The 57,329-nt window shown below is 73.4% G+C and carries 50 protein-coding genes and 1 tRNA gene; 36 read left to right on the forward strand and 15 right to left on the reverse strand.

What is annotated here, in order from left to right:
• Positions 1–94: 94 nt before the first annotated feature.
• A complete protein-coding gene (locus ABT095_RS25290) occupies positions 95–442 on the reverse strand; it encodes an alkyl sulfatase C-terminal domain-containing protein (protein ID WP_350531780.1) in 348 nt (115 codons plus the stop codon).
• Between the two features lie 131 nt (positions 443–573).
• On the opposite strand from ABT095_RS25290, the gene ABT095_RS25295 reads away from it, so the two are divergent.
• From ABT095_RS25295 to ABT095_RS25330, 8 genes are all read left to right on the forward strand, one after another.
• Positions 574–1,191, forward strand: a complete 618-nt coding sequence (locus tag ABT095_RS25295; RefSeq protein ID WP_350531781.1) for a hypothetical protein — start codon at positions 574–576, stop codon at positions 1,189–1,191.
• Positions 1,184–1,339 (forward strand): hypothetical protein, encoded by a 156-nt coding sequence (locus ABT095_RS25300; protein ID WP_350531852.1) that lies wholly within the window; start codon positions 1,184–1,186, stop codon positions 1,337–1,339. The genes ABT095_RS25295 and ABT095_RS25300 overlap by 8 nt, the downstream gene beginning before the upstream one ends.
• 43 nt (positions 1,340–1,382) lie before the next feature.
• Positions 1,383–2,189, forward strand: a complete 807-nt coding sequence (locus ABT095_RS25305) for a TlyA family RNA methyltransferase (RefSeq protein WP_350531844.1) — start codon at positions 1,383–1,385, stop codon at positions 2,187–2,189.
• Positions 2,190–2,242: 53 nt separating this feature from the next.
• Positions 2,243–3,142: an NAD kinase gene (locus tag ABT095_RS25310; protein ID WP_350531782.1), complete on the forward strand. Its 900-nt coding sequence runs from the start codon at positions 2,243–2,245 to the stop codon at positions 3,140–3,142.
• Positions 3,136–3,681: an MOSC domain-containing protein gene (locus ABT095_RS25315; protein WP_502885003.1), complete on the forward strand. Its 546-nt coding sequence runs from the start codon at positions 3,136–3,138 to the stop codon at positions 3,679–3,681. The genes ABT095_RS25310 and ABT095_RS25315 overlap by 7 nt, the downstream gene beginning before the upstream one ends.
• Before the next feature lie 110 nt (positions 3,682–3,791).
• Positions 3,792–5,477: a sensor histidine kinase gene (locus ABT095_RS25320; RefSeq protein ID WP_350531784.1), complete on the forward strand. Its 1,686-nt coding sequence runs from the start codon at positions 3,792–3,794 to the stop codon at positions 5,475–5,477.
• Positions 5,474–6,196 (forward strand): response regulator, encoded by a 723-nt coding sequence (locus ABT095_RS25325; RefSeq protein ID WP_350531785.1) that lies wholly within the window; start codon positions 5,474–5,476, stop codon positions 6,194–6,196. Before ABT095_RS25320 ends, ABT095_RS25325 begins: the two co-directional genes overlap by 4 nt.
• A gap of 180 nt (positions 6,197–6,376) precedes the next feature.
• The gene (locus ABT095_RS25330; protein WP_350531845.1) at positions 6,377–8,965 is read left to right on the forward strand and encodes an ABC transporter permease; all 2,589 of its coding nucleotides are present in this window, start codon (positions 6,377–6,379) and stop codon (positions 8,963–8,965) included.
• A 10-nt stretch (positions 8,966–8,975) separates the two neighbouring features.
• Here ABT095_RS25330 and yczR read toward each other — a convergent pair whose 3' ends face one another.
• Entirely contained in the window at positions 8,976–10,427 is a 1,452-nt protein-coding gene (yczR, locus tag ABT095_RS25335; protein ID WP_350531786.1) for a MocR-like transcription factor YczR, read from the reverse strand.
• 217 nt (positions 10,428–10,644) lie between these two features.
• On the opposite strand from yczR, the gene recN reads away from it, so the two are divergent.
• The 3 genes from recN to ABT095_RS25350 all read left to right on the forward strand — a co-directional run bounded on the left by recN (position 10,645) and on the right by ABT095_RS25350 (position 14,508).
• Entirely contained in the window at positions 10,645–12,420 is a 1,776-nt protein-coding gene (gene recN, locus ABT095_RS25340) for a DNA repair protein RecN (RefSeq protein ID WP_350531787.1), read from the forward strand.
• Positions 12,421–12,586: 166 nt separating this feature from the next.
• Positions 12,587–13,744, forward strand: coding sequence for a glycosyltransferase family 4 protein (locus ABT095_RS25345; protein WP_350531788.1), 1,158 nt, complete (start codon positions 12,587–12,589; stop codon positions 13,742–13,744).
• A 29-nt stretch (positions 13,745–13,773) separates the two neighbouring features.
• Positions 13,774–14,508 carry a hypothetical protein gene (locus ABT095_RS25350; RefSeq protein WP_350531789.1) on the forward strand — a complete coding sequence of 245 codons (735 nt, stop codon included), beginning with the start codon at positions 13,774–13,776 and terminating at the stop codon, positions 14,506–14,508.
• A gap of 11 nt (positions 14,509–14,519) precedes the next feature.
• On the opposite strand, the gene ABT095_RS25355 is transcribed toward ABT095_RS25350, so the two are convergent.
• On the reverse strand, positions 14,520–16,457 hold the full coding sequence (locus ABT095_RS25355; RefSeq protein WP_350531790.1) for a glycoside hydrolase family 15 protein: 1,938 nt from the start codon (positions 16,455–16,457) through the stop codon (positions 14,520–14,522).
• 405 nt (positions 16,458–16,862) lie between these two features.
• On the opposite strand from ABT095_RS25355, the gene pyrG reads away from it, so the two are divergent.
• From pyrG to ABT095_RS25405, 10 genes are all read left to right on the forward strand, one after another.
• Positions 16,863–18,539, forward strand: coding sequence for a CTP synthase (gene pyrG / locus ABT095_RS25360; RefSeq protein ID WP_350531791.1), 1,677 nt, complete (start codon positions 16,863–16,865; stop codon positions 18,537–18,539).
• Between the two features lie 111 nt (positions 18,540–18,650).
• On the forward strand, positions 18,651–19,277 hold the full coding sequence (locus tag ABT095_RS25365; RefSeq protein WP_350531792.1) for an NUDIX domain-containing protein: 627 nt from the start codon (positions 18,651–18,653) through the stop codon (positions 19,275–19,277).
• A 366-nt stretch (positions 19,278–19,643) separates the two neighbouring features.
• A complete protein-coding gene (locus ABT095_RS25370) occupies positions 19,644–21,833 on the forward strand; it encodes a hypothetical protein (protein WP_350531793.1) in 2,190 nt (729 codons plus the stop codon).
• A gap of 241 nt (positions 21,834–22,074) precedes the next feature.
• Positions 22,075–23,190, forward strand: a complete 1,116-nt coding sequence (gene ald, locus ABT095_RS25375) for an alanine dehydrogenase (RefSeq protein WP_350531794.1) — start codon at positions 22,075–22,077, stop codon at positions 23,188–23,190.
• Positions 23,191–23,816: 626 nt separating this feature from the next.
• On the forward strand, positions 23,817–24,788 hold the full coding sequence (locus ABT095_RS25380) for a ParA family protein (protein WP_502885004.1): 972 nt from the start codon (positions 23,817–23,819) through the stop codon (positions 24,786–24,788).
• A complete protein-coding gene (locus ABT095_RS25385) occupies positions 24,785–25,291 on the forward strand; it encodes a hypothetical protein (RefSeq protein WP_350531846.1) in 507 nt (168 codons plus the stop codon). The genes ABT095_RS25380 and ABT095_RS25385 overlap by 4 nt, the downstream gene beginning before the upstream one ends.
• A 34-nt stretch (positions 25,292–25,325) precedes the next feature.
• Positions 25,326–26,174, forward strand: coding sequence for a segregation and condensation protein A (locus ABT095_RS25390; protein WP_350531796.1), 849 nt, complete (start codon positions 25,326–25,328; stop codon positions 26,172–26,174).
• Positions 26,171–27,124 (forward strand): SMC-Scp complex subunit ScpB, encoded by a 954-nt coding sequence (gene scpB / locus ABT095_RS38875; protein ID WP_502884998.1) that lies wholly within the window; start codon positions 26,171–26,173, stop codon positions 27,122–27,124. Before ABT095_RS25390 ends, scpB begins: the two co-directional genes overlap by 4 nt.
• A 65-nt stretch (positions 27,125–27,189) precedes the next feature.
• A complete protein-coding gene (locus tag ABT095_RS25400) occupies positions 27,190–28,572 on the forward strand; it encodes a pseudouridine synthase (protein WP_350531797.1) in 1,383 nt (460 codons plus the stop codon).
• 190 nt (positions 28,573–28,762) lie between these two features.
• Positions 28,763–29,740 carry a helix-turn-helix domain-containing protein gene (locus ABT095_RS25405; protein WP_350531798.1) on the forward strand — a complete coding sequence of 326 codons (978 nt, stop codon included), beginning with the start codon at positions 28,763–28,765 and terminating at the stop codon, positions 29,738–29,740.
• 193 nt (positions 29,741–29,933) lie between these two features.
• Here ABT095_RS25405 and ABT095_RS25410 read toward each other — a convergent pair whose 3' ends face one another.
• The 3 genes from ABT095_RS25410 to ABT095_RS25420 are packed head-to-tail and all read right to left on the reverse strand — an operon-like array spanning position 29,934 to position 34,036.
• Entirely contained in the window at positions 29,934–30,296 is a 363-nt protein-coding gene (locus ABT095_RS25410; protein WP_350531799.1) for a DUF952 domain-containing protein, read from the reverse strand.
• A gap of 49 nt (positions 30,297–30,345) precedes the next feature.
• Positions 30,346–31,914, reverse strand: a complete 1,569-nt coding sequence (locus ABT095_RS25415) for a mucoidy inhibitor MuiA family protein (protein ID WP_350531800.1) — start codon at positions 31,912–31,914, stop codon at positions 30,346–30,348.
• Positions 31,915–31,918: 4 nt separating this feature from the next.
• A complete protein-coding gene (locus ABT095_RS25420) occupies positions 31,919–34,036 on the reverse strand; it encodes a DUF4139 domain-containing protein (protein ID WP_350531801.1) in 2,118 nt (705 codons plus the stop codon).
• 204 nt (positions 34,037–34,240) lie between these two features.
• On the opposite strand from ABT095_RS25420, the gene ABT095_RS25425 reads away from it, so the two are divergent.
• The 3 genes from ABT095_RS25425 to ABT095_RS25435 all read left to right on the forward strand — a co-directional run bounded on the left by ABT095_RS25425 (position 34,241) and on the right by ABT095_RS25435 (position 37,141).
• The gene (locus tag ABT095_RS25425) at positions 34,241–35,329 is read left to right on the forward strand and encodes a prephenate dehydrogenase (RefSeq protein WP_350531802.1); all 1,089 of its coding nucleotides are present in this window, start codon (positions 34,241–34,243) and stop codon (positions 35,327–35,329) included.
• 82 nt (positions 35,330–35,411) lie between these two features.
• On the forward strand, positions 35,412–36,497 hold the full coding sequence (locus ABT095_RS25430; protein ID WP_350531803.1) for an S-(hydroxymethyl)mycothiol dehydrogenase: 1,086 nt from the start codon (positions 35,412–35,414) through the stop codon (positions 36,495–36,497).
• Entirely contained in the window at positions 36,497–37,141 is a 645-nt protein-coding gene (locus tag ABT095_RS25435) for an MBL fold metallo-hydrolase (protein ID WP_350531804.1), read from the forward strand. The genes ABT095_RS25430 and ABT095_RS25435 overlap by 1 nt, the downstream gene beginning before the upstream one ends.
• 96 nt (positions 37,142–37,237) lie before the next feature.
• Here the strand turns inward: ABT095_RS25435 and ABT095_RS25440 are convergent, their stop codons facing one another.
• A complete protein-coding gene (locus ABT095_RS25440; protein WP_350531805.1) occupies positions 37,238–37,852 on the reverse strand; it encodes an HAD-IA family hydrolase in 615 nt (204 codons plus the stop codon).
• 119 nt (positions 37,853–37,971) lie between these two features.
• Between ABT095_RS25440 and cmk the strand changes: the two genes are divergently transcribed.
• Both cmk and der read left to right on the forward strand, forming a co-directional pair.
• Entirely contained in the window at positions 37,972–38,688 is a 717-nt protein-coding gene (gene cmk / locus ABT095_RS25445; protein WP_350531806.1) for a (d)CMP kinase, read from the forward strand.
• Between the two features lie 98 nt (positions 38,689–38,786).
• Positions 38,787–40,241: a ribosome biogenesis GTPase Der gene (gene der / locus ABT095_RS25450; RefSeq protein ID WP_350531807.1), complete on the forward strand. Its 1,455-nt coding sequence runs from the start codon at positions 38,787–38,789 to the stop codon at positions 40,239–40,241.
• Positions 40,242–40,310: 69 nt separating this feature from the next.
• On the opposite strand, the gene ABT095_RS25455 is transcribed toward der, so the two are convergent.
• Together ABT095_RS25455 and ABT095_RS25460 are read right to left on the reverse strand one after the other, a co-directional pair.
• On the reverse strand, positions 40,311–40,889 hold the full coding sequence (locus tag ABT095_RS25455) for a hypothetical protein (RefSeq protein WP_350531853.1): 579 nt from the start codon (positions 40,887–40,889) through the stop codon (positions 40,311–40,313).
• 120 nt (positions 40,890–41,009) lie between these two features.
• Positions 41,010–41,903, reverse strand: a complete 894-nt coding sequence (locus tag ABT095_RS25460; protein ID WP_502884999.1) for a DUF8842 C-terminal domain-containing protein — start codon at positions 41,901–41,903, stop codon at positions 41,010–41,012.
• 563 nt (positions 41,904–42,466) lie between these two features.
• Between ABT095_RS25460 and ABT095_RS25465 the strand changes: the two genes are divergently transcribed.
• Together ABT095_RS25465 and ABT095_RS25470 are read left to right on the forward strand one after the other, a co-directional pair.
• Positions 42,467–43,228, forward strand: a complete 762-nt coding sequence (locus tag ABT095_RS25465; protein WP_350531808.1) for a LysM peptidoglycan-binding domain-containing protein — start codon at positions 42,467–42,469, stop codon at positions 43,226–43,228.
• Positions 43,229–43,332: 104 nt separating this feature from the next.
• Entirely contained in the window at positions 43,333–43,668 is a 336-nt protein-coding gene (locus ABT095_RS25470; protein ID WP_350531809.1) for a transglycosylase family protein, read from the forward strand.
• Positions 43,669–43,799: 131 nt separating this feature from the next.
• Here ABT095_RS25470 and ABT095_RS25475 read toward each other — a convergent pair whose 3' ends face one another.
• Entirely contained in the window at positions 43,800–44,606 is an 807-nt protein-coding gene (locus ABT095_RS25475) for an MBL fold metallo-hydrolase (protein ID WP_350531810.1), read from the reverse strand.
• Between the two features lie 152 nt (positions 44,607–44,758).
• On the opposite strand from ABT095_RS25475, the gene ABT095_RS25480 reads away from it, so the two are divergent.
• The 5 genes from ABT095_RS25480 to ABT095_RS25500 all read left to right on the forward strand — a co-directional run bounded on the left by ABT095_RS25480 (position 44,759) and on the right by ABT095_RS25500 (position 48,962).
• On the forward strand, positions 44,759–45,451 hold the full coding sequence (locus tag ABT095_RS25480) for an alpha-ketoglutarate-dependent dioxygenase AlkB family protein (protein WP_350531811.1): 693 nt from the start codon (positions 44,759–44,761) through the stop codon (positions 45,449–45,451).
• Positions 45,452–45,526: 75 nt separating this feature from the next.
• Positions 45,527–46,387, forward strand: coding sequence for an acyl-CoA thioesterase (locus tag ABT095_RS25485; RefSeq protein WP_350531812.1), 861 nt, complete (start codon positions 45,527–45,529; stop codon positions 46,385–46,387).
• A 95-nt stretch (positions 46,388–46,482) separates the two neighbouring features.
• Positions 46,483–47,304 carry a DUF1684 domain-containing protein gene (locus tag ABT095_RS25490; RefSeq protein ID WP_350531813.1) on the forward strand — a complete coding sequence of 274 codons (822 nt, stop codon included), beginning with the start codon at positions 46,483–46,485 and terminating at the stop codon, positions 47,302–47,304.
• 61 nt (positions 47,305–47,365) lie between these two features.
• The gene (locus tag ABT095_RS25495; RefSeq protein ID WP_502885000.1) at positions 47,366–48,730 is read left to right on the forward strand and encodes an MFS transporter; all 1,365 of its coding nucleotides are present in this window, start codon (positions 47,366–47,368) and stop codon (positions 48,728–48,730) included.
• Between the two features lie 158 nt (positions 48,731–48,888).
• Positions 48,889–48,962, forward strand: a tRNA-Pro gene (locus ABT095_RS25500).
• Between the two features lie 64 nt (positions 48,963–49,026).
• Here the strand turns inward: ABT095_RS25500 and ABT095_RS25505 are convergent.
• From ABT095_RS25505 to ABT095_RS25520, 4 genes are all read right to left on the reverse strand, one after another.
• The gene (locus ABT095_RS25505) at positions 49,027–50,382 is read right to left on the reverse strand and encodes a tyrosine-type recombinase/integrase (RefSeq protein ID WP_350531814.1); all 1,356 of its coding nucleotides are present in this window, start codon (positions 50,380–50,382) and stop codon (positions 49,027–49,029) included.
• Between the two features lie 179 nt (positions 50,383–50,561).
• Complete coding sequence (locus ABT095_RS25510) at positions 50,562–51,710, reverse strand: hypothetical protein (protein WP_350531815.1); 1,149 nt, start codon at positions 51,708–51,710, stop codon at positions 50,562–50,564.
• 649 nt (positions 51,711–52,359) lie between these two features.
• Positions 52,360–52,761: a YunG family protein gene (locus tag ABT095_RS25515; protein ID WP_350531850.1), complete on the reverse strand. Its 402-nt coding sequence runs from the start codon at positions 52,759–52,761 to the stop codon at positions 52,360–52,362.
• Between the two features lie 184 nt (positions 52,762–52,945).
• Positions 52,946–53,095: a hypothetical protein gene (locus ABT095_RS25520; protein WP_350531816.1), complete on the reverse strand. Its 150-nt coding sequence runs from the start codon at positions 53,093–53,095 to the stop codon at positions 52,946–52,948.
• A 217-nt stretch (positions 53,096–53,312) separates the two neighbouring features.
• Here ABT095_RS25520 and ABT095_RS25525 point away from each other — a divergent pair, with 217 nt between their 5' ends.
• The 3 genes from ABT095_RS25525 to ABT095_RS25535 all read left to right on the forward strand — a co-directional run bounded on the left by ABT095_RS25525 (position 53,313) and on the right by ABT095_RS25535 (position 55,426).
• A complete protein-coding gene (locus tag ABT095_RS25525) occupies positions 53,313–54,206 on the forward strand; it encodes a hypothetical protein (protein WP_350531817.1) in 894 nt (297 codons plus the stop codon).
• Positions 54,207–54,313: 107 nt separating this feature from the next.
• Complete coding sequence (locus ABT095_RS25530; protein ID WP_350531818.1) at positions 54,314–54,889, forward strand: class F sortase; 576 nt, start codon at positions 54,314–54,316, stop codon at positions 54,887–54,889.
• 39 nt (positions 54,890–54,928) lie between these two features.
• The gene (locus tag ABT095_RS25535; protein WP_350531819.1) at positions 54,929–55,426 is read left to right on the forward strand and encodes a hypothetical protein; all 498 of its coding nucleotides are present in this window, start codon (positions 54,929–54,931) and stop codon (positions 55,424–55,426) included.
• Positions 55,427–55,511: 85 nt separating this feature from the next.
• Here the strand turns inward: ABT095_RS25535 and ABT095_RS25540 are convergent, their stop codons facing one another.
• Positions 55,512–57,023 carry a peptide MFS transporter gene (locus ABT095_RS25540; protein WP_350531820.1) on the reverse strand — a complete coding sequence of 504 codons (1,512 nt, stop codon included), beginning with the start codon at positions 57,021–57,023 and terminating at the stop codon, positions 55,512–55,514.
• Positions 57,024–57,329 lie beyond the last annotated feature (306 nt).

The raw sequence follows: 57,329 nt of genomic DNA on the forward strand, positions 1-57,329 counted from the left end.
ACCTACCTGGACCAGCGCGACATCCCCCGGCCGAAGTCCTGGCGAACTCTTGGCACTTGAACCCGATCGTCCAAGATCCCCGACAGAGTCAAGCTTAGAGCAGTGACTTGAGGCGGAGCAGGTCTCGGAGGCCTGCTTCGAGCTTCACGCGGCCGGTGGCCCAGGCTGGGGCGAAAGAGAGGTGGCCGGAGACCAGGGCGACCAGGTCGTCGGAGGTCATGGTGAGGCGGATCTCCGCCTTGGTGGGGGGCGGGCCGGGGGTCTGGGTGATGTCGGTGAGGGTGCCTTCCTGGAGGCGGCCGGTGAAGGTGAGGTCCAGGTCGGGGAGGCGGCAGCTCAGGGAGCGGTCGAGGGTGGCGGCCTTGCGGACGTCGCCGCCCGAGCCCGCGAGGTTGCGGCTGAGCTGCTCGAGTGCCTCGCGGCACTGCTCGGTGCTGGCCATCTTCGGTGCTCTCCCGTCCCGTCCGGTCGGCGACCACCGTACCGCCAACGGGGGCGGTAGCCCCTGCTGTGGCTGGTGGGAGGTGTCAGAGTGGGGTATGTCGGTTGGGTCGTTCTGGAGGAGGCGGGCGGATGCTGCGCAATGCGGTGCGCGGGGTGACGGCGGTGGCCGTCGAGTTGGTGACGGAGGTCGGGAAGCTCACCGGGCAGGTGGTGGAGCGGGTGGCGGCCGAGCCGTTCCCGCCCACGGTGAAGTCGCTGCAGACGCTGGCCGGTGAGGCGCTGACGGTGGGCCGGGCCGGGGTGGACCTGGCGGTCGGGGTGGCCCGGAGCGAGACGGAGCGGCTGTTCGAGAAGGTCGGCGACCAGGTGGTGAAGGTCGGCGTGGTGCTGGGCTACCTGGAGAGCAAGCTGCGGGAGGTGGACGAGGAGCCGGTGGCGAAGCCCGAGCCGCGCCCGCGTGCGGAGGGGCTGTTCCAGGCCGGGTGGGAGGCCGAGCCCGCGCCCGCCGAGGCCCGCGAACCGGAGCCCGAGCTCGAGGAGGAGCCGGAGCCCGTGCCGGTGAAGAAGGCGGCTCCCGCGAAGAAGGCGGCTCCCGCGAAGAAGGCGGCTCCCGCGAAGAAGGCCGCCGCCGTGAAGACGACCGCCGTGAAGAAGACCGCGGCGGCGAAGAAGACGACCGCCGCGAGGAAGGCGGCGCCGGCCAGGAAGACCGCCCGGCCGCGGAAGGCGGTGGCCGGGGATGAGTGAGCCGGTGGTGGAGACCGGGCACCCGGAGGTGGACGCGGCGCTCGCGCGGTTGGCCGAGTTGGACGGGGTGGAGACCGGGGAGCACGTCGCGGTGTACGAAGATGTACACCAGCGGTTGGTGGAGACCTTGACGGGGCTCGACCGGTAGCGCCGGAGACATCCAGACAGCAGGAGCTGAAGCACCAGTGGCAGTGGCACGACGCCGACTCGACGCGGAGCTCGTCCGCCGCAAGCTCGCCCGTTCGCGGGAGCACGCGAGCGAGCTGATCGCGGCCGGGCGGGTGACGGTGGGCGGCACGACCGCGACCAAGCCCGCGACCCAGGTGGAGACCTCGGCGGCCGTGGTGGTGGCCGAGGACGAGAACGACCCGGACTACGTCTCGCGCGGCGGGCACAAGCTGGCCGGGGCGTTCGCGGCCTTCGTGCCGCAGGGGCTGGTGGTGGAGGGTCGCCGGGCGCTGGACGCCGGGGCCTCGACCGGGGGGTTCACCGATGTGCTGCTGCGGGCGGGCGCCCGGCAGGTGCTGGCGGTGGACGTCGGCTACGGGCAGCTGGCCTGGTCGCTGCAGAGCGACGAGCGCGTGGTCGTGATGGACCGGACGAACGTGCGGGAGCTGACGCTGGAGCAGATCGGCGGCGAGCCGGTCGGCCTGGTGGTCGGCGACCTGTCGTTCATCTCGCTCGGCCTGGTGCTGCCCGCGCTGGCGGGCTGCTGCGCCGAGGACGCGGACCTGGTGATGATGGTCAAGCCGCAGTTCGAGATCGGCAAGGAGCGGCTCGGCAGCGGCGGGGTGGTGCGCAGCCCGGAGCTGCGGGCCGAGATGGTGCGCCGGGTCGCGGACCAGGCCTGGGCGCTCGGGTTCGGCGTGGTGGCCGTGGCGGCCTCGCCGCTGCCGGGGCCGTCGGGCAATGTGGAGTACTTCCTGTGGCTGCGTCGGGGGGCCCCGCAGCTGGACCCGGCGGAGGCGGACCGGGCTGTTGCCGAGGGCCCTCGATAGGGTACGACCGTCCGGACAGGGTGGGCCCGCGCCGGGGTGAGGGAGAGGGCAGCATGAGCGAGGAACGTACGGTCTTCCTGATCGCGCACACCGGTCGGGAGGCCGCGCTGCGCAGCGTCGAGGGCCTGGTGCACGGGCTGCTCAAGGCGGGGATCAGGATCAGGCTGCTGGCCGCGGAGGCCGTCGGTCTGGATCTGCCGGACGGGGTGGAGCGGGTGGCGGGCGGCCACGGGGCCGCCGACGGCTGCGAGTTGATCCTGGTCGCCGGGGGTGACGGCACGCTGCTGCGCGGGGCCGAGCTGGCCCGCGAGTCGGGGCTGCCGATGCTGGGCATCAACCTGGGCCGGGTCGGCTTCCTGGCGGAGGCCGAGCGGGACGACCTCGCGGTGGTGGTCGAGCGGGTGGTCGACGCCGATTACGAGATCGAGGACCGGATGACCCTCGATGTGCTGGTGCGCACCAACGGCGACGTGGTGCACGAGGACTGGGCGCTGAACGAGGCCTCGGTCGAGAAGGCCGTGCGGGAGCGGATGCTGGAGGTCGTCACCGAGGTGGACGGCCGCCCGGTCTCCAACTTCGGCTGCGACGGGGTGGTGCTCTCCACCCCGACGGGCTCGACCGCGTACGCGTTCTCCGGCGGTGGCCCGGTGGTGTGGCCGGAGGTGGAGGCGCTGCTGATGGTGCCGATCAGCGCGCACGCGCTGTTCGCCCGGCCGCTGGTGACCTCGCCGCACTCGGTGCTGGCCGTGGAGGTGCAGCCGAAGACCCAGCACGGGGTGCTGTGGTGCGACGGGCGCCGGTCGGTGGAGCTGCCGGCCGGGGCGCGGGTGGAGGTGCGGCGGGGGCGGGTGCCGGTGCGCCTGGCCCGGCTGCACCGGGCGCCGTTCACGGACCGGCTGGTGGCGAAGTTCGCGCTGCCGGTGACGGGCTGGCGCGGTCGGTCGGGCTGTTGAGCGGGCGGGTGGCGGCGGTCAGCCGCAGCGGGGCGCACGAGTTCAGCAAGGCGGAGCGGGGCCGGATACGGCTGCTGGCCGGCCTCGGGGTGGAGGGGGACGCGCACCTGGGGGTGACGGTCCAGCACCGCTCCCGGGTCGCGCAGGACCCGACCCAGCCGAACCTGCGTCAGGTGCACCTGATCCACCAGGAGCTGTTCGCGGAGCTGGCGGCGGCCGGGTTCACCGTCCGGCCGGGCGAGCTGGGCGAGAACGTGACCACGGCCGGGGTGGACCTGCTGGGCCTGCCCCGCGGCACCCGGCTGCACCTGGGGGTGGAGGCGGTGGTGGAGGTGACCGGTCTTCGGAACCCCTGCCCGCAGATCGACGCCTTCCAGCAGGGCCTGCTCAAGCAGGTGGTCGGGCGGGACGCGGAGGGGCGGATCGTACGGCGGGCCGGGGTGATGGGCGTCGTGCTCGAGGGCGGCGAGGTGGCGCCGGGCGACACCGTACGGGTGGAGCTGCCCGAGCAGCCCTGGCAGGCGCTGGAGCGGGTCTAACCGCCGACGGGTGGCCCGGAAGGGCCGAGGCGGCGGGGCTTTCGGGCAGCTCGGCGCCGTCGGCCCGGGACCGGGGCCGTGGGCGTGGCGCCGGCCCCGAGAATGGGCCGGTGGCTCCCGACCCCCGTCATCCGCGCACGGCCCCCACCCGGCCGGGCCGGGGGCTGTGGCGCGTGCTGGCGGAGGTGACCGGCGGCGCGCTGCTGATGCTCCTCACCCAGGCGATCCTGCGGGGCCGGGGACCGTCCGCAGGGGTCCAGTTGCTGCTCGCGGGCCTCGCGCTCGCCCTGCTGGTGCTCCGCCGGCGCTCCCGCACGGCGAGTCTGCTGGCCGTCTCCGCCGTCCTCGGCCTGCTGCCCGCCGCCGGGCTGCCGGCCGCGGTGGTCGCGTACGGCACGGCCAGGCGGCTGCCTGACCCGCGGCGCCGCAGTGCCGTGCTGCTCGCCGCGGCCGCGACCGCCACGCTGGTCTGCGGCGTTCTCGCCCCGGTGACCGGGTACGGCAGCCATCCGTTCGGACTGGCGGCGGGCGCCGTGCTGGCCGTCACCACGCTGGTGGTGCCGGGACTGCTCGGCAGTTCGAGCGGGCAGGAGGACCGGCTGGTGCGGGCGCTGCGGGAGCGGGCCACCGCCGCCGAGGCGGCCCGCCGGCTCGCGGACAGCGAGGCCCGGATCCAGGAGCGGTCCCGGATCGCCGCCGAGATGCACGACCTGATCGGGCACCGGCTCAGCCTGATCTCGCTGCACGCGGGCGGCCTGGAGCTGGCGTTGCAGCAGCGCTCGCCCGAGCTGCGCGACGAGGCGGCCCTGGTGCGCCGGACCGTCGCGGACGCGATGCGCGAGCTGCGCGAGGCCCTCGGCGTCCTGGGCCCCCTGGACCGGGACACCGGCACCGCCGCGCTGACCGCTACGACCGGCACCCGGGCCGATGTCGAGGCGCTGGTGGCGGAGTCGCGCAGCGGTGGCATCCCCGTCGAACTCCGCTGGGACGGACCGGACCTGGACGGCCGCGCGGCCCAGCTGCGGCGTGCGGTGCACCCGGTGGTGCGCGAGTCGCTGACCAACGTGCACCGGTACGCCGCCGGGGCCCGGGTCGCCGTGGCGGTGACCCATACCGAGGACCGGGTGGCGGTGCTCGTGCACAACGAGCCCCCGGCGGCCCCGGCGGTGGGGACGGGCCTGGGCTCGGGGCGCGGCCACGCCGGGCTGCGGGAGCGCGTGGGGCTGCTCGGCGGCACGCTGGCGGCGGGCCCGACGGCCGCCGGCGGGTTCGCGGTGAGCGCCTTCCTCCCGGCGGAGCCGGGCCGGGGCACGAGTCCGGGCCGGGGCGGGGCGCGGCCGGAGCGGTCCGAGGCGGTGGGGCCGCGCCCCGGGCAGGAACCCGCCGCCGTCCACCGCCGTGCCGTGCGGGCCCTCGGCGGGTTCCTCGGCCTGATGGGCGTGGGCGTGCTGATGCTGGGCAGCCTCCTGCTGGTCTCCCAGGCCTTCCCGGAGCCCGACACCAGCCTGCCCGTGCCGACGATCGGGATGCCCCGCCGGCTCGTGGAGGCGACCGTGTACGACAGCGCGCCGGTGCGGGCGGCGGCGACGGGGCGGGAGCCGGCCCGGGCCGCGTCCGTGACGAGCTGTCTGTACGGGACGGGGCCGGTCGGGGCCGAAGGCCCCGGCCCGTCCGCCGGGGCGGAGCCCGACCGGCTCGGGATCGTCAGGTACTGCTTCCGTGGCGACACCCTGGCCACGATCGACCGCTTCACCGTGCCCATGGCGGCGCGCACATCCGCGTGGGAGTCCCGATGACCGACCTGCCCGCTTCCGGCCTGCCCGCCCCCGAGCTGCTCGTCCCCGGCCGGGACCGCCCGGTCCGGGTCCTGCTCGCCGACGACGAGGAGTTGATCCGGCACGGTGTCCGGCTGATCCTGCGTCATGCCGAGGGCATCGAGGTGGTCGGCGAGGCGGCGAACGGCGTGGAGGCCGTGCGGCTCGCCGCCGAGACCCGCCCCGACGTGGCCCTGGTCGACATCCGGATGCCGGTGCTCGACGGGCTCGCCACCATCGAGCGGCTGCTGGCCCTGGACCCCCGGCCGCAGGTCGTCATGCTCACCACCTTCGGCGACGAGCGGAACGTGACGCGCGCGCTGCGTTCCGGTGCCACCGGCTTCCTGCTCAAGGACGAGGGCCCGCAGGAGCTGATCAGCGCGGTGCGGGCCGCCGCCACGGGTGACGCCGTCCTCTCGCCGAAGGTCACCCGGAGTGTCATCGAGCGGATGCTCGACGCCGGGCCCGCCCGGCCGGATCGTGCGGCGCCCGGGGACGAGCGCCTGGCGGCGCTCACCGGCCGCGAGCGCGAGGTCCTCGCCCTGCTGGGGCAGGGCCTGGCCAACGGAGAGATCGGCCGTCGGCTGGGCATCGGGGTCGGCACGGTGAAGTCCCACGTGAGCGCCGTCCTGGTCAAGACGGGTTCGGACAGCCGGGTCCAGGCGGCCGTCCTCGCCCACCGGGCGGGCCTGCTGCCCTGAGCTCCGGCCTCTGCCCGAGGACAGAGGCCGTACTCCGCCCCGAGGAGTACGGGCGGCGGCGGGAGCGACCTTCGGCGGAGGCCGCGGTCACGCCTCAGGGCTGACGGTTCGCCGGCCCGGCGCTTCGAGGATGGGAGGCAGTCACCCACCACCTCCTCGTCGATCGGAGCTGCCATGCCGATACTGCGCACCGCCCTGCGCAACGTCCTCGCGCACCGGGCCCGGCTGGTCATGACCGCCCTCGCGATCACGCTCGGCGTCGCCTTCGTCTCCGGCACGCTCGTCTTCGGCGACACCGTCACCCAGGCCCTGCGCGGCGCCGCCGCCAGGAACCTCAAGGACGTCGCGGTGGTCGTCCAGTCCGAGTCCGAGTCCGAGTCCGAGCCCGAGCGTGGCAGCGGCGACGCCTCGCCCGGTGGCCGGTCCACCGCGCTCACCGCCGAGCTCGCCGAGCGGGTCCGGACCGTGCCGGGCGTCACCTCCGTCCACCCCGTGGTCGAGGGCACCGCCACGCTGGCCGCCAAGGACGGCCGCCCGCTGAACGCCGACAGCGGCGGGCCGAACCTGGCGGTCAACTACGCGCCGGACGAGCCGGGTACGGACCGGGACAGCCGCATTGCCCTCAGCGCCGGGCGCGGCCCGGCCACCGGCGCCGAGCTGGCCCTCGACCGGCGCACCGCCGAGAAGGCCGGCTACCGCCTCGGCGACGTCGTCCGGTTCGCCACCGACGGCCCCACGCTCACCGGGACACTGGTCGGCATCGTCACCACCGACGACCCACGGGTGAGCGCGGGCGGCAGCCTGCTGCTCCTCGACACCGCCACCGCGCAGCGGCTCCTGCTGCGGGCCGGGCGGTTCGACTCGCTGTCCGTCGGCTCCGCGCCGGGCACCGACGAGCAGGCGCTCGCCGACCGGGTCCGCGCGCTGCTGCCCGCCAAGGGGATCACGGTCACCAGCGGCGCCCGGCTGGCCCGCGAGCAGGCGCGGCAGATCGCCGAGAACACCAAGGAGCTCACCCGGATGCTCCCCGCCTTCGCCGCCGTCGCCCTGTTCGTCGGCGTCTTCACCATCGCCAACACCTTCACCATGCTGGTGGCCCAGCGCAGCCGGGAGACCGCGCTGCTGCGCGCCGTCGGGGCCTCGCGCCGCCAGGTCGTGCGTGCCGTCCTGGCGGAGGCCGGGCTGCTCGGGCTGGCCGCCTCCGCCGCCGGCCTCGCGCTGGGGCTCGGCATCGCCACCGCCCTGCCGCGGCTGCTCGCCGCAGGCGGCGGGGGCCTGCCGGACGGCCCGCTGGTCGTCTCCGCCGACACGCTCGTCCGCTCCCTGCTGGTCGGGGTCGGCGTCACGCTGGTCGCCGCCTGGCTGCCGGCCCGCCGGGCGGCGAGGACCGCACCGGTGGCGGCCCTGAGCGCCGTCGACCAGGCGCCGCCGCCGCGCGGCCTGCTGCTGCGCAACTGCCTCGGCGGGCTGCTCACCGGCGCCGGGGTGGCCACGATGCTGTACGTCTCCACCCAGCGCGACGGCGGCGACCTCAACCTCAAGGCCGCCGGGCTCGGCTCGGTGCTCACGCTGACCGGCATGATCGTGCTCGCGCCGCTGCTGTCCCGGCCGGTGATCCGGCTCGCGGGGGTGGTCACCACCCGGCTGTTCGGCGTCGGCGGCAGGCTCGCCGAGGGGAACGCGCTGCGTAACCCGCGCCGCACCGCCGCCACCGCCTCCGCGCTGATGATCGGGCTCACCCTGATCACCGGCCTGAGCGTGACCGGCAGTTCGATGAGCGCGGCGCTGGAGGCGGCGGCCGTCGGGGGCCTGACCGCGGACCTGAAGGTGTCGTCGGCCGGGCCCGGCCTCGACCCGGCCTTCGGCGCGAAGGCCGCCGCCGTCCCGGGCGTGGCGCAGGCGGCGCCCGTCGCCGTCGCGGCACTGGGGGTGCGGGGCGGGTACGCCACGCTCACCGGCGCGGACCCGCAGCGCCTCGCCGCCGTCTCCGATCTGCGGTTCAGCAGTGGCTCGCTCGCGGAGCTCGGCCCCGGTCGGGTCGCGCTCTCCGAGCAGCTGGCCGCCCGTACCGGCCTCGCCAAGGGCGACACCTTCGAAGCGGCGCTGGGCTCCGGCCACGGCCGGAAGGCGCTGACCGTGGTCGGCGTCTACCGGCAGACCAGGGCCGTCGGGGGCGCCCTCGCCACCCTGGACGAGGTCCTGCCCCACGCGTACGGGGGCAGGCTCGACAGCATCCTGGTCAAGGCCGCGCCCGGCCGGGCCGTCCGTGGTCTGGACGAGGACATCCGCAAGGCGCTCGGCGGCAGCCCGCTGCTCCAGGTGCAGGACCGGGAGCAGCTGACGAAGGCGGAGTCCGGCCGGATCGGGCCGATGCTGGACATGATGTACGGCCTGCTCGGCCTGACCGTCGTCATCGGTGTGTTCGGCGTCGTCAACACCCTGGCCATGTCGGTGGTCGAGCGGACCCGGGAGATCGGGCTGCTGCGCGCGGTCGGGCTCGACCGCGCGGGCGTGCGGCGGATGGTGCGGCTGGAGTCGGTGGTGATCTCGCTGTTCGGCGCGGTGCTCGGCATCGGCACGGGGTGCTTCCTGGCCTGGGCCTGCGGCAGTCTCAGCACCTCCTCGCTGCCGCAGTACGAGACGGTCCTGCCCTGGGGCCGGCTCGGCCTGTTCCTGCTGCTCGGCCCGGCGATCGGGGTGCTGGCCGCCCTCTGGCCGGCCCGGTGGGCCGCCCGCCTGGACCTGCTGCGGGCGATCGGCGCGCAGTAAGGCCGGCCGGTCAGCGGGCCTGGCCGGCCGCGGCTGCCGCCGCGGCCAGGCGGGCGATGGCGGTGGCGGCGGCCTGGGGCGGGACGGTGAGGGGGAGCCGCAGGTAGGGCTCGAAGGTGCCGTCGGTGGCGAAGCGGGAGCCGGCGGCCAGGCGCAGGCCGAGCGGGTCGGCGGACTTGGCGAGGCTGGAGCTGGCCAGGCCGTCGGTGGCGACCCAGAGGCAGAGGCCGCCCGGGGGCAGGGCGAACTGCCAGGCGGGCAGCTGCTGCTGGAGCGCCTCGGCCAGGGCGTGGGCGGTGGCGCGCATCCGCCGGTGCTGGTGGGCGCGGACCTCGGGCAGGGCGTGGTCGAGCAGGTGGGCGGCGATCAGCTGGTCGAGGACCGGGGTGCCGACGTCGGTGAAGACCCGCTCGGCGGCCAGGCGGCGCACCAGCGAGGGCTGGGCACGCAGCCAGCCGACCCGCAGGCCGCCCCAGAGGATCTTGCCCGCCGAGCCGATGGTGACCACCTGGGCGGTGCGGTCCAGGGCCGCCGTCGGCGGCGGCACGGCGTCGGTGCCCCAGTCGAGCTCGGCCGGGGTCTCGTCCACCACCACGACCGTGCCGGAGACCCGGGCGGCGGCGAGCAGGGCGCGGCGCTGCTCCTCGTCGATCAGCGCGCCGGTCGGGTTGTGGAAGTCGGGCACCACGAAGGCGGCCCGGGGCGAGGCGCCGCGCAGCACCCGCCGCCACTCCTCGGTGTCCCAGTACGGCAGTGCGGCGTCCCCGCCGGGCCGGGCGAACGGGACGGGCACCAGGCGGGCGCCCTCGCGCTGGAGCAGCCGCAGGGTGTGCGCGTAGCCGGGGGCCTCGACGGCCACCCGGTCGCCGCGCCCGAGCAGGGCCCGCTGGGCGAGGTTCAGGGCGCCCATCGCGCCGGTGGTGATCAGGATCTGGTCCGGGGTGGTGGGCAGGCCGCGCTCGGTGAAGCGGCGGGCCACGGCCTCGCGCAGCACCGGCACCCCGGTGGGGTAGTGGCCGTGGCCGGTGGCGTAGGTGGGCAGCTGTTCGACGGCCCGGGCGGCGGCCTCGCCGAGGAAGGGCTGGGGTGCGGGGAGGGCGGCGACGCCCAGGTCGATGGTGTGCTCGGCCTCGTCCGGCGGCACCGGGTGGAGGGCGTCGCCGGGCGGGCGGCTGCCCTCGGGCAGGGCCGTCCAGCTGCCGGAGCCGCGCCGGCTGTGCAGGTAGCCGTCGGTGCGCAGCGCTTCGTAGGCGGTGGCGACGGTGGTGCGGCTGAGGGTGAGGGCCTGAGCCAGCTCGCGTTCGGCGGGCAGCCGGGTGCCGACCGGCAGGCGGCCCTCGGCGACCAGGCCGCGCAGCTGCACGGCGAGGCGGCGGTAGGCGGTGCGCTGCCCGGTGGGCGGGGTGGTGGTGAGCAGGCGGGCCAGCGCCGGGGCGGTCACGGTGCTCTGCCACTCGGCCATGGGGCGCGCCCTCCCTCGGGGCTCTGTCCAGTCCACTTGGCTCGGATTGGCCCGGCAGGTGGCTCGCGGTGGCTGCCCATGATGGCAGAGCGGCCCGGCGTACCGCCAGCGAAAGCCACATTTGGTGCAGACGGCACCGCGTACCGCAAGGGAACAAGGCTGCGACAGCGACCGGAAGGGATGAACTTGGGGGCCGGGCCAGGCCGCTCGTCGCGCGATGGGGGTCGGCCACCGTAAGGTCGTCACCGTGCTGGACGAGATGCGGATACGGGATCTGGGCGTCATCGACGACGCGGTGGTCGAGTTGGCACCGGGCTTCACCGCGGTGACCGGTGAGACCGGTGCGGGCAAGACCATGGTGGTGACCAGCCTCGGCCTGCTGCTCGGCGGCCGGGCCGACCCGGGCCTGGTGCGCCGCGGCGCCGAGCGGGCCGTGGTCGAGGGCCGCCTGGCGCTGCCCGAGGGCTCCCCGGTGGCGGCCCGGGCCCAGGAGGCCGGGGCCGAGCTGGACGAGGGCGAGCTGCTGATCAGCCGTACCGTCTCCGCCGAGGGCCGCTCGCGCGCCCACGTCGGCGGCCGGAGCGTGCCGGTGGGCCTGCTCGCCGAGCTCGGCGAGGACCTGATCGCCGTGCACGGCCAGACCGACCAGCAGCGCCTGCTGCGCCCCTCCCGCCAGCGCGGCGCCCTGGACCGCTACGCCGGTGAGGCGCTCGCCGGGCCGCTGGGCCGCTACCGCGAGGTCTACCGCGAGCTGCGCGAGGTCTCCGCGACCTTGGAGGAGCTGACCACCCGGGCCCGCGAGCGCGCCCAGGAGGCCGACCTGCTGCGCTTCGGGCTGGACGAGATCGCCGCCGCCGAGCCGGTGGCCGGGGAGGACGTCGAGCTCGCCGCCGAGGCCGAGCGCCTGGGCCACGCCGACGCCCTCTCGCTGGCCGCCACCCAGGCCCACGGCGCCCTGGCGGGCGACCCGGCCGACCCCGACTCGCTGGACGCGGGCACCCTGCTCGCCCAGGCCCGCCGCGCCCTGGAGTCCGTGCGCGGCCACGACGAGCGCCTGGGCGCGCTGGCCGAGCGGGTCACCGAGGTCGGCTACCTGCTGGCCGACGTCTCCGCCGACCTGGCCAGCTATGCGGAGGACCTGGACGCCGACCCGGTGCGCCTGGCCGCCGTCGAGGACCGCCGGGCCGTGCTGGCCCAGCTGCTGCGCAAGTACGGCGGCACCGACAACACGCTGGCCGAGGTGATCGCCTGGGCCGAGGCGGGCACGGAGCGGCTCCTGGAACTGGACGGGGACGACGAGCGGATCGACGAGCTGGGAGCCAAGGAGACGTCGCTGCGGGCCGAGCTGGGAGTGCTGGCCGCCGAGGTCTCCGCCGCCCGGCACGCGGCCGCCGGCCGCTTCGCCGAGGCCGTCTCCGCCGAGCTGGCCGAGCTGGCCATGCCGCACGCCCGGGTCACCTTCGCGCTGAGCCTGGTCGACGACCCGGCCGGGATCGAGTTCGAGGACCGGACGGTCTCCTACGGCGCGCACGGAGTCGACGAGGTCGAGGTGCTGCTCGCCCCGCACCCGGGCGCCGTGCCGCGCCCGATCGCCAAGGGCGCCTCGGGCGGTGAACTCTCCCGGGTGATGCTCGCCGTCGAGGTGGTCTTCGCCGGCGCGGACCCGGTGCCGACCTACCTCTTCGACGAGGTGGACGCCGGCGTCGGCGGCAAGGCGGCCGTCGAGATCGGCCGCCGCCTGGCCAAGCTCGCGCAGAGCGCCCAGGTGGTCGTGGTGACGCACCTTCCGCAGGTCGCGGCCTTCGCCGACCGGCACCTGGTGGTCGAGAAGACCCACGACGGCACCGTCACCCGAAGCGGCGTCAAGGTGCTGGACGACGAGGAGCGGGTGCGCGAACTCTCGCGGATGCTGGCCGGTCTCGAGGACTCCGAACTCGGCCGTGCGCACGCGGAGGAGCTGCTCGCCACGGCCCGGGCACCCCGGGGGGAGTGACCGCCCCCGGGGCCGGTCCGCCGCGCCGGGCGGAGGCCTCGACTGTCCAAGATGCGGCCCGACCTGGCATGGTGGCGGCTGGACACTGGCACCCCAGTCCCGAGCGCCGCGCGTGGGCACACCCCGCCCCGGTGTGAGTTCGTGAACGAAGTCGGAGCGAGACGACGTGGACCAATTCGTCACCAGGGCCACCGCAGCCGCCGCCGAGCGCGGGCAGCTGCACGTGGTGCTCGTCCTGGCCGCCAGCACCGGCGGCATCGGCGCCCACTGCCGCTCGCTCGCCCAGGGCCTGGTGGCACACGGCGTCAACGTGACGGTCTGCGCCCCCGCCGGGACGGACGCCCTGTTCGGCTTCTCCCGCACGGGTGCCCGCTTCCACCTGGTCGACATCACGCCGACGGCCGGCGCGCGCAGTGACGCCGCCGCGATCGGCGAGTTGCGGCGGGCCTTCACCGGCGCCGACGTCGTGCACGCGCACGGGCTGCGGGCCGGTCTGCTGTCCGATCTGGCCCTGCGGACGGCCGGGCGCTTCCCGGGCCTGCGGCCCGAGACGCCACTGGTGGTCACCTCGCACCACGCGATGCTCGCCACCGGCCTGGACCGGCGGCTGCAGCGGCTGATGGAGCGGCGGGTCGCCCGGGCCGCGGACCTGGTCCTCGGGGCCTCCTCCGACCTGGTCGCCCGGGCCCGGGAGCTCGGCGCCTCCGACGCCCGGCTCGGGCCGGTGGCGGCGCCGCCGATGCCGCCCGGCACGCTGGACCGCGAGGCCGCCCGGGCCGCCCTGCTGGGCGGCCGCACCGACCGGCCGGTGGTGCTGGCGATCGGGCGGCTGGTGGCGCAGAAGTCCTTCGGCCTGCTGCTCGACGCAGCGCGCGGCTTCGGGCCGGACGTGGCCGTGGTGATCGCCGGGGACGGGCCGGAGGCCGCCGACCTGCGGGAGCGGATCGCGGCGGAGAAGCTGCCGGTCGACCTGCTCGGCTACCGCACCGACGTACCGGACCTGTTGGCGGCGGCCGACGTGGTGGCGCTCAGCTCCCGCTGGGAGGCCCGCTCCCTGGTGGTCCAGGAGGCCATGCGGGCGGGCGTGCCGGTCGTCTCCACGGCGGTCGGCGGCGTGCCGGAGCTGGTCGGCGACGCGGCCGTACTCGTCCCGTACGGGGACGCCGCCGCGCTCGGCACGGCCGTACGCGATCTGCTGGCCTCGCCCGAGCGGCGCACCGCCCTCGCCGAGGCCGGCCGGCAGCAGGCGAAGACCTGGCCGGACGAGGCGGCGACGGTGGCTCAGGTGCTCTCGACCTACGACGAGCTGGTCGCCCGGGGGTAGTCGGTCCTGGGCGCTAGGGTGCGCACGTGATGCGAAGCGCTGACGTACAGGTGGAGTTCGCCGAGGGCCCGCCGCTGCTGCGGCCCGAGGGCGACGAGCTGAGCCAGGCCGTACGGGAACGGGTCGACGAGCTGAGCCCCTGGCTGTGCGCCAGGCGCGGCGGGCCGGACAGCCACCTGTACATCCAGGCGTACTTCCGTGGGCCCGATGCCTGGGAGGTGGAGCACCGGTTCGGGTCAGCGGGGGAGCACTACGCGGCGGTCGGGCACCAGAACTGGGAGACCACCGAGCGGGTGCTGCTGGCCTGGATCGCGGCCGAGCCGGGCTGGCGGGAGTTGGTCGACTGGCAGAAGCTCGACTTCCCGGCCCGGCAGGTGCCAGTGGCCCACGAGCCGGACTTCCGCACCCGCTGGATCGGCACCCATGACGGTGGTCAGTTCTTCGGCGACGTGACCGGGGCGCCCGGCCTGGACGGCTTGATGGCGCTGGTGCACAGCTTCGACGCTGAGGGCGGGCACCTGGGCAGCGAGTTCCGCCCGGCCGCCGACGGGGCGACGGGCGAGCGTGAACTGGCAGGGTTGCTCGACGGGCTGAGCGGTGTCGCGTACGGCGACATCCGGATCCGCCCGTTCGAGGTGGTCAGCCACGGGGTGAGCTGGGGCCTGATCGACGGGACGGCCGAGCGGGACGGGTCGGAGCACTACGAGCTGGAGCCGCAAGGCCTCGGGTTCGGCGCGCCGTTCGACGGCCTGTACGACACCTGACCCGCCCTCGCTCAGACGGTGGCCTGCTGCTGGGCCGACAGGTAGGCCCCGGCGCAGGCGGTGAGGCGCAGTGCCGTGTCGATCAGGGGGACGTGGCTGAAGGCCTGGGGGAAGTTGCCGACCTGGCGCCTGAGGCGAGGGTCCCACTCCTCGGCGAGGAGGCCGAGGTCGTTGCGCAGGGAGAGGAGCTTGTCGAAGAGCTCGCGGGCCTCCTGGACGCGGCCGATCATGGCGAGGTCGTCGGCCAGCCAGAAGGAGCAGGCCAGGAAGGCGCCCTCGTGGCCGGAGAGGCCGTCGACGTTGTTGCCGTCCTCGTCGTGGGTCGGGTAGCGCAGCACGAAGCCGTCCTCGGTGGAGAGCTCGCGCTGGATCGCCTCGATGGTGCCAATGACGCGCTTGTCGTCCGGCGGGAGGAAGCCGACCTGGGGGATGAGCAGCAGGGAGGCGTCGAGCTCCTGGCCGCCGTAGTACTGGGTGAAGGTGTTGCGGTCGGGGTCGTACCCCTTCTCGCAGACGTCCCGGTGGATGGTGTCCCGCAGCTCGCGCCAGCGCTCGAGCGGGCCGTCGGCGGGGGACTGCTCGATCAGCTTGATGGTGCGGTCCACCGCGACCCAGGCCATCACCTTGGAGTGGACGAAGTGCCGCCGCGGCCCGCGGACCTCCCAGATCCCCTCGTCCGGCTCCTGCCAGTGCTGCTCCAGGTAGCTGATCAGCTTGAGCTGGAGGTGGTGGGCGTGGTCGTTGCGGGTCAGGCCGGTCATGTGGGCCAGGTGCAGGGCCTCGACCACCTCGCCGTAGACGTCCAGCTGGAGCTGGCCCGCGGCGCCGTTGCCGACCCGGACGGGCAGCGAGCCCTCGTAGCCGGGCAGCCAGTCGAGCGAGGACTCGGTGAGCTCGCGCTCGCCCGCGATGCCGTACATGATCTGCAGGTTCTCCGGGTCGCCGGCGACCGCGCGCAGCAGCCACTCGCGCCAGGCGCGGGCCTCCTCGCGGTAGCCCGTGCGCAGCAGCGAGGAGAGGGTGATGGCGGCGTCCCGCAGCCAGGTGTAGCGGTAGTCCCAGTTGCGCTCGCCGCCGATGTCCTCGGGCAGGGAGGTGGTGGGGGCGGCGACGATGCCGCCGGTGGGGGCGTAGGTGAGGCCCTTGAGGGTGATCAGGGAGCGGACCACGGCCTCGCGGTAGGGGCCCTGGTAGGTGCACTGGCCGACCCACTCCTGCCAGAACTGCTCGGTCTCGAGCAGGAGCTGCTCGGCGTCGGGCGGGGTGGGGGCGGGCAGGTGGGAGGCCTGCCAGGTGAGGGCGAAGGCGATCCGCTCGCCGGCGGTGACGGTGAAGTCGGCGTAGGTGGTGAGGTCGCGGCCGTAGGTCTCGGCCTCGCCGTCCAGCCAGACCGAGTCGGGCCCGGCGACGGCGGCGGTGCGGTGGCTGCCGTCGGCCTGCTCGACCCGGTGCACCCAGGGCACCACCCGGCCGTAGCTGAACCGCATCCGCAGCGCCGAGCGCATCCGTACCCGGCCCTCGACGCCCTCGACGATGCGGATCATCTGCGGGACGGAGTCGGCCCCCGCGAGCGGGCGGCGCGGCATGAAGTCGATCACGCGGACCCTGCCGCCCTGGGCGTCCCACTCCTGCTCCAGGACCAGCGAGTCACCCCGGTAGCGGCGGCGGTCGGCGGGCAGCGCGGGGGCGCCGGCGTTGGCGGGCATCGCGCGGCCCTCGGTGAAGTCACCGGGGTCGGTGACGGCCGACGGGGGGAGGACGCCCGCGGTGACCGGTTCGGCCGGGCCGATCCGCCAGAACCCGTGTTCATCGGTGCCGAGCAGCCCGGCGAACACCGCGGGCGAGTCGAATCTCGGCAGGCACAGCCAGTCGACCGCCCCGTCCCTGCTGACCAGGGCGGCGGTCTGCATGTCTCCGATGAGTGCGTAGTCCTCGATACGGCCGGCCACGTCGGTCTCCAGTGCGGGTGTCAGAGCAGCGCAAGATGTGCTCGGCGGCGTCCGACAGCGGAACGCGGCTGCTGGCCTGCGCGACCTGACCCCTCGCCCTCCGCGTGTCCCGACTGTCGGCGATGCGTCCGTGCAGAATACGTCGGGCGTGGGGCGCGGAGCACGCGTATCGCGCCCCATCCGGTCGTAGAAGGGCCGAGTTGAGGACAGAGTGGTCCGACTGGAGCAACTAGGTTTCACCCCAACGGGCGCGCGGGAGGCGACCCCGGGGCGCGTCGGAGCAGCCCCGAACGCGTCCGGTGCGGGTCGCTGATACCCTGGTATCCCGTGGACTGGTGAGTTCGGACGAGCCTCAGGCCCCACCACCAGCGTCACTTTCGACACGCGACCCACGGGAGCCCCCTCTTGGCACAGCCCCATTCCGGCAAGGCAGCGAACGGCCGCGCCGTGACGACCAAGCACCTCTTCGTCACCGGGGGTGTCGCCTCTTCGCTCGGCAAGGGGCTCACCGCCTCCAGCCTCGGCGCCCTGCTCAAGGCCCGCGGCCTGCGCGTGACGATGCAGAAGCTCGACCCGTACCTCAACGTGGACCCGGGCACGATGAACCCGTTCCAGCACGGTGAGGTCTTCGTCACCGACGACGGCGCCGAGACCGACCTCGACATCGGTCACTACGAGCGCTTCCTCGACACCAACCTGCACGGCTCGGCGAACGTCACCACCGGCCAGGTGTACTCGACGGTCATCGCCAAGGAACGCCGCGGCGAGTACCTGGGCGACACCGTCCAGGTCATCCCGCACATCACCAACGAGATCAAGTCCCGGATCCGCCGGATGGCGACCGAGGACGTGGACGTCGTCATCACCGAGGTCGGCGGCACCGTCGGCGACATCGAGTCGCTGCCGTTCCTGGAGGCCGTCCGCCAGGTCCGCCACGAGGTCGGCCGGGACAACGTCTTCTTCGTGCACGTCTCCCTGCTGCCGTACATCGGCCCCTCGGGCGAGCTGAAGACCAAGCCCACCCAGCACTCGGTCGCCGCACTGCGCAACATCGGCATCCAGCCCGACGCGATCGTGCTGCGCGCCGACCGCGAGGTGCCGAGCGCCATCAAGCGCAAGATCTCGCTGATGTGCGACGTGGACGAGGAGGCCGTGGTCGCGGCCATCGACGCCAAGTCGATCTACGACATCCCCAAGGTGCTGCACGGCGAGGGCCTGGACGCGTACGTGGTGCGCCGTCTGGACCTGCCGTTCCGCGACGTGGACTGGACCACCTGGGACGACCTGCTGCGCCGGGTCCACGAGCCCCAGCACATCGTCAAGGTCGCGCTGGTCGGCAAGTACATCGACCTGCCGGACGCGTACCTCTCGGTGACCGAGGCGCTGCGCGCGGGCGGCTTCGCCAACAACGCGCGGGTCGAGATCAAGTGGGTCACCTCCGACGACTGCACCACGCCCGAGGGTGCGCAGGAGCAACTGGGCGACGTGGACGCGATCTGCATCCCCGGTGGCTTCGGTGACCGCGGTGTGGACGGCAAGGTCGCCGCGATCACCTACGCCCGCGAGAACAAGATCCCGCTGCTGGGCCTGTGCCTGGGTCTGCAGTGCGTCGTCATCGAGGCCGCGCGCAACCTGGCCGGCCTGCCGGACGCCAACTCCACCGAGTTCGACCCGGCCGCCAAGTACCCGGTCATCTCGACCATGGCCGAGCAGCTGGCGATCGTGGACGGCAAGGGCGACCTGGGCGGCACCATGCGGCTCGGCCTCTACCCGGCCAAGCTGGCCGAGGGCTCGATCGTGCGCGAGGTCTACGCCGGCGAGCAGTACGTCGAGGAGCGCCACCGCCACCGCTACGAGGTCAACAACGCCTACCGCGCGGACCTGGAGAAGACCGGCCTGCAGTTCTCGGGCCTGTCGCCCAAGGGTGACCTGGTCGAGTACGTCGAGTACCCGCGCGAGGTCCACCCCTACCTGGTCGCCACCCAGGCGCACCCGGAGCTGAAGTCCCGCCCGACCCGCCCGCACCCGCTGTTCGCGGGTCTGGTGGCGGCGGCCATCAAGATCAAGACCGACGCCGAGTAAGTTTCGCGTGTCTGTGACGGCGGCTTCCCGGAATTCCGGGGGGCCGCCGTTCGGCGTTGGATAGTGTCGTACTGACGAGAAGTCCGAGGACCAAGAGCAGGGGAGTGCGGCGTGATCAAGGACGTGGCGGAGGAGTGGGAGGTGCGGGCGTCGTCCGTGCCGTTCCAGGGGCGGGTCACCGGGGTCCGGACGGACGAGGTGCTGATGCCGGACGGGTCGTACGCCCGGCGTGACTACCAGACCCACCCCGGGTCGGTGTCGGTGCTGGCGCTGGACGGGGAGGGGCGGGTACTGCTGGTCCGGCAGTACCGCCACCCCGTACGGCAGCGGCTGTGGGAGCTGCCGGCCGGGCTCCTGGACGTGCCGGGGGAGAACCCGCTGCACGCGGCGCAGCGCGAGCTGTACGAGGAGGCCCACTGCAAGGCCGGCTCCTGGCGGGTCCTGGTCGACTTCTACACCTCGCCCGGGGGGACGGACGAAGCCCTTCGGCTCTTCCTGGCGACGGACCTGGAGGAGGCGGGCGGTGAACGGTACGCCGCCGACGGGGAGGAGCTGGAGATCGAGGTGGCGCGGGTGCCGCTGCCCGAGCTTGTCCGGCTGGTCCTCGCCGGGGAGCTGCACAATCCGACGCTGATCACGGGGACGCTGGCCCTGCAGGCCGCCCTGGCCGGGGACGGGATCGCTTCGCTGCGCCCGGCGGACTCGCCGTGGCCGGCGCGGCCGTTCGCCGCCGAGTAGCCGTTGGGGGCGCGGGCTGTCCAGGGGCGCGGGGAACGGCGCGAGGTCGGGAGAGGCCGACCTGCATGGTTTCGCTCTGAGCCAGTTGCACTGTCCAGGGGCGCGGGGAACGGCGCGAACGCGGAAGGTGACGGCCTGTCGCCTGCCGCAGCGCGCAGTTCCTCGCGCCCCTGATGGTGCAGCTGGCTCGTTGTGGTGCGGCTTCGTCCCTGCCGCAGCGCGCGGTTCCTCACGCCCCTGGGGAGTGCGACTGGCTGTCCGGGTGAATTGCCGGGTGGTAGTACCGGGTCTCCGGGTGGTGGGGCCGTTGGCCGAACTACGCTTCGCGGACAGGGAGGCGCTGGGCGACTGTCGGGAGTGACGCTGGTGGCGACGTTGGATGTTGGCCGCGAAGTGGTGCTGCCCGGGGAACCCGGGGTGTGGGTCGGGCGGCAGGGGGAGTCCGCCGCTCTCGCGGCGGGGCGGGAGAAGGGGGCCGTGCTGGTCGTGGCCGGGCGGCCCGGGTCGGGCCGTACCGCGCTGGCCGTGCGGTTCGCCCGTTCGGTGGCCGCCGACTATCCCGACGGGGTGCTGTACACCCGGCTCTCCGCTCCCGACGGCACCCCCGTGCCGCCCGGCCGTGCCGCCCGGCGGCTGCTCGAGCAGCTCGGCGCGGAGCCGACCGCCGAGCTGCTGCCCGGTGGGGCGCCCGACGAGCCGGATCCGGCGTGTGCCGCGCTGCGGGCGGAGCTGGCGGACCGCCGCGTCCTGCTGCTCCTCGACGACGTGCGGGACGCCGGGCAGCTGCGGCCGCTGCTGCCCGGGGAGCCGGGGTGCCTGGTGCTGGCCACCACGGCGGGCCCGATCAGCGGGATCGAGGGGATCGATCCGGTGATCCTGGGCGGGCTGGGGCTGACCGCCGCGACGGAGCTGCTGAGCGGGCTGGTCGGCGGGACGCGGATCAGCTGCGACCCGGTGGGGGCCGCGAAGCTCGCGGAGAGCTGCGGGGCGGGCCCGGCGGCGCTGAGGCTGATGGCCGGCTGGCTGCGGGCCGACGGCAAGGCCGCCGTGACGGACGCCGCGAGCGCGCTGGCGGCGGTGACGGGCCCGGCGGAGCCCGGCGGCCGGGCGGGGCGCCGCAAGGGCAAGGGGAAGAACGGCCGCCGGGCCGCCCAGCCGCCCACCGAACTCGAGCTGGAGCAGCTGGCTCGCGCCGCCGACCTGCCGGTGGACGCCGACACCGAACTGGACGTCGGCACCGGAGTAGGCCTGGACGGCGTACCCCGGATCGCCCTCCTCGCCCCGCCCGTCGTGGCCGGGCCCCCTGCCCAGGCGGCCACCGCCCCGGCGGCGGCCGGGGCAGACCGGGCAAGGGGAAAGACCGCCCGCCGCCGCCCGGTGGCCCCCGACAGGCCGGGGGCTGCTGCAGCCGGAGGCCCGGACGCCACCGGCAGGTCCGGTGGCAGCGCCACGCCCGTGGCGGCCGGGGCGGTGCCGGTGGCGGACGGGGATCCGTTGACCGGGGCGTTCCTGCTGGGGTACCGGGCGTTGCCCGCGGGGCAGGGGCGGATGTTGCGGATGCTGACGTTGGCGCCGGGCCAGGTGGCGGATCTGCGGACGGCTTCGGCGTTGGTGGGGTGTCCGGCACCGGAGGCCGGGGGGTTGCTGGCGAAGTTGGCCGAGCGGGAGCTGCTGGACCTGGAGCCGCCGGCGGGCGACGGCACGCTGCGCTACCGGCTGCCCGGGCGGCTGTACGCGCGGCTGGTGGCGCTGCGGGAGAGCACGGACCGGCCGGCGGAGGTGCAGCTGGCGCGGGCGCGGCTGCTCGAGCGGCTGGTGCGGCTGGTGGATTCGGCGCGGGAGCTGCTGGAGACGGGCTCGGTGGCCGATCCGCTGCCGGGGCCGCTGCGGCTGCGTGGTGTCGGTCACGCCCGGCTGTGGCTGGGCGAGGAGCGGGAGCTGCTGCTCGGGGCGGTGGCGGAGGCGATCGGGCAGGCGGATCTGGACGGGTCGGCGGGCCGGCTGGTGACGGCCCTGCTGCGGGCGCTGCCGCTGACCGGGGCGGCCGCCCCGGCCGAGCTGCACGGGCTGCACGAGCTGGTCCGCGAGGTGGCGGGGCGCTCGGGTGACTCCCGTCGGGTGACGGCCGCGCTGCTCAACCTGGGTGATCTTCAGGCGGCGGCCGGCCGGTGGGAGCCGGCCGCCGAGCGGTACCGGGCGGCGTTGGAGACCGCCCGGGCGGACGGGGACGAGCCCGCCTGCGCGCGGGCACTGGAGAGCGTGGCCGGCTGCCACCGGGCGCAGGGCGACGCGGTGCGGGCCGCCGACTGGTACGGCCGGGCGCTGGCGCTGCGGCAGAGCCTGGGGGAGCGGGCCGCCGAGGCCCGGCTGCTGGCCAGGGTGGCGGAGGCGCACACCGCGCAGCGTCGGTTCGAGGAGGCGGAGCGGGAGTACCGGGCGGCGGTCGGGCTGCTGCGCCGCCTGGACGACGTGGCCGGTCAGACGGCCGTGGCGGCGGCACTGGGACGTCTCAGGGCACAGGTCGAGGGTGAGCGGCTCCGGGTGACTTCGGAGTAATGTCCAAGTTGTCGATTTTGCCAGCGTTTGAGGGGCTTGTCGGGCTGGAAGCCTACGAACCTGCCAATGCGCCCGGCTGATTTATTCAGTTTGGAAGGCTGACGTAACCGCTGGGCTTCATTACACTCGACCTTAGTCGCGCAGCGAAGTGCGCCCCGGTGTCTTCCGGAGGCTTCCGCGTGCGCGCCGCCCGCCGGTCTTCCCCGGCCGGGACCCCCATGGCAAGAGGACGTGTTTAGCCGTGAAGGTCGGCATCCCCCGCGAGGTCAAGAACCACGAGTACCGCGTGGCCATCACGCCCGCCGGCGTGCATGAGCTGGTCCGCAACGGACACGAGGTCTTCATCGAGGACAACGCCGGTCTCGGCTCCTCGATCCCCAACGAGGAGTACGTGGCCGCCGGTGCCACCATCCTCGACACCGCTGACGAGGTCTGGGCCACCGCCGACCTGCTGCTGAAGGTCAAGGAGCCGATCGCGCAGGAGTACCACCGCCTGCGCAAGGGCCAGACCCTCTTCACCTACCTGCACCTCGCGGCCGACCGCGCCGGCACGGACGCGCTGGTCGCCTCCGGCACCACCGCGATCGCGTACGAGACCGTGCAGCTGGGCAACGGCGCGCTGCCGCTGCTCGCCCCGATGTCCGAGGTCGCGGGCCGCCTGGCCCCGCAGGTCGGCTCGTACCACCTGATGCGTCCGGCCGGCGGCCGCGGCGTGCTGCCCGGTGGCGTGCCCGGCACCCACCCGGCCAAGTGCGTGGTCATCGGCGGCGGCGTCTCCGGCTGGCACGCGGCGACCATCGCGATCGGCATGGGCTACGAGGTGACCCTGCTGGACCGCGACATCAACAAGCTGCGCGAGGCCGACCGCATCTTCGGCACGAAGATCAAGGCCATCATGTCCAACAGCTTCGAGCTGGAGAAGGCCGTCCTCGAGGCGGACCTGGTCATCGGCGCCGTGCTGATCCCGGGCGCCAAGGCCCCGAAGCTCGTCACCAACGAGCTGGTCTCCCGCATGAAGCCGGGCTCCGTGCTCGTCGACATCGCCATCGACCAGGGCGGCTGCTTCGAGGACTCGCACCCGACCACGCACGCCGAGCCGACCTTCGAGGTCCACAACTCGGTCTTCTACTGCGTGGCCAACATGCCGGGCGCCGTCCCGAACACCTCCACCTACGCGCTGACCAACGCGACGATGCCGTACGTCGTCGAGCTGGCCAACCGCGGCTGGAAGGAGGCCCTGCGCCGCGACGCCGCGCTGGCCAAGGGTCTGAACGTCCACGAGGGCCAGATCACCTACGGCGCCGTCGCCGAGGCCTTCGGCCTGGAGTCCGTCTCCCTTGACAGCGTGCTCGCCTGACGACCGGTCAGGCAAGGGCCCGGCGGAGGACTTGAGCCTGCGCTGAGCTTCTGTCGCCCCCGGCCCGCTCCCCTCGGGCCGGGGGCTTCGCCATGCCCACACGCGGCCCGCCGGTGTCAAGCCCCCGGTGGCCGCGAGGTGGAGACGAGATGTCAATTTATGTGCAACACGTCACCCGGCCGGTGTGGTGACCGCCCCCGCATGCCCCGGAAGGAGGGGCGAAGTGTGCCGAAACGTTAGGGTCGCGGGCCCGGGGATCCCTTGACAGTGACCCATGCCAAGGGCGACACATCCCGCCCACTCCCGTGGATTGTGTTGCTGCGAACGCCAAGGACGGCCTAGAGTCGCAAACCGTCGGCATGCTGCCACGCTGACGAATCGACATAGAGTCCTGGATGCCCAAGGAGGTAAGACGACTTGTGAATGAGTCGACATTTGCTCCCGGGGGTGGTCAGCCAGGACTGGCGGAGACCCCTAATTTTTCTGCGGGCCCCGGACAGCCGAACGAGGAGCACTCGGCCCGGCAGGCCACGGTGGGCTCGGTGGAGGTCGGCTCGGTCGCGGTCCGTACCTTCGAGGCACGCCAGAGCGTCGCTCCCTCCACCGCAACCGACTACGACGCCGAGCTGCCCACGCACGGGCTGGCCTACGGCGACTTCGCGTACGGGTCCTACGACGACCCTGACGCCGAATACGAACCCGACCCGGAGTACGCCGCCACCTTGGCCCCCGACGCAGCCCGTCAGCGCCGTGAGCGGGTGGGCCCCACCGGCCGCCCGCTGCCCTACTTCCCGATCCCCGCGCCGCTGGCCGAGCACGGCCCCGCGCAGATCATCGCGATGTGCAACCAGAAGGGCGGCGTCGGCAAGACCACGTCGACCATCAACCTGGGTGCCGCGCTCGCGGAGTACGGCCGCCGGGTGCTGCTGGTGGACTTCGACCCGCAGGGCGCCCTGTCGGTCGGACTCGGCGTCAACCCGATGGAGCTCGACGTCACGGTCTACAACCTGCTCATGGAGCGGGGTCTGACGGCCGATGAGGTGCTGCTGAAGACCGCCGTCCCCGGCATGGACCTGCTGCCCTCGAACATCGACCTCTCGGCCGCCGAGGTCCAGCTGGTCAGCGAGGTCGCCCGCGAGTCGGCGCTGGCCCGCGCGCTGAAGCCGCTGCTGCCGGACTACGACTACGTCATCATCGACTGCCAGCCGTCGCTCGGCCTGCTGACGGTCAATGCCCTGACAGCCGCTCACAGCGTCATCGTGCCGCTGGAGTGCGAGTTCTTCGCGCTGCGCGGTGTCGCGCTGCTCACCGAGACCATCGAGAAGGTCTGCGAGCGGCTCAACCCCGACCTGCGCCTGGACGGCATCCTGGCCACCATGTACGACTCGCGCACCGTGCACAGCCGCGAGGTGCTGGCGCGTGTGGTCGAGGCGTTCGGCGACCACGTCTTCCACACCGTCATCGGACGGACCGTCCGCTTCCCGGAGACCACCGTCGCCGGTGAGCCGATCACCACGTACGCGACCAACTCGGTCGGTGCCGCCGCCTACCGTCAGCTCGCCAGGGAGGTGCTCGACCGGTGCCGCCCCGTCGAGTGAGTCTCCCGGGCGCCGACGAGCTGTTCCGGACCACCGGCGGGATGGCGCTTTCGCCCTCGCTGCAGCGTCCGGCCGAGGCACCCAGACCGGAGACCGCGCGAGCGGCCGAACCGGCCCCCGAGGCCGAGCGGGCGCCCGGCGGGCGCGAGGTGCCCCCGGCGCGGGCCGAGCAGCACCCGGAGCGCGCGAACGCGACCGCGCGCCCGGCGCAGCACGCGGCCGCCGCCGAGGAGCCGGCCGCCGAGGCCGCCCGGCGGGCCCGCCCCCGGGGCCGGGCGCCCCGGCGCCCCAGCGGCCGGGAGCGGCATGACGAGAAGATCACCGTGTACGTCTCCGCCGAGGAGCTGATGGACCTCGAGCACGCGCGGCTGGTGCTGCGCGGCGAGCACGGGCTCGCGGTGGACCGCGGCCGGGTGGTCCGCGAGGCGATCGCCGTGGTGCTGGCGGACCTCGAGCAGCGGGGCGAGAGCAGCATCCTGGTGCGGCGGCTGCGCGGCAGGTAGGGCCGGTGGCCGGGGTGGTGCAGGATGGGGCGCGATGCCGACCGCACCCGAGCCCGCCACCGCCGCCGCCGAGCCGCGCGGCGCCTTCACGCTGCGGCTGGACAACTTCGAGGGCCCGTTCGACCTCCTGCTGAGCCTGATCGCCAAGCACAAGCTGGACGTCACCGAGGTGGCGCTGGCGAAGGTCACCGACGAGTTCATGGCCCACATCCGGGCGATGGGGCCGGACTGGGACCTGGACGCGACCACCGAGTTCCTGGTCGTCGCCGCCACCCTGCTCGACCTCAAGGCGGCCCGGCTGCTGCCCGCCGCCGAGGTCGAGGACGAGGAGGACCTCGCGCTCCTGGAGGCGCGCGACCTGCTCTTCGCGCGGCTGCTGCAGTACCGCGCCTACAAGCGGGTCGCCGGCCTGCTGGAGGACCGCTGGGCCGCCGAGCAGCTGCGGCGGCCCCGGGCGGTCGGCCTCGAGCCGCAGTACGCCGCGCTGCTGCCCGAGGTGGTGATCAGCATCGGGCCGGAGCGGTTCGCCCGGATCGCCGCCGGGGCGATGACGCCCAAGCCCAGGCCCGCGGTGTACGTCGACCACATCCACACCCCGCCGGTGAGCGTGCGGGAGCAGGCCGAGGTGGTGGCGCGGCTGCTCACCGTGCTCGGCGAGGCACAGTTCCGGCAGCTGGTCGCGGACGCCGACTCCACGCTGGTGGTGGTGGCCCGGTTCCTGGCCCTGCTGGAGCTGTACCGGGAGAAGGCGCTGGCCTTCGAGCAGCCGGAGGCGCTCGGCGATCTGCTGATCCGCTGGGTCGCGGAGGCCGACCGCCTGGTCGAGGTGACGGACGAGTTCGACCGCCCGGCGGGCGAGCAGGAGAAGGGTGAGGCGCAGTGACGGAGCAGCCGAAGGCCCCACGACGCTCCCTGGGCGTCCCCGGGCAGGGCGCGCGCCCCGAGGAGTGGCTGGAGCCCGCCTACGAGGCCCTGGAGGGCCCCTACGCGGCCTCGGAGCCCCCGGAGGCCCCCGAGTCGGGGGCGGGGGCTGCCGGGCCGCAGGCGGCCCCGCGGCGCGGATCGGCGGAGGCGGCCGACCCGGCGGCGGGGGAGCCGCTCGTGGTGGCCGAGCCGGCGGTCCTGCCCCGGCCCGCGGGCGGGGAGCAACCCCGGCCGGTGGCGGAGGTGCCGCCGCAGGCCGGGCCGGAGGCCGAGGCCGCGGCGGACCGGGCGGCGCTTCGGGCGGAGCTGGAGGCGATCCTGATGGTCGTCGACGAGCCGGCCTCGGAGGGGCGCCTCGCCGGGGTGGTGGAGCGGCCCAAGGCGGTGGTGGGGGCGGTGCTGCGGGAGCTCGCGGCGGAGTACACGGCGCAGGGGCGCGGCTTCGAGCTGCGGCTGGTGGCCGGGGGGTGGCGGTTCTACTCGCGGGCGCGGTGTTCGGCGGCGGTCGAACGGTACGTGCTGGACGGGCAGCAGGCCCGGCTGACGCAGGCCGCGCTGGAGACGCTGGCGGTGGTCGCGTACCGGCAGCCGGTGTCCCGCAGCCGGGTCTCCGCGGTACGTGGTGTGAACTGTGACGGCGTGATGCGTACCCTGGTACAGCGAGGACTGGTGGAGGAGACCGGCTCCGAGCCCGAAACAGGTGCGATCCTGTATCGGACGACGAACTACTTCCTGGAACGGATGGGTCTGCGCGGCCTGGAGGAACTTCCGGAGCTGGCGCCCTTCCTGCCCGAGGTCGACGACGTGGAAGCGGAGTCCCTCGAGGGCACGATGATCGCGGAGGCGGTCGCTGCCGCGCGTGCGGTGGACGACGCTGACGACGCGGAGCGGACTGTGCCTGACTGCTAGGGGAGCTGTGAGGTCGGCCGGCACGACTTGCACTTCCCAGACGGACACGACGTACGGACATTTTGATGCGTAGCAGCGGTAACGGCAGGAACAGCGGCGGCGGTGGCGGGAGCCAGGGCCGCGGAGGACAGGGCGGGGGCCGCTCGGGCGGTGGCTCGTACGGCGGCTCGCGCGGGGGCGATTCCCGTTCCGGCGGCGGCTACGGCGGCGGCAGCGGCGGTGGCTCGTACGGCGGTGGTTCCCGCAGCGGTGGCGGCTCGTACGGCGGCGGCAGCGGCGGTGGCTCGTACGGCGGCGGTTCCCGCAGCGGTGGCGGCGGCTACGGCGGCGGCTCGCGCTCCGGTGGCGGCGGCTACGGCGGCGGCTCGCGCTCCGGTGGCGGCGGCTACGGCGGCGGCAGCGGCTCGTACGAGCGCCGTGACGACCGGCGGGACGACCGTCGTGATGACCGCCGCGACGACCGGAAGCAGTACCCGGACCGGAAGCTGCGCCCCGAGGAGCGCAAGTACGACCGCCCCGAGTACGGCTCCGGCGGGCACTACGGCGCGCGCAAGGCGCTGCCGCAGGCCAAGCGGCCGCAGGGCCCGCGTCAGCCCGGTCAGGGCCAGCCCGGCGACCCGCGGCGCCAGCCGCAGCGCTCGCGCGAGCTGCAGGCCCGGATCGAGGACGCGGTGCTGGCACGGCACGACAAGCCGCAGGTGAAGACGCCGAAGACCTTCGGCGAGCCCGAGGGCGAGCGCCTGCAGAAGGTGCTCGCGCGGGCCGGCATGGGCAGCCGCCGGGCCTGCGAGGAGCTGATCTCGCAGGGCCGCGTGATGGTCAACGGCCAGGTCGTGGGCGAGCAGGGCAAGCGGGTCGACCCGCAGAACGACGAGATCAAGGTGGACGGCCTCACCGTCGCCACCCAGTCGTTCCTGTTCTTCGCGCTGAACAAGCCGGCCGGCGTCGTCTCCACCATGGAGGACCCGGACGGCCGCCAGTGCCTCGGCGACTACGTGACCAACCGGGAGACCCGCCTCTTCCACGTCGGCCGCCTGGACACCGAGACCGAGGGCATCATCCTGCTCACCAACCACGGCGAGCTGGCCCACCGTCTCACCCACCCCAAGTACGGCGTGACCAAGACCTACATGGCCGCCATCCAGGGCCCGATCCCGCGTGACCTGGGCAAGATCCTGGCGCAGGGCATCGAGCTGGAGGACGGCTACGCCCGGGCCGACAGCTTCCGGGTGCTCTCCAACGTGGGCAAGAACTACCTGGTCGAGGTGACCCTGCACGAGGGCCGCAAGCACATCGTCCGCCGGATGCTCGCCGAGGCGGGCTTCCCGGTCGAGAAGCTGGTGCGCACCCACTTCGGCCCGATCGCCCTGGGCGACCAGAAGTCGGGCTGGCTGCGCCGCCTGACCAACCCCGAGGTCGGCCAGCTGATGAACGAGGTCGGTCTGTAGGACCGTGCCTGACGAGGGCCTCCCCGCCGAGTGGCGGGGAGGCCCTCTGCCGTTCGGTGGGGGTTGGTGGGACTGGCGTGAGACCGGCTTGTCAGCCGGTGGGGCGGTGGCACAGGATGGCCACCGTCATCCGGGCAGCAGGGTGGCGTAACTGCGCCACCAGGGGAGTGGCCAGGGGGAAGGAGGGTCGGTGCTCGACTCATTCGGAGTGCTGGGGCTGGGCAAGCCCGACGGGCAGGTCTACGCCGCGCTGGTGGTGGCGCCGCAGTCCACCGCCGAGGAGCTGGCGGAGCAGTGCGGGCTGACCGTCGAGCAGGGCCGGGCCGCGCTGGACCGGCTCGCGGACCAGGGCATGGCCACCCGCGCACCGGTCGACCGGGAGCGGTACCTGGCCGTCGCCCCGGACGTGGCGATCGGCACCCTGATCGGCCACCGGGAGGCGCAGCTGCGCACCGCCCGGGCCGAGATGCACCGCCTGATGGACGCCTTCCGGGAGGCCTCGCGGTTCACCGACCCCGCGCACTCGGTGGAGGTGCTCAGCGGCGGCGAGGCGATCGCCCAGCGGCTGGAGCACCTGACCGAGACCGCCGAGTACCAGGTCCGCGGCTTCGACTGCCCCCCGTACATCCAGGACCCGGTGGCCAACCTGCCCCGGCAGCGGCAGCGGTTGAAGGCCGGCGTGCGGTTCCGGACGGTCTTCGACAAGGAGGCCGTGGCCTGGCCGGGGCGGCTGGAGAAGGAGATCCTGGTCGGCGTCGCGGACGGCGAGGAGGCCCGGGTGCGGCCGGTGCTGCCGATGAAGATGATGATGGCCGACGACCGGATGGCGATCATCCCGATCAGCGTCGGCGACGCGGTGCTCGACGCGGCGTACGTGATCCACCCGTCCGCGCTGCTGCAGGCGCTGGACGGGCTGTTCGAGGCCGAGTGGGAGCGCGCGGTGCCGCTGCAGGCGGCGATCGGCGGCACCGCGGAGCAGGGGCCGGAGGCGGACCACCGCAAGCTGCTGGGCCTGCTGGCCGCCGGGCTCACGGACGAGTCGATCGCCCGCTCGCTCGGCTGGAGCGCCCGCACCACCCAGCGGCGCCTCCAGGCGCTGATGCGCGAGCTGGGGGCGACCACCCGCTTCCAGGCCGGGATGGCCGCCCGCGAGCGCGGCTGGCTGTAGGGCCAGGGCCTCTCTTTCGGATCACGTCGGATGAGCGGGCGTCGTTGGGGTGCGTGCATCGGCGGCGCCGACGCGGGGGCACCTCCCGGCCGAAGGCTGGGGGCGAGTCCATGCGGAGCATCGGCGACTGAGGAGAAGCCGACGAGGTGCGTGCCCCGGCGGCGCCCGCCCGGCGTGATCCGAAAGGGAGGCCCTAGCTCCAAGGCGTGAGGCCGGCCCAGCGGCCGTCGGGGCCGCGCTCGACCTTCTCGAGGCCGATCACGGCGGTGCGGTTGAGGCGGCCGTAGATGTGCGGGAAGAGGACGCCCGGGGTGGCTCCGTCCGGCGGATCGCCGTTCGGGGCCTCCCACTTCACCATCGGCTCGACCAGGGCCTCCTCGATCAGCAGGGCCATCAGCGGGCCCTGCGCGTCCCGGAAGAAGGCGTTCGCCACGGCCAGCGCGGTCTGCTCGTCGGCCGAGCAGTGGATGAACCCGTCGGTCAGCAGCGAGGCGGCGGCGTAGGGCCGCCCCGGGTCGTGCAACCAGTCGTCCAGCGGCGCGAGATGGTAGATCATGCTCCCTTTCTAGCAGGGGCCGTGGCCCGAACCGGGGGTCGCGCGGCCGTCAGAGCCCGGCGACCTTCGCGGCGGCGGAGATCTCGTACGCGAGGGTGACGGTCCTTCTGCCGCCGGGCGGCAGCGGGACGGACCAGCGGCAGATGCCGTCGGCGTCCAGCTCGTCCGGGGCCGGGGAGCAGAGCTCCTTGCGCAGCCGGACCTCCACCTCGGCGACCTCCGAGACCGGCACGCGCTCGCGCAGGGTGACCAGGCGCTCCTCGCGCTCGGCCGGGCCGGAGAAGCGGCTCAGGTGCAGCCGGACGGTGCGGGTGACGGTCGAGCGCTGGGTCAGGCCGGTGGTGGCCCTGGTCTCCTCGGTCTCGCGGACCACCCGGTAGCTGTCGGAGCTGCCGAAGGAGAGCTCGGCGGTGGCGCCCGGGGCGGTGAAGGGCAGCTCGCCGCGCCCGGCGAAGCCGCTGCCGAGGATCAGGTCGACCGGCCCGGCCAGCAGGGCGTACGCGGCCTCGCTGCGGAACCGGACCACCTGGCTGACCAGCGGCGAGAGCTCCGGCGCGCAGACGTACTCGCTGCTCGCCGCCGTGGAGAACTCGCCCAGCGGCACCCGGTGCGGGCGGCCGTCCCCGGGCACCGTGGCCGGCTGCCCGGCGGTCATCACCCGGACTTCGCCGCCGTCGTCCACCCCGGGCAGGCCGGTCTGCGCGGGCCCGGTGTCGCCCACCGCCTCCTCGCGCAGCTCGACCTCGACCACCTTGCGCTCCCCGGCGCTGCGCTCGCGCAGCGTGAGCACGTCCGGCAGCAGCTGGGGCGGCTCGGCGGCCAGCGAGCTGCGGGCGGTGGAGAAGGTCAGCCGCACCGCCGGCCAGTCCTCGCCGGTGCGCTGCCAGACCATCGCGTCGGTCTCCAGGCGCAGCCGCCCCTCGGTGAGGGTGGCTCGGTAGGCGGGCCGCCAGAGGGCGCAGGGCGTCAGGTGGCTGACCGTCAGCTCGGCCGGGCCCGCCTCCTCGGCGGCCACCGCCAGCTCGACGTAGGCGGTCAGCTCCGGGGGCTCCTCCTCGGTCAGCTCCAGCGCCCGGCGGGCCTCGGCCAGCTCGGTCTCCACGGTGCGCAGCCGGGCCCGGCAGGCCCGCAGCCGCTCGCCGTGGGTCTCGCGCTCGGTGTCCACCCGGTCCAGCTCGCGGGCCCAGCGGGCGGGCTCCAGCTCGCCGTGGCCTGCGCCCTCGCCGATCTCGCGCAAAAGGTCGGCGCCGAGCTGGGCGAGCAGCGCGAGCCGGGCCTCCAGCCGCTGGGCGCGGTCGCTCTGGGCCCGCTCCTCCAGCTCCAGGGCGTGCACCCGGTGGCGCAGCTCGGAGTCACCTTGGCCCGGGGGCAGCGGCGGCCGGGGCGCCCAGGCCCGGACCAGCCGGGCCTCGAGGACCTGGGCGGCGGAGCCGGGCGGGAAGTCGGCGCGCAGCGAGTGGTCGACGGCGAGCGCGGTGACCGGGCCGAGCTTGAGCCGCTGGACGCCCGCGGTGAGCGGCAGCCGCAGGACGCGCTCGACGAGGGCGCGGTCCTCCAGGCAGGTCACGGCGGTCACGGGCAGGCCGGTGAGCGCGGGGAGGGGAGGGGTGGTGGTCATGCTTCTAGTACCTCCGATTGCCGCCGAGCAGGGCCTTGCCGGCCGGGATGCGGATCTCGTAACCACCGTCCAGCTCCGCGGTGCCGTGGGCGGGCAGCTCGACGCGCCGCCGCCGGGCGCCGGGCGCACCGGCGCCCGAGGAGTCGTCGGACGGGTCGAGGGCAGTCCAGCCGGGCTTCTCCTCGATCCGGATCTCGGCGTCCGCACTGACGGGCACCCGCTCGCGGACCTCGACCGTGACCGGGTGCGGCAGCCGGTTGGCCAGCTCGATGTGCAGGCGGTGGTCCAGCACGGTGGTGCCGCCGCGCAGGCCCGCCGTGGATTCGCGCAGCTCGGTGCGGCGGGCGACCTTGATGCCCTCGGTGACGCCGAGCCCGACCCGGCGGCGCCCGCCGGGCGCGAGGGTGGGCAGGGCGGTGGTGAGCAGGTAGCTGCCGTCCGCCGTGACCTCGACCGGCCCGGCGAGCAGGGCCTGGTCGGTGCCGTTGCCGAGCACCAGCGCGCCGTAGACCGTCGGCTCGACGGCGGGCACGCAGACGTACTCCCTGCTCACCGAGACCGGGATCTCGCCGATGGTGACGGTGTGCCAGCCGCCGTCCGAGGGCACGTCGACCGGCGCCGGGGCGTCGTAGCGGTGGTCGAAGGAGCCCGCCGAGCGGCGCGGGCGCACGGCGTGCCGGGGCAGCCGGAGCTCGGCGACCTTCGCGGCCCGGGCCTGCTCGGTCACGGCGCCGTAGGTGGTGGAGCGCTCCGGCCGCAGCCGGCCGCGCCAGGCGGCCGTCTCCTCGGGCCCGGCGAGGACCAGCCCGCCGTAGTCGAGCCAGCCGGGCCCGGGGCGCAGCGCTCCGGCGTCCGGCTGCGGGGGTTCCTGCTCGGGCGCCGTCGAGTCGCGGCGGGCCTGTTTTGCGGCGGGCCCGGCACCGCCGCCGAAGGCCGGGGCGGCGGCGTAGGCGCGGGGCGGCGGGCCGCCGGGGCCCTGCGGGGCCGATGGGGGCGGGGCGCTCAGCGGGGCGCTCAGTGCCACGGGCAGGTCCGGGGAGAGGAAGTCGGGGGTGTCGAGCTGCTCGGCGGCGACGGCCGGGGCCGGCTCGGCGGCCCGGCGGGCGCGCCTGGTGCGGGGGGCGAGCCGGGAGGCCTGCTGGTGGCCAGTGGCGGGGCGGGGCCGGTCGGCCGTGTCGTAGCCGGCGAAGAGCTCGCCCAGGCCGACCGGCGGCTCGCGCCAGCCGCTCGGGGCGGGGGCGGGCTGGGCCCGGCCGATCCGCAGGGAGGTCAGTCCGGGCAGGTCGGTGCGGCGCTCCAGGTCGGCGGTGGAGAGGGCGAGCCGCACCCCCGTCCAGTCCTCGCCGCTGCGCTGGGCCACCGCGGCGCGCAGCACCAGGGAGCCGGCCTCCTCGCCCTGACGGTGGCTCAGCCGGTAGGTGGGCACCCAGTGGGCGCCGGGCACGGTGTACTCCAGTTCGATCTCGAGCTCGCCGCCGGGCGCCTCCGCGAGCACCGCCGTCGGGGTCAGCCGCAGCCGGGCCGTGACGGTGGTGGGCGCGGTGCTCCGGGAGACCGTGTCGGTGGCCCGGGCCAGCTCCTCCTCCAGGACCTGGACGGCGTGCTCGGCCAGCCGCAGCTCCTCGGCCAGCTTGCCGGCCCGGTCGTGCAGGGTCTCCAGGCGCTGGTCCACGAAGTCCGCCAGGTCCAGCCAGATGTCGGCCGGGGTGCGGCGGTGCTCCCCCTCGGCGCTGCGTGGCGGCACGGCCCGCAGGGCGGAGATCTCGGCGATCCGGACCAGCTGGCGCTCGTACCGCTCGCGGGCGGCCTCCAGGGTGTCCTGGGCGGCGGAGAGCGCGCGGACCAGCTCGGGCAGGCGGCTCGCGTCGCGCAGCTCGGAGGCGTACTCGGCCCGGACCTCGACCACCCGGTGCGTCACGCTCCCCGAGCCGTCCAGGACCCGGGCCCGCAGCGAGCCCGGCTCGGCGGCGGCGGGCAGGCCGGGCAGCACGATCAGCCCGTCCGGCGGGACGGTGCCCCGGGCGCGGCGGCGGCAGAGCGCGCCGGCCGCGTGGACCACCACCGATTCGAGTGTCGACTCCCAGCTGCTCCCCGTCTCCACGGCCACCCCGTCGAACCCCATTCTTCCGTCCCCCGTCCCCCGGGCGCCCAGTCTGCCCCGGCGGACCGCCCGTGTCAGCGCTTTTCGGCCGTTCAGGTGTGGCGGTGGCCGGTTGGTGACGCTGCGGGGGCGAACGGGTGGCCGTCCGGTGGGGCGGGGGCCGGGTGGGGGATGATGTGCTGGCACCCGCGTTACCCGACTGCTCTTCAGGAGACGAAGCCAGCCATGCGTACTGTCGCCGTCGTCGGCACCGGACTGATCGGCACCTCCGCCGCGCTCGCGCTCACCGGCCGGGGTCTGACGGTGCACCTGGAGGACGCCGACCCCGACGCCGCCCGGACGGCCGCCGCGCTCGGCGCCGGGACGACCGAGCCGGCCGAGGGCCCGGTGGACCTCGCGGTCGTCGCCGTGCCGCCCGCGCTGGTCGGCAAGGTGCTGGCGGACTGCCAGCGGCGCGGGCTGGCGCGCTGGTACACCGACGTGGCGAGCGTGAAGTCCGGCCCGCGCGGGGAGGTCGCCGCGCTCGGCCTGGACACCACGCACTACATCGGCGGCCACCCGATGGCCGGGCGCGAGCGCTCCGGCCCGCTGGCCGCCCGGGCCGACCTCTTCGAGGGCCGCCCCTGGGTGCTCACCCCCACCGCCGACACCGACACCGAGACGCTCAACGCCGCGCTCGAACTGGTCGCGCTGTGCGGGGCGATGCCGATCGTGATGGACGCCGCCGCGCACGACCGCGCCGTCGCGCTCGTCTCGCACGCCCCGCAGCTGTTCTCCTCGCTGGTCGCCGCGCGCCTCGAGCACGCCGACGAGACCGCCATAAGGCTCGCCGGCCAGGGCGTGCGCGACGTGACCCGGATCGCCGCCTCCAACCCCGCCATGTGGGTGGACATCCTCTCCGCCAACGCCGGAGTGGTCGCCGACATCCTGGAGGAGCTGGCCGCCGACCTCGGCCGGACGGTGACGGCACTGCGGTCGCTGGAGGCCGCCGACGAGACCGAGCGGCGCACGGGCGCGGCCGGGATCGAGGCCGTGATGCGGCGCGGCAACACCGGCCAGGCCCGCATCCCCGGCAAGCACGGCGCGCCGCCCACCCGGTACGAGACCATCGCGGTCGTGCTCGGCGACCAGCCCGGTGAGCTGGGGCGCCTGTTCGGCGAGGTCGGCTCGCTGGGGGTCAACATCGAGGACGTGGCGATCGAGCACTCCAGCGGGCAGCAGGTGGGCTTCGTCCAGCTGTCGGTGGCGCCCGGCGCCGTGGCCCGGCTGAAGTCGGAGCTGCGGGAGCGGGGCTGGAGCGTTCGGTCGGTCTGACGGTTCGTCCGCCGGATCGGATCGGGCGGCCCGGCAGGGGAGACTGTTCCTCAGGAATCGTTCTCCGAGGAGGTCTGGTCGAATGTCGCAGCAGGTCAGGGGCGTAGTCGCGCGGGGCAAGGGCGAGCCGGTGCGGGTGGAGACCATCGTGGTCCCCGACCCCGGGCCGGGGGAGGCCGTGGTGCGGGTGCAGGCCTGCGGGGTGTGCCACACCGACCTGCACTACCGGGACGGCGGCATCAACGACGACTTCCCCTTCCTGCTCGGGCACGAGGCGGCGGGCATCGTGGAGACCGTCGGCGAGGGCGTGACCGAGGTCGCCCCCGGTGACTTCGTGATCCTCAACTGGCGTGCGGTGTGCGGCCAGTGCCGCTCCTGCCGGCGCGGCCGCCCGCAGTACTGCTTCAACACCCACAACGCCAAGCAGCCGATGACGCTGCTCGACGGCACCCCGCTCTCGCCGGCGCTGGGCATCGGCGCCTTCGCCGACAAGACGCTGGTCGCCGCCGGCCAGTGCACCAAGGTCGACCCGGCCGCCTCGCCGGCCGCCGCCGGGCTGCTCGGCTGCGGCGTGATGGCGGGCCTGGGCGCCGCCGTCAACACCGGCGGGGTCGGGCGGGGTGACAGCGTCGCGGTGATCGGCTGCGGCGGGGTCGGCAACGCGGCCGTGATGGGCGCCCGGCTGGCCGGGGCGGCGAAGATCATCGCGGTGGACATCGACGACCGCAAACTCGCCACCGCCCTGCGGCTCGGCGCCACCCACACCGTCAACTCGGCGAGCGAGGACGCCGTCGAGGCGATCCGGGCGCTGACCGGCGGCAACGGGGCCGACGTGGTGGTCGAGGCGGTGGGCCGCCCCGAGACGTACCAGCAGGCGTTCTACGCCCGTGACCTGGCAGGTACTGTCGTCCTGGTGGGTGTGCCGACGCCCGAGATGAAGCTGGAGCTGCCGCTGCTCGACGTCTTCGGACGCGGCGGCGCGCTCAAGTCCTCCTGGTACGGCGACTGCCTCCCCTCGCGGGACTTCCCGCTGCTCATCGATCTCTATCTGCAAGGACGGCTCGACTTGGACGCCTTCGTCAGCGAAACCATCGCACTAGACCAGGTCGAGGAGGCCTTCGCCCGGATGCACGGCGGCGACGTGCTGCGTTCCGTGGTGGTGTTCTGATGCGGCAGGCGCCCCCCGAGCCCGAGATCGAGCAGCTCGTCACCGCCGGCACCTTCTCGCTGGACGGCGGGACGTGGGAGGTCGAGAACAACGTCTGGATCATCGCCAACGAGTACGACGCCGTGGTCATCGACCCGGCGCACGACGCCGAGGCGATCGCGGCCCGGCTCGGTGACCGCAACGTGGTGGCGATCATCTGCACCCACGCGCACGACGACCACGTCTCGGCGGCCCCGGCGCTCGCCGCGCTGACCGGCGCGCCGATCTACCTGCACCCCGACGACCTGCCGCTGTGGAAGCAGACCCACCCCGGTGACGCACCGGACGAGGACCTGCGCGACGGCCAGCGGATCGTGGTCGGCGGCCTGTACCTGCACGTCCGCCACACGCCCGGGCACACCCCGGGCGGCGTGAGCATCTACGTGCCGGCGCTGGACGCCGTCTTCACCGGCGACACGCTCTTCCAGGGCGGCCCGGGGGCTACGGACAAGTCCTTCGCGGACTTCCCGACGATCATCCGCTCGATCGAGGAGCGGCTGCTCACGCTGCCGCCGGAGACCGTCGTGCACACCGGCCACGGGCCGACCACGACGATCGGCGCGGAGGCCCCGCAGCTGGGCGAGTGGATCGCCCGGGGGCACTGAGCTGCTTTTTCGGGGCGCGAGGAACTGCGCGAAGTCGGAAGAGTGCGGCCTGTCGCCTCCCGCTTCGCGCAGTTCCCCGCGCCCCCTTGCGGTGATTCAGCTCAGCAGATCGGTGACTGCCGTCAGGTCGGGTGCGTAGTGGTCGGCGCCCGGGAGGGCTTCGGCGGGCAGGCCGGTGGTGAGGGCGAGGACGGTGCAGCCGGCCGCCTTGCCGGCCAGGACACCGGCCGGGGCGTCCTCGACCACCAGGCAGGCGGCGGGGTCGACGCCCAGGCGGGCGGCGGCGAGCAGGTAGCCGTCCGGGGCGGGCTTGCCGAGGGCCACGTCGTGCTCGCAGACCTGGACCTCGGGCAGCGGCAGGCCCGCCAGCGCGAAGCGTTCGTGGACGGCGTCGCGGCGGCCCGAGGTGACGATCGCCCAGCGGTCGAGCGAGCCGAGCAGTCCGGCCGCGCCGGGGAAGGCCGGGAAGCCGGTCCGGTCCTCGCCGAGCAGGCGCAGCAGCTCCGCGTACTCGACCGCCGGGTCCAGCTCCGGGGCCACGTCGCGCACGGTGTCCTTGGGCCGGCGCCCGTACGTCAGCGGCCAGACCACGTCCGGGTCCAGGCCCCGGGAGAGCGACCAGGTGTCCCAGACCGCGCGGTACGCGGGGGCCGAGTCGAGCAGTACTCCGTCCACGTCGAACAGGACGGCGGAGAACGTGTGGGAGGTCATGCCTCGCATCGTCCCAGCCGCCGTGGCGGGCAATGCCGCCGGGTCGACTAACCTTGGGGTAGTTGCCCCGTGGTCTGCCTTCGGCATGCCCGCTGTCTGTATGGAGAAAGGTTCGCACCGTGGAAACTGCCGACCGAGCCCACGCCCCGGTCGTCGTCGCCATCGACGGACCCTCCGGCTCCGGTAAGTCGACGGTCTCGCGGGCCGTCGCCGCCGAGCTGGGCCTCAGCTTCCTGGACACCGGCGCGATGTACCGGGCGATGACCTGGTGGATGCTGGCCAACGAGATCGACGTCACCGACGCCGACGCCGTGGCCCTCGCCTGCGGCAAGCCGGTGATCGTCTCGGGCACCGACGCCGCCGGGCCGACCATCACCGTCGACGGCCAGGACGTCTCCGGCCCGATCCGCGGCCAGGAGGTCACCTCGCAGGTGAGCGCCGTCGCGGCGGTGCCGCAGGTCCGGGCCCGGCTGGTCGAGCTGCAGCGCGGCTGCGCCGAGGTCGCCGAGCGGGGCATCGTCGCCGAGGGCCGGGACATGGGCAGCGTGGTCTTCCCGGACGCCACCGTGAAGATCTTCCTCACCGCCTCCGAGACCGCCCGCGCCGAGCGCCGGGCCGCCGAGCTGCGCGCCAAGGGCCTGGACGAGGCGACCATCACCGCGATGGCCGCCGACCTCGCCCGCCGCGACGCCGCCGACTCCTCCCGCGAGACCGCGCCGCTCACCCAGGCGCCCGACGCCGTGCTGGTCGACACCAGCGCCCTGACCCTGGAGCAGGTGATCGACCGGATCACCGCCCTCGTCGAGGAGAAGGCCGCCAGCCTCTCGGCGGCCTGAGTTTTTCCAGACCTCTGCACCACCTCGCGCTGCCCCCTGCTGGGCAGGTACGCACGGCACACCCCTGGGAAGGGCTGCGCCGGGAATAGGAAACACGAATGACCAACGAGACCACCGCCGCCCCGTACGGCGAGCTCGACCCCACCGAGTACGCCGAGTTCATGGCGATGGCCGCCGAGGAGGGTTTCGACCCCGAGGACCTGGCCGGCCTGGACGTGCCCGAGGGCCCGCTGCCGGTGCTGGCCGTCGTCGGCCGGCCCAACGTCGGCAAGTCGACCCTGGTGAACCGCATCATCGGCCGCCGCGAGGCGGTCGTCGAGGACAAGCCGGGCGTCACCCGCGACCGCGTCCAGTACGAGGCGATGTGGAACGGCCGCCGCTTCAAGCTGCTCGACACCGGCGGCTGGGAGATCGACGTGCTCGGCATCGACGCCATGGTGGCGGCGCAGGCCGAGCTCGGCATCCAGGAGGCCGACGCCGTCCTGTTCGTGGTGGACGCCACGGTCGGCGCCACCGACACCGACGAGGCGCTGATCAAGGTCATCCGCCGGGCCGGCAAGCCCGTGGTGCTCTGCGCCAACAAGGTCGACGGCCCCTCCACCGAGGCCGACGCCGCCATGCTCTGGTCGCTCGGCCTCGGCGAGCCGTACCCCGTCTCGGCCCTGCACGGCCGTGGCTCCGGTGACCTGCTCGACGCCGTGCTCGCCGCGATGCCCGAGGCGCCCCCGCAGACCTTCGGCGGCATGGCCGAGGGCGGCCCGCGCCGGGTCGCGCTGATCGGCCGCCCGAACGTCGGCAAGTCCAGCCTGCTCAACAAGGTCGCCGGCGAGGAGCGGGTGGTCGTCAACGAGCTGGCCGGCACCACCCGTGACCCGGTCGACGAGATGATCACGCTCGGCGGCAAGGTCTGGAAGTTCGTCGACACCGCCGGCATCCGCCGCCGCGTGCACCTGACCGCCGGCGCCGACTTCTACGCCTCGCTGCGCACCTCCGCCGCCCTGGAGAAGGCCGAGGTCGCCGTCGTCCTGATCGACGCCAGCGAGACCCTGGCCGAGCAGGACACCCGGATCATCAGCATGGCCGTCGAGGCCGGCCGCGCCGTCGTGATCGCGTACAACAAGTGGGACCAGCTGGACGAGGAGCGCCGCTACTACCTGGAGCGCGAGATCGAGCAGGATCTCGTCCAGGTGCAGTGGGCTCCCCGGGTCAACGTCTCGGCGCTGACCGGCCGCCACATGGAGAAGCTCGTCCCGGCGATCGAGACCGCGCTGGAGGGCTGGGAGACCCGCATCTCCACCGCCCGTCTGAACGCCTTCCTCGGCGAGCTGGTGGCCTCCCACCCGCACCCCGTCCGCGGTGGCAAGCAGCCGCGCATCCTGTTCGGCACCCAGGCGGGCACCAAGCCGCCGCGCTTCGTGCTGTTCGCCTCGGGCTTCCTCGAGGCGGGCTACCGCCGTTACGTCGAGCGCCGCCTGCGCGAGGAGTTCGGATTCGTCGGGACGCCGATCTCGATCTCGGTGCGGGTGCGCGAGAAGCGCAGCCGTAAGAAGTAAGAGGTATGGCAGAGGGGCGTGCGGCCGGTGGCCGTGCGCCCCTCTGCTGTGTGCTGCTTCTGTGGGTCGTCAGCCCTGGCCGGGGACGCGTCCGGCCGGGAGGGAGAGCATGCCGCCGCGGTGCCGCCCGGCCGTCGGGGCGGGGGCGTGCTGGGCGGCGGGGGCGAGGTAGCCCGAGGCGACCCAGCCCTGGCCGTTGGAGTGCTGGGCCGGCGGGGCGGGGGTGGGCATGTACTGCGGGGTGCCCTGGGCGTGGCCCGGGTAGGTGTGGAAGCTCTGGTGCTGCGGGTAACCCGGCTGGTCCCGGGTCAGGTACGGCTCCGGGGCGTAGCCGGTGGTGAAGGGGGCGCGCGGGGCGTACTGCTCGAGCGCGTGCGGGTGCCCGGTCATGGGCTCCGGCAGCTGGGGCTCGGCGCGGGTGTGGTCCGGGCGGTGGTCACGGACGGCGAAGCCGGTGAAGCGGAGGTCCTCCTCGCCCGTCCGGTCGCCCGGGAGGGCGCGGAACAGGCGGCGGTACTCGGAGTAGAGGTTGTCGTAGATCGGGGTGGCGGAGGAGGGGTGCTCCGCGTCGTACGACGGGCGCATGCCGGGGATGGCCCGGCTCATGGTGGAGGGGCGGTGGGCTGCGGCGACGTCGTAGCTGTACACGTAGGAGCCAACGAGCGAGACGGGCGGGGGATGCGGGCCCGGGGCGGAGCGGCGTATGCCGGTGGTCCGTGCCGCCCCGGGGTGCTCAGCTGCGGCTCTTCGGGTGCGTACCGGCCCGGCTCAGGTGCCGGCCAGCGGGAGCGCGGCGGCGACCAGCAGGCCCTGGCCGGCCGCGCGGTCGAGGGCCAGCCGGAGCAGGTCCTCCCGGGGCTGGCGGCCGATGGTGCCGGAGGGGGCCGCGTAGACCATCACCGTGTTGTGCCGGCGGGCGATCGCGCGCCAGTTGTCGGTGACCTGGAGCGGCTGGTGCGCCTGCCACCAGGCGGCGCTGCCGCGCGCGCCGGGGTGCAGGATCGCGTGCAGCTGGCCCATCGCGAGCAGCACCGACCAGCCCGGCATGGGGGCCGGGTTCGCGTCCACCGAGGGGACGGGCTGGAAGCCGTGGTCACCGAGCAGGGAGAGGAACTGGTCCTCGCCGGAGAGGTCGCCCGGCCGCCCGACCGGGCCGGTGGGCTCGACCACCAGGGCCGCGTACTGGTTGCCCTCGCGCAGCACCAGGCCGCAGGTGATGCCGAGGATCGCGGGCTGGCCGGCCGGGGGTGCGGCGGGTGGGGCGCTCTCAACCGCGGGGGCGGGCGCTGGGGCGGCTGCGGCTGCGGGGGCCTGGGCCTGGGCGGGTACGGCGGTGGGGGCTGCGGCTGGGGCTGGGGCTGGGGCTGCGGTCGCGGCCGGGGGCTGGGACTGGCTGATGCTGCGGACGGCGCCCTGGAGCTGCTCCTCCGCGACTGGGACCACCTGGGAGGGGATGCAGCGGGCGTGCGCGAAGGCCAGCACGGCCGTCTCGTCGCCCACGAAGAGCACCGTGCTGGTGGCCTCCCGGGTGGAGTCGCCGCTCGCGCGGCAGGAGGTGCAGTCGTAGGTGTCGGGCGCGTGGGCACCGGCGAGCAGGCGGTCGGCCTCGTCGTCGCCGATCTCGGCACGGACCTCGTCGCTCACGTCGAGCATGCGCGGCACGGGTACTCCCTCGGGTTCGTCAGTTTGTGGCTGGGGGCGCGCCCGGCCGCCACTACCAACGGGCCGCTGTGGCTGGGGTCACGGGTGGGCTCGGCCAAGTCGGGAATTGCCACAAAACTGACTGCGATCCGTGAACGACTGGTCGCAATATGTCGACACTGTGCCCGAGCTCACAGGGGCCGGAGAGTGGCCCAGGTCATATCCGGACAGGGTTTGATCATGGAAATGAGTGTCAAAACGGACAATTCACCCAGATTTACTTGATCTATACCGTCGGTAACGCCGTGCTGAGCTGGGAGAACCCGAAACTGTTTGGCGCTGGGTTCCCAGGCTCGTAGCTTCTAAACCAGTGCAACGAGCACTTCCCGGGTTCACCCCCAGGAGCGCCGCCCACCGGTCCACCGGTGCGGAAGGCGCCCACCGCTTGCGAGCGGCGGAGGGTGGCCGGGGCGGCGCGGCACGTCGGACACGTGCACGGCCGCCTTGCGGACGCGGTGAGCGAGATCGGGCCCCTTCGAGGGTCTGGTTCCGCATGCCCGCCCGGGGCTGTCGAGAGGAACCTCATGACCTTCCGTAACGAGACCGCCGCTGCCACCACCACCGCCCCGAAGCGCAACCGCCTGCGGATGGCCGTCATGGGCGGCGTCATCGCCGCACTGCCGGTGGCCGGCCTCGTCACGGCCACCTCGGCCTCGGCCGCCTCCGTCTCCACCTGGGACGCCGTCGCCCAGTGCGAGAGCACCGGTGACTGGAGCATCAACACCGGCAACGGCTTCTACGGCGGCCTGCAGTTCACCTCCAGCACCTGGGCCGCGTACGGCGGCACCCAGTACGCCGCGCAGGCGAACCAGGCCACCAAGGCGCAGCAGATCTCCGTCGCCGAGAAGGTGCTGGCCGACCAGGGCCCCGGCGCCTGGCCCGTCTGCTCCGTCAAGGCCGGCCTGACCCGTGGCGGCGCCGCCGCCCAGGTCGACACCTCCAGCACCTCGGGTTCCAGCACCAAGGCCGCGCCGAAGACCGACTCCTCGGCCGCCTCCCGTGGCACCGAGCGCCAGGCTCTGAACACCCCGAAGGCTGCTGCCCCGAAGGCCGCTGCCCCGAAGGCCGCCGACGCCCCGGCCCAGAAGCCCGCCAAGAAGGCCCCGGCCACCCCGGCCCCGGCCAAGCCGACCAACGGTGGCACCTACACCGTCAAGAGCGGCGACACCCTGAGCGGCATCGCCGCCACCAAGGGCATCGACTGGAAGACCCTCTACGCCAACAACACCGGCGTGGTGGGCGGCAACCCGGACCTGATCTTCCCGGGCCAGGTCCTCTCCGTCTGAGGCCGCCCTGCCTGACGCACGCCGTCGTCACCCCCGTGCGGGGTGGCGGCGGCGCTGTGCTGTTCCGGGGTGCCGGTGAGTGGCGGCTGTGCCTTCATGGGGTCATGCGACCGCTACTCGTGGTGTCCCTGCCGCTGCTCTCCCTCTTCGCGCTGGCGCCGTCCGGCGCACCTCCGGCCGCCCCCGCCCCCGACTCGGTGTGGCAGCGGCTGGCCGACTGCGAGAGCGACGGCGACTGGCACGCCGACACCGGCAACGGCTACTACGGCGGCCTCCAGATCTGGCCCCCGACCTGGCGCGAAGCGGGTGGCCTGCGCTACGCCGACCGCCCGGACCGCGCGCCGAGGCGCCAGCAGATAGCCGTCGCGGAGGAGATCCGCCGACGGCAGGGGTGGGCCGCCTGGGCGGGCTGCGCCCGGGACCTCGGGCTGATCCACTAGCGCCTGCCGGGGCAGGCGGCGTCCCGTCCCGTCTCGTCCCGTCAGGCCAGGCCTGGTCGGCTCGGCTCGGCTCGGGTCAGGCCAGGTCGGCTCGGCTCGGCTCGGGTCAGGCCAGGCCAGGTCGGCTCGGGTCAGGGCTGGGGCTGCGGGACCGGCATGGCGGCCCTGGCGCCGAGTTCGGCGGCGAGGACCAGGCCGGCATCGGGGTAGCGGGCCCGGAGTTTGGTGACGGCGGTGGCCGGGTCGGGGGCGATGCTGATCTCGGTCTCGAAGGCGCGGAGGTAGTCGGCGGTGTGGTCGATGGCGGTGCGGTCGGTGGGGGCGCCGGTGGTGCGGTGGCCGGCGATCACCACGGCGGGGTCGAGGGCGGCCATGCCGTCGAGGAGGTCGATCCAGGCGGCGCGCTGGGCCGGGGCCGGGGTGTCGGCCGTCCAGACGTGCAGGCCCTCGAAGAGGAGGACCCCGCCGAACAGGATCCGCTGGCGGTGCTCCCAGAGGTAGTGCCGGTCGGGGAGGTGGAAGTCGGTGCCGCGCAGCTCGAGGCGGTGGCCCTCGAACTCGAGCGCGTCGCCGTCCAGCGGCTCCGGCCGGACCAGCCGGGTGGGCAGTTCGGAGCCCAGCTTGGCCCAGGTGCGGCGCTTCTCCTCGAAGGTCTCCTCGATGTGCGCCACGGTGGTGGGCGCGGCGAGGAACCGGGCCCGGGGGAAGGCCTCCTTGATGCTCTCCGACCCGAAGTAGAAGTCCGGGTCGCCGTGGCTGACGAACACCGTGGTGAGCGGCCGCCCGGTGGCCTCGGCCGCCTCGGCGAGCCGGTGTCCGTCCGAGCGGGTGAAGCCGGTGTCGACCAGCAGGGTCTCGTGCTGGCCGACCACCAGCACGGCGCTCTTGTAGAGCGAGGCGGCGGGGAAGTCGATGATCTCGTACGTCAGGGGCTTCACGGCCGGCGCTCCTCGGGTGTGCGGGGCTCGGGTCTGCGGGTGGGCTGCTCCCAGCCTGGTGCGCGGGGGATCCGGCTGCACCCGCTGCCCGGCCCGGCCTGCGCCGAACGGGCTTCGCGGCGGGCTGGGAGGATGGGGGCATGGACGGGCTGATGCCGGAACCCTTGTTCGGGGAGCCGACCCGGGAGAGGGTCGAGCCGGCCCCGGGCGCGGTGCTGCTGCCCGGGTGGCTGGGGCCCGAGGAGCAGCGGGAACTGGTGGCCGCCTGCCGTGAGTGGGCCCGGCCCCCGGCCGGGATGCGGACGGTGCGGATGCCGACCGGCGGAGTCATGTCGGTGCGCACGGTCTGCCTGGGCTGGCACTGGTACCCGTACGGCTACGCCCGCACGGTGGTGGACGGTGACGGCGCTCCGGTGAAGCCCTTCCCGCCCGCCCTCTGCACGCTGGCCCGGCGGGCGCTGGCCGACGCGTACGGGGACTCGTTGGCGGCGGTGGCCGGAGCGGCGGCGTACCGGCCCGACGTCGCGGTGGTGAACCACTACCCGCACGGCGCCAAGATGGGCCTGCACCGGGACAAGGAGGAGCGGCTGGACGCCCCGGTGGTCTCGCTCTCGGTGGGCGACAGCTGCGTGTTCCGGCTGGGCAACACCGATACCAGGACCAGGCCGTGGACGGATCTCGAGCTGCGCAGCGGGGACTTGCTGGTGTTCGGCGGCCCGGCCCGGTTCGCGTACCACGGGGTGGTGCGGACGCTGCCGGGGACGGCCGATCCGGCGCTCGGGTTGGTGGGCCGGTTGAACGTCACGGTGCGGCAGTCGGGGCTCTCCGACGGGCCGTCGAGGTGACGGTGTCGGAGGGCACTCGCCGGGAATTCCGATGCGACGATCAGACTTCTGGATAAACGACAGAGGGAGCGCGCCATGGGTACACCCGTCGACCAACTCGTCGACCTCCTCGACCTGGAGCAGATCGAGCTGAACATCTTCCGGGGCCGCAGCCCCGAGGAGTCGCTCCAGCGGACCTTCGGCGGGCAGGTCGCCGGCCAGGCCCTGGTCGCGGCGGGGCGCACCGTCGACGCCGGCCGCCCCGTGCACTCCCTGCACTCCTACTTCCTGCGCCCCGGCATGCCGGGCGTGCCGATCGTCTACCAGGTCGACCGGATCCGCGACGGCCGCTCCTTCACCACCCGCCGGGTGCTCGGCATCCAGGAGGGCCGCAGCATCTTCGCCCTCACCGCCGACTTCCACCTCCCCGAGCAGGGCGGCATCGAGCACCAGGACCCGATGCCCGACGTGCCCCAGCCCGAGGACCTGCCGAGCGCGCTCGACGAGGTCGGCTCCAAGCTCGGCGAGCTGCCGCCGTTCATCAGCCGTCGCCAGCCCTTCGACATCCGCTACGTCGACCGGCTGAAGTGGACCAAGGAGGAGCTGGTGGACGTGCAGCCGCGCAGCGGCGTCTGGCTGCGCACCAACGGCGCCCTGCCGGACGATCCGCTGATCCACGTCTGCGCCCTCACCTACGCGAGCGACATGACGCTGCTCGACTCCGTGCGCGCGCCCGTCGAGCCGCTCTGGGGGCGGCGCAACTTCGACATGGCCTCGCTCGACCACGCGATGTGGTTCCACCGGCCGTTCCGGGCCGACGACTGGCTGCTGTACCAGCAGACCTCGCCGATCGCGCACGCCGCGCGCGGCCTGGCCCGCGGCGAGATCTACGACCGGAGCGGCCAGCTGGTCGTCTCCGTGGTGCAGGAGGGTCTGTTCCGCCCGCTCGGGGGCTGAGTTCCGTCGGCTCGGGGACTGAGTTCCGTTGGCTCGCACGGAGCTCGCACGGAGCTCGCACGGAGCTCGCACGAAGCTCGCACGAAGGGGAAGCGATGAACGCGGCAGAGGAATGGCAGCACTGGACGGAGGCCAGGACGGCCCGGGTGAGCGCGCCGCACGGGCCGCTCTCGCTCACCGGCACGTACTGGTTGGGGCCCGAGCCCGCCGAGCTGCCCGGCTTGCCCGGGCTCTGGTGGGCCGCGGACGGGGTGGTCCGGGTGCGGCCGGACTCGTTCGAGGGCATGGGCGCCCTGGGCGGGCCGGGCGAGGTCGGCGGCCTGCGGATCAAGGGCGCCGAGGGCGGCCCGATCGACGGCGAGCGGGCGCTGCGGCCCGACACCGACCCGGCGCCGCAGCTGGCCGAGTACGGGGACGTGCTGCTCGTCCCGATCGAGCGCGAGGGCGAGCTGGCCCTGCGGGTCTTCGACCCGGCCGCGCCGAACCGGACGGCCTTCGCCGGGATCACCGTCTACCCGTACGCGCCGGAGTGGGCCCTGCCGGCCGTCTTCACCCCGTTCGAGGGCGAGCGGGACCTTCTCGTGCCCAACGCCGACGGTCGCGAGCGCCCGCTCACCGTCTCCGGCGAACTGGCCTTCTCGGTCGCGGGCGAGCCGCACACGCTGACCGTCAGCGGCTCCGCCGGCGAGGGCCTGAGCGGGGTGATCGCCGACGCCACCAGCGGCCAGGAGACCTACCGCTTCCGCTTCGTCAGCCTGCCCGAACCGGACTCGGCGGGCCGCACCGTCCTCGACCTCAACCGGGCGTACCTGCCGCCGTGCGCCTTCGCCGACCACTTCGTCTGCCCGTTCCCGCCGCCGGGCAACCGGCTGAGCGTGGCCGTGGAGGCGGGGGAGAAGCAGGTGCTGTCGCGGTAGGTCGCACTCTGGGCGGACCCGGTGAAGAGGGGGAGACGTGGGTCGTCGAGCATGGTCTGTCGTGTCGACAAACAAACCTTCCAGTTCTGCTGCTGCTTCTGCTTCGTCTTCATCTGCCGCTGCCGCTGCCGCTGATCAGCTCGGTCCGGTCGACGAGCCGTCGGCCGGCCGTCGTTGGGGGCGGCTGGTCCGGGGCGCCTTCGCCGATCTGAGCCCGCTGCGCGAGATACCCGACTACCGCCGGGTCTGGTTCGGCCAGACCGTCTCCTCGGTGGGCCAGCAGATGACAGCCGTCGCCGTCTCGGTCCAGGTGTACGCGCTGACCGGCTCCAGCTTCGCCACCGGGCTGGTCGGCCTCTTCTCGCTCGTCCCGCTGGTCGCCTTCGGCCTGTACGGCGGCGCGGTCGCCGACCGGGTCGACCGGCGGCTGCTCGGCCTGATCGGCTCCGCCGGGCTCGCGGTGGTCTCGGCCGTGCTCGCCCTCCAGGCCCTGACCGATTTCGGGTCCGTCGCCCTGCTGTACGCGGCGGTGGCCGTCCAGGCGGCCTTCTTCGCGCTCAGCTCGCCCGCGCGGTCATCGATGATCCCCCGTCTGGTGCCGACCCGTCAGCTCCCGGCCGCCAACGCCCTGAACACCGTCAGCATGAACCTCGGCATGACGGTCGGGCCGATGTTTGGCGGCGTGCTGATCGGCGCGTACGGCGCCCAGGCGGCGTACCTGGTGGACACCGTCGCCTTCGCGGCCACCATCTACGCGATGTGGCGGCTGCCGGCGCTGCGGCCGGGGGACGGTACCGCCGGGGCACCCAAGCGGCGGGCTTCCGTCCTGGACGGGCTGAGGTTCCTGCGGGAGCAGCCGAACCTGCGGGCCAGCTTCCTGGCGGACCTGGCGGCGATGATCTTCGGCCTGCCGCGGGCGCTCTTCCCCGCGATCGCGGTCGGCTTCTACGGGGGCGGAGCCGGGACGGTCGGCCTGCTGGTCGCGGCCCCGGCGGTGGGGGCGCTGCTGGGGGCGCTGTTCTCCGGGTGGGTGTCGCGGATCCGCCGGCACGGGGTGGCGATCCTCTCCTCGGTCGCCGCGTGGGGGCTCTCCATCGCGGCATTCGGGCTGGTGCGGGAGCTCTGGCTGGGCCTCGCCCTGCTCGCCGCCGCCGGCTGCGCCGACACCATCAGCATGATCTTCCGGAACACGATGATGCAGGTGGCCGCGCCCGACGAGATGCGCGGCCGGCTCCAGGGCATCTTCATCGTGGTCGTCGCCGGTGGCCCCCGCCTCGGCGACTTCGAGTCCGGCACCGTGGCCGCCCTCACCTCCCCGGCCGTCTCCGTCGTCACCGGCGGCCTGGCCTGCGTCGCCGCCGTCCTCCTCCTCGCCGCCCGCCGCCCGGCCTTCCTCCGCTACGACGCCCACCACCCCACCCCCTGACCTGCGGCGGCTCGCCCGCGCCCCCTCCTCGATACCTGTGTGCGAGCACCCCTTTCGGTGCTGTATTGTTTTCCACGTCGCCGAGAGATCGGGGACAAGGTCGAGAAGCAGAAACACCGGAGCCCCCCAGGCTGTGAGGGTGTGGAAGCGCGAGACCACGGGACGTGGCGCAGCTTGGTAGCGCACTTGACTGGGGGTCAAGGGGTCGCAGGTTCAAATCCTGTCGTCCCGACTGTGAAGTCGCTTGTGAGAGCCGGTACTTGGGAAACCAGGTGCCGGCTCTTCTTGTTGTTGCGTCAGCTGGTGGTCGCACGGTGGTCACCGGGCCACTTCGGCCAGGACGTCGATGGTTCGCCTGTTCGGGTCTGCTGGTAGGCGGGCAGGTGCCGGTGCGGGCGGGGGTGCTGGCGCCAGGGGCGGTGGACGCGGCAGACGGGGTGTCCGAGGAGGGCGCGGTCGGCGTTGTCGAGGGTCCAGGCGACGGCGTCGACGGCCGCGCGGGCGGCGAGGCGGGTGAGGTCGGCGTAGATGTTCGCGCTGGTCGACAGGGTGCGGTGGCGCAGGGTCTTGGAGATGACGGGCAGGGGGACGCCGGCGGCCAGGGCGAAGCTGGTCATGAGGTGGCGCAGGTCGTGGAGGGCGATGCGGGGGACGCCGGCCTTGTCGCAGAGCAGGTGGAAGTGGTCGAGGACGTGCTTGGGGTGGAGGGGGCGGCCGTGGCGGTGGAAGACGTAGCCGCCGCTGCCGGTGATGTCCCCGAAGGTACGGGTGCCGGCCCGGTCCTCGAGCGCTGAGGCGACGCGCTCGGACAGGGCGACCCACATGCGGCTGCCCTTGGTCTTCGGGGTGGTGAGGACGATCTGGTTGTTGTCGACGGCGGAGAGGGTGGCGCGGACGAAGAACACGCCGTCTTCGAGGTCGACGTCGTTCCAGCACAGGGCGAGTGCCTCGCCCTTGCGGATGCCGGAGCCGATCATGACTTCGGCGAGGTCGGCGTAGAGGGGGTCGGTGAGGTGGGTGAAGCGCAGGAAGCGGGCGGCCTGCTCCTCGGTCCACAGGCGCCTGGGGGCTGAGGCGGGGCGGGCAAGAAGCGGGGGTTTGGCGGGGTTGCGGGCGAGGCGGCCGTCGTGGACGGCGCTGCTGAGGGCGCTGGAGAGGGTGGACATGATCCGGTGGACGGTGACCTTGCCGCGGCCTGCGCGGAGTTGGGCGGTGACGTAGGCGGTGAGGTGCTGGCGGGTGAGGTCGATCAACGGGAGGGTGCCGAGGGCGGGGATGAGGTCCTGTTCGACGTAGGCGCGGTAGCGGGCCATGGTGGTGGGCTTGAGACGCAGCTCCTTCTCCTCGAGCCAGTCGCGCAGGTATTCGGCGGTGCGCTGCCTGGGGTCGGTGATGACGCACAGGGCCAGTCCCTCGTTGAAGCGGCGCAGGGCGGTGCGGGCTTCGAGTTCGTCGGGGAAGCCGGCCCTGCGGATGGTGCGGCGGTGGCTGTCGGGGGAGGGGCCGTCGACGGCGAAGGCCCAGGTGCCGTGGTGCGGGTCGGCCGCGAGGCGGGGGCAGTGGGTGCCGAGCTGGCGCCGGTCGGTGTCGCGGCAGCCGCAGCGCCGGTAGACCCGGCCGCGGTCGAAGTTGGGGGTGGGTGAGCAGCGCATGGTGATCGCCTCGGAGGGTCGAGCGCGCAGAGTCCTGCCTTCCCATTCTGCGCCCGGGAAGCGACCACTGTGCGACCACCGGCCCACGAATTCGGTGTCTGACCTGCGGGTCTCCCTTGGCCAGTGCTCAAGGGAGACCCGGCTGGGGGCGGGCCCGGCCGTGCTGCCGGGCCGGACGGTCAGATGAGCCGGGCGTGGTGCTGGGCGGCGGTGTCGCGGACGAGTTGGGCGAAGCGTTCGCGGTTGCGCCTCTGGTGTTCCTCGGCCTGTTCGTCGTCCCAGTTCTCGGCGTTGCCGAGGTCTTCGTCCTCGTCGAGGTCGTCGTGCTCGCTGTGGAGGAGCCAGCAGCCGTGGATGCCGGTGAGGAGGTCTTCGAGGAGGTCGCGTGCGGGGCGCCTGGGGTCGAGCGGGGTCAGGCGCAGGGCGATGTCTTCGAGGTCGGGGCCGTCCTCGTCGGTGTAGTCGGCGAGGGTGTCTTCGAGGTCTTCGAGTTGTTCGCGCAGGGCGGTGGGGTCGGGGAGCAGGCCGTCGGTGATGTGCATGGCGTGGCGGACGAGTCCGGTGACGGCCTCGTGCGGGGAGGCGCCGTCCTCGAGGAGGCCGAGGACGAGGGTGGGGGTTTCGTGGGGGAGGGCTTCGATGTTGTCGGCTTCGAGGACGACGTGGGTGGGGTGTTCGCCGGAGGCTTCGGCGGCGACCTCGGCCGCTGCGGCGAGCCAGTGGGCCGCGGCGACGGCGGCTGCGGTGGGGTCGACGGCCAGGAAGAGTTCGGCGGGGCCGAAGGGGTCCTGCTGCAGCAGGTGGTCGGCGGCCGCGACCTGGACGGGGGAAGCGTCCTCGCGGCTGAGGAGAACGGCCTGTTGGGCACGGCCGGTGAGGTCGCCGAGCTCCGCACTCTCCACGGCGGCGAGCTCGGTGGCGGCCTCGGCGAGGACGGCCTTCGTGAGGTCCGGGTCGTCGAGGTTGTGCAGGGCGCGCCCGACCCGGTTGGCGAACTCGGTAACGCGGCTGTAGGAGACGGTCATCGCGCCGCCGCTCGGCAGATTCGGCCCGGTGATCGCGTCGGCGACCTCGGCGAAGGCCTTGCGTTCCTCCTCGCGTTGCCAGCCCTCGGAGTTGGGCTCCAGCGACGGGGCAGCGCTCGCGGGGTGGGTGTAGGTGCGCCACGCTGCGTCGGACAGCTGGGTGAGGGCGCGGGCCAGACCCAGCAGCGTGGACGTGCCCGCGTCGTCGGGGAGGACCGTGACCCGGGTGGCGAGGTCACCCTCGCCGGTGCCCCAGGAGGCGATCAACTCACGTCGGTGAAGGTCGACGCTGTACCGCGTCATGGGCTGTACCTCCGGTGGTATTGCTTTGCGCTGCATGGCTGTTCGCCATTCTGACTCACCGGCAGGCCTCTGGGGCGTTGCGGCTGAGGGCCTCCTTCGTTTGGTTTACCTGTGGCGGCCGCTGAGCGGGAGGGTGGGTAGCCTGCGGTTGGCTGGTGCCAAGCGGGCGACTGTGGGCTGCTGTGACAGTGACGGCGACCTGAACGGGGAGGCATCCTTTCGGCCAGGACGACGGTTGCTTGAGCTCGGCCGGTGAGGTTGCCGAGCTCTGTGCCGAGGTCCCTACGGCATGTGCCTTGGTGTCGGCGCTGCGGCTGCGGCGGAGCGGGTGGGCGAGGGGGCATGGAAGCGGCGCGGGGCGGGGTAGGAGGCCGGGGCGTCGAGGCCGAGGTGGTCGGGCACCCGGGTGAGCAGGTAGACGAAGGTGCGGAAGAGGATGTCCCAGAACCGGCGGCTGGCTGCGGCCCGAGGGCTCGGCGGGCGAGGTGCGAGCGATGCTCGTGGGCGCGCCGCTCGACGAAGGGCTCCACCGGAGGAGATCACGCGAGGAGCTCGGGAGCCCCGGCCGCTCAGGGACCCCTACGCGTAGCCGTGGCGCCCGCGGCGAAACCTGTGAAGCTGCCTTAAGCAGTTCCTGAGCCTTGCCGCGTCAGATGGAGGGCCCTGGCAGATGACCGAGATGCTCTTTGATGCGCTCGCGCAGGAGAAGATATTCGTCCCAGCGACGGGGCAGTGGGCCCGGCGGGCGCTCAACGACACGGGCCTCGGTCACGGTCTGTCCATGCTGGAACTGCTCGTACGTCAGGTCGAGTTCAACGCCGCTGGCCAGCCGGTTCCACCAGTGAAAGCCGTGCTGGTCCTCGTCGAGGTGTACCTCCCCGACCATGAGGTCACCGCCGAAGATGTCATTGACGATCAAGGCTGTGATGTCGCAGTGGCCCCAGGCCGGGTTGCCGGGCTGCCAGTCGGCCTGGTTGTCAGGCGAGCAAGTGTCGGCGGCCCAACTGCGACGCAGAGCCTTGTCGAGGGCGAGCAGGTTCCAACGGATCATGTTGCCAGCATGGCAGCTGCTACTGACGCCGGAGACGGTGAAGCTCACCGGATGGTGATCTCCCAGGTGTCCCTGACCTGAGGTTTCCACGACGTTGGCACCGCTACTCGACCACTCGGATTGGGGCGGCTCAGATCTCACGCCGGTGCAGTGCGCTGCGATCTTGCCTCGTCTCACGCAGATCTCAGTGATGGCGCAGCACCCGGGCGATCTCGTCCGGCAGCGTCGCATCGAGGTCGTGAGCCAACTCGTAGTCGTCCTGTAGGTCTGCATCGAGAAGGACGCGTACCTGATCTTCGGCTGAGCGCCAGTTGCAGCCGGCCTCCTTGGCCAATGGCTGTACGGGACAGCCCTTAATGGCTGCGGCTCGGTCGCAAATGGCCCCTTCAAGAATGCACTTTCGGCCGTGTCGCACACAACGAAAGCGCACCTGTGAGCCGAGAGAATCCCTTTCAAGGGCCTAGACGGTCAAAGCCCGCGCCATCGGCCGGAGTTCTGAGTGCCGGTGACGAAGTAGATCCATGGTGAGAGGTATTCGAAGCCTCATGCGTATGAGTATCCGCTCCGCTGCTGTCGTGGCAGGCGTCGTAACTGCCGTGTCCTTCCCCGTCGGTAGCGCCTTCGCGGAGGCCGCCGGCACGGCTCCGGTGATCCTGGCCAGCTCCGGGCATTCGTCAGCCGGCAAGCAGGCGGAGCAGCTCAAGTCGGAGGCGCAGTCGCTGCCCGACGGCTACAAGGCGGCTGTGGTCGAGCTGACCTTCGATGGCGGGCGGACCAAGGACTACCGGGCACAGATCACCCGGCACGAGTCCGACGAGGCACTGCTCAAGCTGTGGACGCCCGACAACCTCCAGGGCCGGTACGGAAAGTACGTGTTCACGCTGTCCACCGACGGCAAGGTGACCGCCCAGAAGAACCTGCAGAGCACGGAGGCCCTGACCAGCGGCTACCAGGCGGACCACTACGACATCTATGGCGCCGACGACAAGGTGGTGGGTCACGAGACGGAGATCAGCCTTGAGGGCCTTGGCACGGTGCTGACGCTGACCGCGGAGAACCCGACGGGCAAGCACGGCTTGCACTCTTTCGCCATGTCCGCCGACGGCACGGTGACCGCAACGGAGGACGAAGGTGGCGACGGCCCGTCGCCGTCCCCGTCCCCGAGTAGCGGCGGCGGCGCGTCCCCGGCCCCCAGTGCTGGTGCCAGCACTGCCACCACCCCGCCCGCCGGCGGGAACGGCAACGCTGGCATGACCCCGGCCCCTACCCACGACACCAGGGGCAATTCCCACACGCCCGTCGTCCCGAAGGGCGGTGTCAGGGCGGGCGCCGAAGGTGTCGGCTCTTCGGACGACTACGGCCTGGCCGCGTTCGGGGGCGGCGCTGCGGCTGCAGCGGCGGGCCTCGGGTTCACGGTGGCGCGCAAGCGTCGCGTCGAGTCCTGATTTCTGATTCATCGGCCGTCGGGTGCGCTGAGCGCCCGGCGGCCGACGCGTACCCGCCTGGAGTCTTCACAATGACGAACAGCCTTTCACTGCAACGCACTTGTATCGTGGCAAGCGCCTTCCTGGCCGCTGGTCTCCTAGCTGGCTGCGGCGGCGAGCCTGAGCTGCCCCCGGCCCCGAAGGTGGTCAGCACCACCGCCGCCCCAGCCCCGAACACGGCCCAGCCGCTGCCGAAGTCCCGTCCGGTCGGCCTGAAGATCGACGCGGCGGGCGTGGACGCGAAGAAGGTGGTCGACCTCAGGGTCGAGCCCTCGGGTGAACTCGGCGTCCCGAACCCGGACACGGACGCGGCCAGCCCGGGTTGGTGGGCCGACGGTGTTACCCCCGGCGAGATCGGGCCTGCCGTTCTGGTTGCGCACTTCGACACCAGGCACGGCCCGGCCCTGATGAAGGACGTCAAGAAGATCAAGCTGGGCGACACCGTCGAGGTGCCCCGCGAGGACGGCCGGACCGCGAAGTTCAAGGTCCGTGAGATCGAGAACGTCAACAAGAAGGACTTCCCCACGGGTCGGGTCTACGGCGAGACCACGCGCCCCGAACTCCGCCTGCTGACCTGCGGTGGTGACCTCAAGAACGGCCACCGCACCAACAACATCATCTTCTACGCCGATCTCGAGTCGTAGAGGTCTCGCCCGGCCGGTTCGACAGTCAGAGAGAGTCCCATGTTCAAGTCCTCCGTGCGGGGCGCTGCAGTCGTCGCCGTAGCCCTGAGTGCGCTGTGCGTCTCGTGCGGCACGTCCCCGAGCGCCGACAAGGCGGCGGCCGGCGTGGCCGCCACGAGCTCGACCGGTGCACCGGGTGTGCCTCGAGAGTCCTTGTCCGTTCCGGTGGCTGGTTCCACATCCGTGACGGCATCGGCAGAGAAGGTCCGCGACGCGTTCGCCGGACTTCAGGCGACCCTGTCCGGCTCCTGCACGGACGGCTGCACCTACTTCCTCGGGCGGGTCCACCACGAGCTTCAGCGCCTCGGCCTGGCCATGGGGGCAGGCCCGAAAGGCCCGGACCATTTCCGCAAGCCGATCGGCCTGATCGACAGGCTCGACGCGGCGCTGGGAGGCGACCGGTCCTTCTACAGCCTGAACAAGCATCAGGCCCTGCTCATCGGTGCTCGAGACGAGATCAACACCTGGTTGCAGGGCCATCCCGAGGATTACCGCTGACGTAGCCCACGCGGGAGTGGCCGGTGGCCGGTGCGGAAGTCCGCACCGGCCACCGGCCGTTGTCCTGCGCCGCTGAGCGGGGGTGTCAGTGCACGTCGCCCATCAGCTTGATGATCTTCTTGCGGTACATCACCAGTGCTGTTCCGGCAGTGACCGCCGCGATGCCCTGGGCGGCGAAGTACCCGACGCTGCCGGTGGCGTCGCCCACAATCAACTGCAGGACTGCCGCCACGCAGTTGCCCGCGGTGACCGCGAGGAACCAGACACCCATCATCTGGCCGGCGTACTTGGCCGGTGCCAGCTTGGTGGTGACGGACAGGCCGACGGGGGAGAGTGCCAGCTCGCCGACGGTCTGCACCAGGTAGACGGTGGCCAGCCAGAGCGGGCTCACCTTGTCCCCGCCCACGGCAGCGGCCATCGCCATCATCATCACCATGAACGAGGCACCGACCATCAGCAGGCCGATGGCGAACTTCGTCGTGGTGCTGGGGTTGCTACCCCGGCGGGCCAGCCAGACCCAGAGCCACGCGAAGACGGGGGCCAGCGCCATGATGTACAGCGGGTTCAGTGCCTGGAACCAGCTCGACGGGAAGTCGAGGCCGAACAGCGTCGAGGCGGTGTTGGTGCCTGCGAAGATGTTCAGGGTCGAGCTGGACTGGTCGTAGATCATCCAGAACCCGGCCGCGGCTACGAAGAACCAGCCGAAGCCGCTCATCCTGGACTGCTCGGCAGGGCTGAGGTCCTTGTCCTTCTTCAGCCGCACGAAGTAGAGCACCGGGATCGCGATGCCGGCGACCGACAGTGGCCAGATCACCCAGCTGATGGTGAAGCGTCCGGCGGCGACCACGATGCCGTAGAAGACCGCTGCGGCTCCGAGCCAGAGCAGCGCCTTGGTCAGCACGGCCCTCTTCTCGGCCGGGGTGATCGGCGAGCAGACCACGTTGCTGGTGGGGCTGAGGTGGCGGGTGCCGAGGAGGTACTGGACCAGGCCGAGTGCCATGCCGAGGCCGGCGAGGGCGAAGCCCAGGTGCCAGTCGACTGTCTGGCCGATGGTGCCGATCACCAGCGGCGCGGCGAAGGCACCGAGGTTGATGCCCATGTAGAAGATCGTGAAGCCGCCGTCGCGGCGCGGGTCGTTGGGCCCGTCGTAGAGGTGGCCGACCATGGTCGAGATGTTGGCCTTCAGCAGGCCGGAGCCGACCGCGATGAGGAGCAGGCCGACGAAGAAGCAGCCGGTCGCGGGAAGAGCGAGCAGGAAGTGGCCGGTCATGATGACGAAGCCGCCGACGGCCACTGTCTTGTGCGGCCCCCAGAACCGGTCCGCGATCCAGCCGCCGGGCAGGGCGGTGAGGTAGACCATCGCGTTGTACACGCTGACGACCGCGGCACCGACGGCGGCCGAGAAGGCGAGCCCGCCTTGCTCGGCGGACGCGACCAGGTAGAGCACGAGAAGAGCTCGCATGCCGTAGAAGCTGAACCGCTCCCACATCTCCGTCACGAAGAGAGTGGCGAGGCCTCGGGGATGCCCGAAGAAGGTCTTGCCGCCGGAACGGGAGACCGGCTCGAGGTCGGAATCCGTGGTGGTGGGTGACGCCATTGCTGTGTTTCCTTGCCTACTGGCTGGGACGCGCCGCCGCGCCGAAACCGTGCGGTGGCGGGCAGGTCCGAGCGCCGCGGGGTCCAACTCGCTGCTCGGGCAGGGGGACCTCCGCGGTGCACGACACGGGGACGTCGATCACTGTACGTGCCGCGATTCCAATATGCAGTCAGACAATGTGCGGCAATGGGAAACTGAACGTCATAGAAATTGTTCACCTTGGATGCGGGATTGACCGCCGAGGTCGAATTCATGGGCGGGCTTTCCGGTCGCAGAGGCCCGGTTGTGCCGCGAGAAGTAATTCAC

This window comes from Kitasatospora sp. NPDC002227 (assembly GCF_040296285.1).
Classification (GTDB): domain Bacteria; phylum Actinomycetota; class Actinomycetes; order Streptomycetales; family Streptomycetaceae; genus Kitasatospora.

Bases quoted from the DNA above. Each gene is read 5' to 3' on its own strand.
- yczR (WP_350531786.1), bottom strand. From the start codon at position 10,427: ATGGCCGAGTGGCAGAGCACCGTGACCGCCCCGGCGCTGGCCCGCCTG.
- ABT095_RS25535 (WP_350531819.1), top strand. From the start codon at position 54,929: ATGTTCAAGTCCTCCGTGCGGGGCGCTGCAGTCGTCGCCGTAGCCCTG.
- ABT095_RS25290 (WP_350531780.1), bottom strand. From the start codon at position 442: ATGGCCAGCACCGAGCAGTGCCGCGAGGCACTCGAGCAGCTCAGCCGC.
- ABT095_RS25300 (WP_350531852.1), top strand. From the start codon at position 1,184: ATGAGTGAGCCGGTGGTGGAGACCGGGCACCCGGAGGTGGACGCGGCG.
- ABT095_RS25435 (WP_350531804.1), top strand. From the start codon at position 36,497: ATGCGGCAGGCGCCCCCCGAGCCCGAGATCGAGCAGCTCGTCACCGCC.
- ABT095_RS25465 (WP_350531808.1), top strand. From the start codon at position 42,467: ATGACCTTCCGTAACGAGACCGCCGCTGCCACCACCACCGCCCCGAAG.
- ABT095_RS25525 (WP_350531817.1), top strand. From the start codon at position 53,313: ATGAGTATCCGCTCCGCTGCTGTCGTGGCAGGCGTCGTAACTGCCGTG.
- ABT095_RS25485 (WP_350531812.1), top strand. From the start codon at position 45,527: ATGGGTACACCCGTCGACCAACTCGTCGACCTCCTCGACCTGGAGCAG.
- ABT095_RS25390 (WP_350531796.1), top strand. From the start codon at position 25,326: ATGCCGACCGCACCCGAGCCCGCCACCGCCGCCGCCGAGCCGCGCGGC.
- der (WP_350531807.1), top strand. From the start codon at position 38,787: ATGACCAACGAGACCACCGCCGCCCCGTACGGCGAGCTCGACCCCACC.
- ABT095_RS25490 (WP_350531813.1), top strand. From the start codon at position 46,483: ATGAACGCGGCAGAGGAATGGCAGCACTGGACGGAGGCCAGGACGGCC.
- ABT095_RS25480 (WP_350531811.1), top strand. From the start codon at position 44,759: ATGCCGGAACCCTTGTTCGGGGAGCCGACCCGGGAGAGGGTCGAGCCG.
- ABT095_RS25430 (WP_350531803.1), top strand. From the start codon at position 35,412: ATGTCGCAGCAGGTCAGGGGCGTAGTCGCGCGGGGCAAGGGCGAGCCG.
- ABT095_RS25310 (WP_350531782.1), top strand. From the start codon at position 2,243: ATGAGCGAGGAACGTACGGTCTTCCTGATCGCGCACACCGGTCGGGAG.
- ABT095_RS25540 (WP_350531820.1), bottom strand. From the start codon at position 57,023: ATGGCGTCACCCACCACCACGGATTCCGACCTCGAGCCGGTCTCCCGT.
- ABT095_RS25440 (WP_350531805.1), bottom strand. From the start codon at position 37,852: ATGACCTCCCACACGTTCTCCGCCGTCCTGTTCGACGTGGACGGAGTA.
- ABT095_RS25505 (WP_350531814.1), bottom strand. From the start codon at position 50,382: ATGCGCTGCTCACCCACCCCCAACTTCGACCGCGGCCGGGTCTACCGG.
- ABT095_RS25515 (WP_350531850.1), bottom strand. From the start codon at position 52,761: ATGATCCGTTGGAACCTGCTCGCCCTCGACAAGGCTCTGCGTCGCAGT.
- ABT095_RS25470 (WP_350531809.1), top strand. From the start codon at position 43,333: ATGCGACCGCTACTCGTGGTGTCCCTGCCGCTGCTCTCCCTCTTCGCG.
- ABT095_RS25400 (WP_350531797.1), top strand. From the start codon at position 27,190: ATGCGTAGCAGCGGTAACGGCAGGAACAGCGGCGGCGGTGGCGGGAGC.
- ABT095_RS25420 (WP_350531801.1), bottom strand. From the start codon at position 34,036: ATGGGGTTCGACGGGGTGGCCGTGGAGACGGGGAGCAGCTGGGAGTCG.
- ABT095_RS25510 (WP_350531815.1), bottom strand. From the start codon at position 51,710: ATGACGCGGTACAGCGTCGACCTTCACCGACGTGAGTTGATCGCCTCC.
- ABT095_RS25295 (WP_350531781.1), top strand. From the start codon at position 574: ATGCTGCGCAATGCGGTGCGCGGGGTGACGGCGGTGGCCGTCGAGTTG.
- ABT095_RS25325 (WP_350531785.1), top strand. From the start codon at position 5,474: ATGACCGACCTGCCCGCTTCCGGCCTGCCCGCCCCCGAGCTGCTCGTC.
- ABT095_RS25350 (WP_350531789.1), top strand. From the start codon at position 13,774: ATGCGAAGCGCTGACGTACAGGTGGAGTTCGCCGAGGGCCCGCCGCTG.
- recN (WP_350531787.1), top strand. From the start codon at position 10,645: ATGGGGGTCGGCCACCGTAAGGTCGTCACCGTGCTGGACGAGATGCGG.
- ABT095_RS25415 (WP_350531800.1), bottom strand. From the start codon at position 31,914: ATGACCACCACCCCTCCCCTCCCCGCGCTCACCGGCCTGCCCGTGACC.
- ABT095_RS25425 (WP_350531802.1), top strand. From the start codon at position 34,241: ATGCGTACTGTCGCCGTCGTCGGCACCGGACTGATCGGCACCTCCGCC.
- ABT095_RS25410 (WP_350531799.1), bottom strand. From the start codon at position 30,296: ATGATCTACCATCTCGCGCCGCTGGACGACTGGTTGCACGACCCGGGG.